General features: G+C 32.7%; 55 protein-coding genes (2 of these 55 only partly in view). 23 read left to right on the top strand and 32 right to left on the bottom strand.

Going from position 1 to position 57671, the window contains the following annotated elements; translation table 11 throughout:
* Window positions 1-428, top strand: the 3' portion of a protein-coding gene (locus tag QYS47_RS16460; RefSeq protein ID WP_322347164.1) for a DUF349 domain-containing protein. The gene continues 814 nt to the left of window position 1, outside the view; the window shows 428 of its 1242 coding nt (coding positions 815-1242); its start codon lies off the left edge, out of view; it ends in the stop codon at window positions 426-428.
* Window positions 429-539: 111 nt separating this feature from the next.
* Window positions 540-761 carry a DUF2795 domain-containing protein gene (locus QYS47_RS16465; RefSeq protein ID WP_013454973.1) on the top strand — a complete coding sequence of 74 codons (222 nt, stop codon included), beginning with the start codon at window positions 540-542 and terminating at the stop codon, window positions 759-761.
* 105 nt (window positions 762-866) lie between these two features.
* Here the strand turns inward: QYS47_RS16465 and QYS47_RS16470 are convergent, their stop codons facing one another.
* Together QYS47_RS16470 and QYS47_RS16475 are read right to left on the bottom strand one after the other, a co-directional pair.
* Entirely contained in the window at window positions 867-1535 is a 669-nt protein-coding gene (locus tag QYS47_RS16470) for a 2-C-methyl-D-erythritol 4-phosphate cytidylyltransferase (RefSeq protein WP_322347165.1), read from the bottom strand.
* A 73-nt stretch (window positions 1536-1608) separates the two neighbouring features.
* The gene (locus QYS47_RS16475; RefSeq protein ID WP_322347166.1) at window positions 1609-3693 is read right to left on the bottom strand and encodes an OmpA family protein; all 2085 of its coding nucleotides are present in this window, start codon (window positions 3691-3693) and stop codon (window positions 1609-1611) included.
* A gap of 322 nt (window positions 3694-4015) precedes the next feature.
* Between QYS47_RS16475 and yihA the strand changes: the two genes are divergently transcribed.
* The gene (gene yihA, locus QYS47_RS16480) at window positions 4016-4627 is read left to right on the top strand and encodes a ribosome biogenesis GTP-binding protein YihA/YsxC (RefSeq protein WP_302122690.1); all 612 of its coding nucleotides are present in this window, start codon (window positions 4016-4018) and stop codon (window positions 4625-4627) included.
* On the opposite strand, the gene fbp is transcribed toward yihA, so the two are convergent.
* Entirely contained in the window at window positions 4628-5608 is a 981-nt protein-coding gene (fbp, locus tag QYS47_RS16485) for a class 1 fructose-bisphosphatase (RefSeq protein WP_308355655.1), read from the bottom strand. It abuts the gene before it with no gap.
* Here fbp and QYS47_RS16490 point away from each other — a divergent pair.
* On the top strand, window positions 5607-6956 hold the full coding sequence (locus tag QYS47_RS16490) for an aspartate kinase (protein ID WP_322347167.1): 1350 nt from the start codon (window positions 5607-5609) through the stop codon (window positions 6954-6956). The genes fbp and QYS47_RS16490 overlap by 2 nt on opposite strands.
* 6 nt (window positions 6957-6962) lie before the next feature.
* Here QYS47_RS16490 and QYS47_RS16495 read toward each other — a convergent pair whose 3' ends face one another.
* The 6 genes from QYS47_RS16495 to QYS47_RS16520 all read right to left on the bottom strand — a co-directional run bounded on the left by QYS47_RS16495 (window position 6963) and on the right by QYS47_RS16520 (window position 13964).
* Window positions 6963-8156 carry a class I SAM-dependent rRNA methyltransferase gene (locus QYS47_RS16495; RefSeq protein ID WP_322347168.1) on the bottom strand — a complete coding sequence of 398 codons (1194 nt, stop codon included), beginning with the start codon at window positions 8154-8156 and terminating at the stop codon, window positions 6963-6965.
* Window positions 8157-8236: 80 nt separating this feature from the next.
* Complete coding sequence (locus QYS47_RS16500) at window positions 8237-8734, bottom strand: VOC family protein (RefSeq protein WP_322347169.1); 498 nt, start codon at window positions 8732-8734, stop codon at window positions 8237-8239.
* Window positions 8731-9348 (bottom strand): nitroreductase family protein, encoded by a 618-nt coding sequence (locus tag QYS47_RS16505; protein ID WP_322347170.1) that lies wholly within the window; start codon window positions 9346-9348, stop codon window positions 8731-8733. The genes QYS47_RS16500 and QYS47_RS16505 overlap by 4 nt, the downstream gene beginning before the upstream one ends.
* 172 nt (window positions 9349-9520) lie before the next feature.
* Window positions 9521-11998 (bottom strand): ribonucleoside-diphosphate reductase subunit alpha, encoded by a 2478-nt coding sequence (locus QYS47_RS16510; RefSeq protein ID WP_322347171.1) that lies wholly within the window; start codon window positions 11996-11998, stop codon window positions 9521-9523.
* Between the two features lie 91 nt (window positions 11999-12089).
* Complete coding sequence (locus QYS47_RS16515; protein ID WP_308355650.1) at window positions 12090-13085, bottom strand: ribonucleoside-diphosphate reductase small subunit; 996 nt, start codon at window positions 13083-13085, stop codon at window positions 12090-12092.
* 372 nt (window positions 13086-13457) lie between these two features.
* Window positions 13458-13964 carry a hypothetical protein gene (locus QYS47_RS16520; protein WP_308355648.1) on the bottom strand — a complete coding sequence of 169 codons (507 nt, stop codon included), beginning with the start codon at window positions 13962-13964 and terminating at the stop codon, window positions 13458-13460.
* Window positions 13965-14254: 290 nt separating this feature from the next.
* Here QYS47_RS16520 and rplU point away from each other — a divergent pair, with 290 nt between their 5' ends.
* From rplU to QYS47_RS16535, 3 genes are all read left to right on the top strand, one after another.
* Complete coding sequence (gene rplU / locus QYS47_RS16525; protein WP_302102270.1) at window positions 14255-14566, top strand: 50S ribosomal protein L21; 312 nt, start codon at window positions 14255-14257, stop codon at window positions 14564-14566.
* A 9-nt stretch (window positions 14567-14575) separates the two neighbouring features.
* Entirely contained in the window at window positions 14576-14833 is a 258-nt protein-coding gene (gene rpmA / locus QYS47_RS16530) for a 50S ribosomal protein L27 (protein WP_308355647.1), read from the top strand.
* Between the two features lie 379 nt (window positions 14834-15212).
* Window positions 15213-17276 (top strand): tetratricopeptide repeat-containing sensor histidine kinase, encoded by a 2064-nt coding sequence (locus QYS47_RS16535; RefSeq protein WP_322347172.1) that lies wholly within the window; start codon window positions 15213-15215, stop codon window positions 17274-17276.
* A gap of 2 nt (window positions 17277-17278) precedes the next feature.
* Here QYS47_RS16535 and QYS47_RS16540 read toward each other — a convergent pair whose 3' ends face one another.
* From QYS47_RS16540 to QYS47_RS16565, 6 genes are all read right to left on the bottom strand, one after another.
* Window positions 17279-19951 carry a DUF5686 and carboxypeptidase regulatory-like domain-containing protein gene (locus QYS47_RS16540; RefSeq protein WP_322347173.1) on the bottom strand — a complete coding sequence of 891 codons (2673 nt, stop codon included), beginning with the start codon at window positions 19949-19951 and terminating at the stop codon, window positions 17279-17281.
* 64 nt (window positions 19952-20015) lie between these two features.
* Complete coding sequence (gene nadD, locus QYS47_RS16545; protein WP_322347174.1) at window positions 20016-20594, bottom strand: nicotinate (nicotinamide) nucleotide adenylyltransferase; 579 nt, start codon at window positions 20592-20594, stop codon at window positions 20016-20018.
* Between the two features lie 4 nt (window positions 20595-20598).
* On the bottom strand, window positions 20599-21174 hold the full coding sequence (gene gmk / locus QYS47_RS16550; protein ID WP_322347175.1) for a guanylate kinase: 576 nt from the start codon (window positions 21172-21174) through the stop codon (window positions 20599-20601).
* The gene (locus QYS47_RS16555) at window positions 21171-21431 is read right to left on the bottom strand and encodes a zf-HC2 domain-containing protein (protein ID WP_308355641.1); all 261 of its coding nucleotides are present in this window, start codon (window positions 21429-21431) and stop codon (window positions 21171-21173) included. Before QYS47_RS16555 ends, gmk begins: the two co-directional genes overlap by 4 nt.
* Before the next feature lie 70 nt (window positions 21432-21501).
* Entirely contained in the window at window positions 21502-22074 is a 573-nt protein-coding gene (locus QYS47_RS16560; protein ID WP_308355640.1) for a sigma-70 family RNA polymerase sigma factor, read from the bottom strand.
* Window positions 22075-22260: 186 nt separating this feature from the next.
* Complete coding sequence (locus tag QYS47_RS16565; RefSeq protein ID WP_322347176.1) at window positions 22261-23202, bottom strand: glycosyltransferase family protein; 942 nt, start codon at window positions 23200-23202, stop codon at window positions 22261-22263.
* 86 nt (window positions 23203-23288) lie between these two features.
* Here QYS47_RS16565 and QYS47_RS16570 point away from each other — a divergent pair, with 86 nt between their 5' ends.
* The 4 genes from QYS47_RS16570 to QYS47_RS16585 are packed head-to-tail and all read left to right on the top strand — an operon-like array spanning window position 23289 to window position 26779.
* A complete protein-coding gene (locus QYS47_RS16570) occupies window positions 23289-24104 on the top strand; it encodes a hypothetical protein (protein WP_322347177.1) in 816 nt (271 codons plus the stop codon).
* Window positions 24105-24114: 10 nt separating this feature from the next.
* Window positions 24115-24879, top strand: a complete 765-nt coding sequence (locus QYS47_RS16575; RefSeq protein WP_322347178.1) for a glycosyltransferase family 2 protein — start codon at window positions 24115-24117, stop codon at window positions 24877-24879.
* Complete coding sequence (locus QYS47_RS16580) at window positions 24876-25964, top strand: glycosyltransferase family 4 protein (protein ID WP_322347179.1); 1089 nt, start codon at window positions 24876-24878, stop codon at window positions 25962-25964. Before QYS47_RS16575 ends, QYS47_RS16580 begins: the two co-directional genes overlap by 4 nt.
* Window positions 25961-26779 carry a glycosyltransferase gene (locus QYS47_RS16585; RefSeq protein WP_322347180.1) on the top strand — a complete coding sequence of 273 codons (819 nt, stop codon included), beginning with the start codon at window positions 25961-25963 and terminating at the stop codon, window positions 26777-26779. The genes QYS47_RS16580 and QYS47_RS16585 overlap by 4 nt, the downstream gene beginning before the upstream one ends.
* Before the next feature lies 1 nt (window position 26780).
* Here the strand turns inward: QYS47_RS16585 and QYS47_RS16590 are convergent, their stop codons facing one another.
* The 3 genes from QYS47_RS16590 to QYS47_RS16600 all read right to left on the bottom strand — a co-directional run bounded on the left by QYS47_RS16590 (window position 26781) and on the right by QYS47_RS16600 (window position 29748).
* Entirely contained in the window at window positions 26781-27521 is a 741-nt protein-coding gene (locus QYS47_RS16590; protein ID WP_308355634.1) for a glycosyltransferase domain-containing protein, read from the bottom strand.
* Window positions 27522-27577: 56 nt separating this feature from the next.
* A complete protein-coding gene (gene ahcY / locus QYS47_RS16595) occupies window positions 27578-28879 on the bottom strand; it encodes an adenosylhomocysteinase (RefSeq protein WP_308355633.1) in 1302 nt (433 codons plus the stop codon).
* 104 nt (window positions 28880-28983) lie between these two features.
* Window positions 28984-29748: a biotin--[acetyl-CoA-carboxylase] ligase gene (locus tag QYS47_RS16600; RefSeq protein ID WP_302122656.1), complete on the bottom strand. Its 765-nt coding sequence runs from the start codon at window positions 29746-29748 to the stop codon at window positions 28984-28986.
* 59 nt (window positions 29749-29807) lie between these two features.
* On the opposite strand from QYS47_RS16600, the gene rsfS reads away from it, so the two are divergent.
* Window positions 29808-30161: a ribosome silencing factor gene (gene rsfS, locus QYS47_RS16605; protein ID WP_322347181.1), complete on the top strand. Its 354-nt coding sequence runs from the start codon at window positions 29808-29810 to the stop codon at window positions 30159-30161.
* Between the two features lie 67 nt (window positions 30162-30228).
* A complete protein-coding gene (ftsH, locus tag QYS47_RS16610; protein WP_308355631.1) occupies window positions 30229-32316 on the top strand; it encodes an ATP-dependent zinc metalloprotease FtsH in 2088 nt (695 codons plus the stop codon).
* 44 nt (window positions 32317-32360) lie between these two features.
* Here ftsH and QYS47_RS16615 read toward each other — a convergent pair whose 3' ends face one another.
* The 5 genes from QYS47_RS16615 to QYS47_RS16635 all read right to left on the bottom strand — a co-directional run bounded on the left by QYS47_RS16615 (window position 32361) and on the right by QYS47_RS16635 (window position 37387).
* Window positions 32361-33650, bottom strand: a complete 1290-nt coding sequence (locus tag QYS47_RS16615; protein ID WP_322347182.1) for a TlpA family protein disulfide reductase — start codon at window positions 33648-33650, stop codon at window positions 32361-32363.
* A 75-nt stretch (window positions 33651-33725) separates the two neighbouring features.
* Window positions 33726-34169: an SRPBCC family protein gene (locus tag QYS47_RS16620; RefSeq protein ID WP_302122652.1), complete on the bottom strand. Its 444-nt coding sequence runs from the start codon at window positions 34167-34169 to the stop codon at window positions 33726-33728.
* 36 nt (window positions 34170-34205) lie between these two features.
* Window positions 34206-34709 carry a histidine phosphatase family protein gene (locus tag QYS47_RS16625; protein ID WP_322347183.1) on the bottom strand — a complete coding sequence of 168 codons (504 nt, stop codon included), beginning with the start codon at window positions 34707-34709 and terminating at the stop codon, window positions 34206-34208.
* Window positions 34710-34725: 16 nt separating this feature from the next.
* Window positions 34726-36561: an ATP-binding protein gene (locus tag QYS47_RS16630; RefSeq protein WP_322347184.1), complete on the bottom strand. Its 1836-nt coding sequence runs from the start codon at window positions 36559-36561 to the stop codon at window positions 34726-34728.
* A 190-nt stretch (window positions 36562-36751) separates the two neighbouring features.
* Window positions 36752-37387, bottom strand: a complete 636-nt coding sequence (locus tag QYS47_RS16635; protein ID WP_302102289.1) for a carboxypeptidase-like regulatory domain-containing protein — start codon at window positions 37385-37387, stop codon at window positions 36752-36754.
* 261 nt (window positions 37388-37648) lie between these two features.
* Between QYS47_RS16635 and QYS47_RS16640 the strand changes: the two genes are divergently transcribed.
* The 3 genes from QYS47_RS16640 (at window position 37649) to QYS47_RS16650 (ending at window position 40747) form a co-directional block, all read left to right on the top strand.
* Window positions 37649-38032: an ArsR/SmtB family transcription factor gene (locus QYS47_RS16640; RefSeq protein WP_302102290.1), complete on the top strand. Its 384-nt coding sequence runs from the start codon at window positions 37649-37651 to the stop codon at window positions 38030-38032.
* On the top strand, window positions 38020-38724 hold the full coding sequence (locus QYS47_RS16645) for a YjjG family noncanonical pyrimidine nucleotidase (protein ID WP_322347185.1): 705 nt from the start codon (window positions 38020-38022) through the stop codon (window positions 38722-38724). Before QYS47_RS16640 ends, QYS47_RS16645 begins: the two co-directional genes overlap by 13 nt.
* A 124-nt stretch (window positions 38725-38848) precedes the next feature.
* Window positions 38849-40747 (top strand): DUF3857 domain-containing protein, encoded by a 1899-nt coding sequence (locus tag QYS47_RS16650; protein ID WP_322347186.1) that lies wholly within the window; start codon window positions 38849-38851, stop codon window positions 40745-40747.
* Here QYS47_RS16650 and QYS47_RS16655 read toward each other — a convergent pair.
* From QYS47_RS16655 to QYS47_RS16685, 7 genes are all read right to left on the bottom strand, one after another.
* The gene (locus QYS47_RS16655) at window positions 40718-41773 is read right to left on the bottom strand and encodes a hypothetical protein (protein WP_302122635.1); all 1056 of its coding nucleotides are present in this window, start codon (window positions 41771-41773) and stop codon (window positions 40718-40720) included. The genes QYS47_RS16650 and QYS47_RS16655 overlap by 30 nt on opposite strands.
* A gap of 33 nt (window positions 41774-41806) precedes the next feature.
* Complete coding sequence (locus QYS47_RS16660) at window positions 41807-42643, bottom strand: UDP-2,3-diacylglucosamine diphosphatase (RefSeq protein WP_302104052.1); 837 nt, start codon at window positions 42641-42643, stop codon at window positions 41807-41809.
* 170 nt (window positions 42644-42813) lie between these two features.
* On the bottom strand, window positions 42814-43674 hold the full coding sequence (locus QYS47_RS16665) for a DUF4249 family protein (protein ID WP_308355626.1): 861 nt from the start codon (window positions 43672-43674) through the stop codon (window positions 42814-42816).
* Window positions 43674-46064 carry a TonB-dependent receptor gene (locus QYS47_RS16670; RefSeq protein WP_322347187.1) on the bottom strand — a complete coding sequence of 797 codons (2391 nt, stop codon included), beginning with the start codon at window positions 46062-46064 and terminating at the stop codon, window positions 43674-43676. The genes QYS47_RS16665 and QYS47_RS16670 overlap by 1 nt, the downstream gene beginning before the upstream one ends.
* Window positions 46065-46240: 176 nt before the next feature.
* Window positions 46241-46510, bottom strand: a complete 270-nt coding sequence (locus tag QYS47_RS16675) for an acyl carrier protein (protein ID WP_407660342.1) — start codon at window positions 46508-46510, stop codon at window positions 46241-46243.
* 26 nt (window positions 46511-46536) lie between these two features.
* A complete protein-coding gene (locus QYS47_RS16680) occupies window positions 46537-47886 on the bottom strand; it encodes a sensor histidine kinase (RefSeq protein ID WP_322347188.1) in 1350 nt (449 codons plus the stop codon).
* Window positions 47873-49258, bottom strand: a complete 1386-nt coding sequence (locus tag QYS47_RS16685; RefSeq protein ID WP_308355623.1) for a sigma-54-dependent transcriptional regulator — start codon at window positions 49256-49258, stop codon at window positions 47873-47875. The genes QYS47_RS16680 and QYS47_RS16685 overlap by 14 nt, the downstream gene beginning before the upstream one ends.
* A gap of 218 nt (window positions 49259-49476) precedes the next feature.
* Between QYS47_RS16685 and QYS47_RS16690 the strand changes: the two genes are divergently transcribed.
* On the top strand, window positions 49477-49905 hold the full coding sequence (locus tag QYS47_RS16690) for an FKBP-type peptidyl-prolyl cis-trans isomerase (RefSeq protein ID WP_302102301.1): 429 nt from the start codon (window positions 49477-49479) through the stop codon (window positions 49903-49905).
* A gap of 66 nt (window positions 49906-49971) precedes the next feature.
* On the opposite strand, the gene QYS47_RS16695 is transcribed toward QYS47_RS16690, so the two are convergent.
* Both QYS47_RS16695 and QYS47_RS16700 read right to left on the bottom strand, forming a co-directional pair.
* Complete coding sequence (locus QYS47_RS16695; protein WP_308355622.1) at window positions 49972-50766, bottom strand: SDR family oxidoreductase; 795 nt, start codon at window positions 50764-50766, stop codon at window positions 49972-49974.
* Between the two features lie 37 nt (window positions 50767-50803).
* Window positions 50804-51484 carry a septal ring lytic transglycosylase RlpA family protein gene (locus QYS47_RS16700; protein ID WP_322347189.1) on the bottom strand — a complete coding sequence of 227 codons (681 nt, stop codon included), beginning with the start codon at window positions 51482-51484 and terminating at the stop codon, window positions 50804-50806.
* A gap of 74 nt (window positions 51485-51558) precedes the next feature.
* Here QYS47_RS16700 and QYS47_RS16705 point away from each other — a divergent pair, with 74 nt between their 5' ends.
* From QYS47_RS16705 to QYS47_RS16730, 6 genes are all read left to right on the top strand, one after another.
* Window positions 51559-53649: a GAF domain-containing SpoIIE family protein phosphatase gene (locus QYS47_RS16705; RefSeq protein WP_322347190.1), complete on the top strand. Its 2091-nt coding sequence runs from the start codon at window positions 51559-51561 to the stop codon at window positions 53647-53649.
* Between the two features lie 44 nt (window positions 53650-53693).
* Window positions 53694-54047, top strand: coding sequence for an STAS domain-containing protein (locus tag QYS47_RS16710; RefSeq protein WP_302102305.1), 354 nt, complete (start codon window positions 53694-53696; stop codon window positions 54045-54047).
* On the top strand, window positions 54031-54456 hold the full coding sequence (locus QYS47_RS16715) for an ATP-binding protein (protein WP_302122608.1): 426 nt from the start codon (window positions 54031-54033) through the stop codon (window positions 54454-54456). Before QYS47_RS16710 ends, QYS47_RS16715 begins: the two co-directional genes overlap by 17 nt.
* Window positions 54457-54538: 82 nt before the next feature.
* On the top strand, window positions 54539-56686 hold the full coding sequence (locus tag QYS47_RS16720; RefSeq protein WP_322347191.1) for a peptidylprolyl isomerase: 2148 nt from the start codon (window positions 54539-54541) through the stop codon (window positions 56684-56686).
* Window positions 56676-57572 (top strand): peptidylprolyl isomerase, encoded by an 897-nt coding sequence (locus tag QYS47_RS16725; protein WP_302122598.1) that lies wholly within the window; start codon window positions 56676-56678, stop codon window positions 57570-57572. The genes QYS47_RS16720 and QYS47_RS16725 overlap by 11 nt, the downstream gene beginning before the upstream one ends.
* A protein-coding gene (locus QYS47_RS16730; RefSeq protein ID WP_322347192.1) for a peptidylprolyl isomerase crosses the window boundary here: on the top strand, window positions 57547-57671 show its 5' end (the start). It continues 1231 nt past the right edge of the window; only the first 125 of its 1356 coding nucleotides appear in the window; it begins with the start codon at window positions 57547-57549; the stop codon falls past the right edge of the window. The genes QYS47_RS16725 and QYS47_RS16730 overlap by 26 nt, the downstream gene beginning before the upstream one ends.

Raw genomic sequence — 57671 nt, forward strand, 5'->3', positions numbered from 1 at the left:
GTTTATTAAATGAATTAAAAGAAGCCAAAACTCTTGATTCTGATAAAGCTGTTGAAATAGCAAAATCAATCCAACAGAAATGGAAAAACCTTGGTAAAACTTTTGATCATTCATTAAATGATGAATACTTTACCTTAAATGACTATATTTTTGAAAAGCACTTTTTGGAGTCCTTATTTAAAAAGAAGGCTAAAAAAGATTTAGGTGAAAAAGATGCTGTTAAATTTAAAATGAATATTTTAAGAGATTTAATAGCTAGAGACCAAAAAGAATTAAATGTATTTGAAGAAAACCTAGAAAAATTTAATTTAGGAACTCAGAAACTAGATAAATTGGTAGGTTATAAACATGAAAAACAAAAAAGAAAGCTTACTGTAAAACAACAAATCATGGATGAATTACGTGATTTGAACAAAAATTTAAAATAATTTGAACTTTGTGTATATTTTTTTAGTATGCTAGTAAAAGTCATAAGCAATTAAGGCTTTGATTTATAATTTTTTATCATACTTTTGCGCATCAAAAAAATACGGTAGAATATGTATTGGACATTAGAATTAGCTTCATACTTAGAAGATGCTCCGTGGCCAGCCACTAAAGACGAATTAATCGATTTTGGTATTCGTTCTGGAGCACCATTGGAAGTTGTAGAAAACTTACAAGAATTAGAGGATGATGGTCAGCCTTATGAAAACATAGAGGAGATTTGGCCTGATTATCCATCAAAAGAAGATTTCTTCTTTAATGAGGATGAATATTAGCTGAGTGGTGTTAAAACACTCAGCTTAAGCATATAATTTAGCCCAGAAATGGGCTAAATACATTCCTCCTTCCTATTTAAATTAGAGTTTATAAACTCTAGACCATTACTTATTGGCTAATAATGCTTCGGCTATTACCAAATCTTCCGGAGTTGTAATTTTAATATTTCGATAATCCCCTTCAATCAAGCTGACATCTTTACCATAGGCTTCCACCACAGAAGCATCATCGGTAAAATGATTTTTGAATTCAGTATTATAAGCTGATTTTAAAAGATCAACTGAAAAAGTTTGTGGCGTTTGAACCATCCTTAAAGTGGATCGATCGATGTTTTTTGATTTTCCATCTTCTGTAAGTTGCCTTACTGAATCTTTCATTTTTACTGCGGTAATCACGGCTTGTTTTTTATTCGCTAAACTAAAAGATTCATGTATTATTTCAGCTGACACGAAGGGACGAACGCCATCATGAATGGCAACTAATCCTTCATCTACATGCTCTAAAGCATTTTTCACGGAATGAAAACGAGTTTCTCCACCTGCTACTACCTTATGCGTTATATAATTTTGGTGCCAGACATTTAGCTCATCCCAGAATTGAATTTCTTCCTTTGGTAAGGTAATAATCAATTCAATTTCAGGATCAGCTATATTAAATGCCTGTAGGGTATGGATTAATATGGGGGTGCCTCCTAACTTAAGGAATTGTTTAGGAAGACTCTCTCCCATTCTTTTACCAGTACCACCTGCCACAATTATCGCATACTTTTTCATTCCTCTTAATAATATCTGTAAATAAAAAAGGGATGATTAACATCCCTATTCCTTATCATATTTTAATTTGATTCTATTCTTTCACAATAAATTCAACCCTTCTGTTAATCTCTCTTCCCATTACCTCATCATCATTACTAACGATAGGTCTCTCTTCACCATATCCGGTTGCGTTTAATCGTCTTCTATCAATTCCTTTATCAGTTAAATAGTCAACTACTTTATTAGCTCTTAACTGAGATAGTTTTTTATTGAATGAAGCGGCACCAACATTATCTGTGTGTCCGGCAATTTCAACATTCACTTGAGGATTAGCCTCCATGAAGCTTACCATCTTATTTAATTCTTCATAAGATTCCGTTGTAAAGGTAGCCTTACCAAATTCAAAGAAAATATTTCTTAAAGTTTTAGATGTCCCAACCTCTGGCTTGCTCAACCTTAAAGTTTGTCTTACCACTTGCTCTTCAGCTGTTGAAGCAGGAATTGAAATTCTTTTATTGGCAAAAATATACCCTTGCTTTTCAGCAGAAAGCATAAAATTAGTAGGTTCTTCCCTTACAATCACATACGTATAAATCCCGTTGTCTTTACTCTCAGCGGGGACATTAATATTATCCTCCTGACCTTTCAATTTAACATTTGCGTCAATTGGCTGACCATTTCCTGCATCTAAAACTCTGACCATTAATTTAACAGGTGCACCTGTGGTAGGCTTTTCTTCCGGAGTTTCTTTTACTTCTACCTTCTCAACTATTTGCTCTTTTTCCTTCTCTTCTCCCTCATCTACATTAGCGGTTTTACTTTCTAATTTTTTATCTGAATCATCTTCTGCTCCACCAATTTTAACTCTGTAAATATCATTATACCCCATCCCCTCTTCTCTAACAGTAGCGTAATAACCCGTTTTACCATCTTTTGTCATTACAAAGTAAATATCATCATCAGGTGTATTTAAAGGATACCCAAGGTTTTCAGGATTACTCCATTGGCTACTTGCACTATCATATTCAGATTTAAAAATATCAAATCCTCCCATGCCATTATGACCAGTAGAACTGAAATAAAGGGTTTTACCATCAAAAGTGATGAAAGTACCATCTTCATCTCCTTCAGTATTAATTACATTTCCAATATTCTTTGAAGGTCCCCATTCTCCTTTTTTGTTTTTAGTTGAATAATAAATATCAAAACCCCCAAAACCACCTGGGCGGTTACTAGCAAAGAATAAGGTATTTCCATCAGCAGTCTGCGAAACTGACTTTTCATTATATCCACTTGAATTAATATTGTCACTTAATGCTATAGGCTCAGACCAAGTATCTTCAGAAAGGTTATTGGTAAAATAAATATCACCATTTCCTTCGTCACTGTAGATGTATAATGTTTTACCATCTGGTGAAAAACCGAAGTTCGAATCATGATATTTTGTATTAACAACTGGACCAATGTTTTCAGCTGGCTGCCATTCTCCTCCTGATTTCCTTGAAATAAAAATATCTTCATAATAGAAGTTATCATCAAATACGTTTTCGTTTAAGTTTCCCTGATCAGGTCCTCTACGAGATGTGAAAATCATGATGGTTTCATCAGCATTTACCACTGGGGCATAATCTAAAGCCATTGAATTAATGGCTGTACCAGCATTTTTAATGGAATAGTTAACCGGATCCGCCATCAATTTTTTACCCGTATTACATTCATCAATGCGCCTAACTACTTCATTCATGGGTTTTAAATCCGAACCATTGTAACCCGTATTACTTTCAAGCTTCTGTTTGTATTTATTGTAGTATTCAATAGCATTATCAAATTCATATCCATATTGATAAGCTTGGCCTATCTTGTAAAGCATGTCAAATTTATAATCCGAATCAAGTTGATAGGCACGTAACAAATATTGAGTTGCCTTAGCTTTTTCGGTAGTTTGCAGGTATGTATCTCCAGTTTTGAAGTTTGCTTCTACACTATTCGGATCAGCATCGGCAGCTAATTTATACATATCCAAAGCCTGAGTTAGCACACGTGTTTCCTTCAAAATTTCTTCTGCTATCAACAAATACTCCTTGGCCATATCAGGATTAGCCTCTTGTGCTTTCAGCTGCGAGCCAATAGTTACAGTTAAAAGTAAAACAAAAAAGAATCTAATTTTATATATCATCGTATTCTTTAATTCGGTAAAATATAGCGAGTTAGGTCGCTTCACTAAAATAATCACTTAAATTAAACTACTTTTTATGTTATATCAAAAAAAGTAGCCAAATCTTCCTGTTTTTATTCAAAATTTTATGGGATGAAGTGATAAATATATAAATGTTGACCCACTTTTTTTCAATTTATGCTTTTTTTTAGTATTGACTTAAGCTCACTAATAAATTTTAAGATTTACCCCAAAGCTTACACTCACTTAGTATTAGAACAAAACTAACAATTCTTTCTAAAACTTAAGTTTTTATGCCAGCTAAAGCCTTTATATTTGCAGTATGAAGCGAATAAAAAATGCAGAATTTATAATCAGTAATACTGATTTCAGAAAAAGTCCTAAAACTGATTTAGCTGAATACGCTTTCATTGGAAGGTCAAATGTTGGTAAATCTTCATTAATCAATATGCTGACTGACCGAAAGAATCTGGCAAAAACTTCTTCCAGACCAGGCAAAACTCAATTAATTAATCACTTTTTGATGGATAAAAAGTGGTACTTAGTTGATTTACCAGGATACGGTTATGCTAAAGTAAGCAAGAAAACCAATGAAAATTGGGGTAAAATGATTAGTGATTACCTGATTAATAGAGAGAATCTTGTTTGTGTTTTTGTGCTTATTGATTCCAGATTACCTCCTCAAAAAGCCGATGTTGAATTTTTAGATTTCGTAGGTAAAAAAGGATTACCTTTGGCATTAATTTTCACCAAAGCTGATAAACAATCTATTAATAAAACACAGAAAAATATAGCTGTGTTCAAAAAACATATGCTGGGAAGCTGGGAAGAATTCCCTCCCTTCTTTATTAGTTCTGCAGAAAAAAAATCAGGTAAAGAGGAAATTTTAGGATTTATTGACCAAATGAATTCTGCCTGGGAAGAGCAGAATTAATTAGCTCATCGCATCCTCCACCATTTTCTTAGATCCTACATAAAAAGGAACTCTTTGATGTAGTGAATCAGGTTGTATATCTAAAATTCTTTTTTCTCCATCAGTAGCTAAACCACCTGCTTGCTCACAAATCATGGCTAAAGCATTGCATTCATAATTTAGCCTAAGCTTACCATTTGGTGCTTTCTCGGTTGAAGGATAAATATAAATCCCTCCTTTCAATAAGTTTCTGTGGAAATCAGCTACTAAAGAACCTATATAACGAGCTGTATACTTTTTATCTTTACAGTTTTCTATGTATTTCTGAACTTTAGGTTCGAAACTCCTATAGCCTCCTTCATTAATAGAATAAATTTTTCCATCCTCTGGTATTTTCATATCAGCATGCGAAAGAAAAAACTCGCCTAATGAAGGATCATAAGTAAAACCATTCACACCCCGACCAGTCGTATACACTAACATGGTAGAAGAACCATACAATAAATATCCTGCCGCAACTTGCTCAGATCCTTTTTGTAAAACATCTTCCTTGGTTACCTTACTCCCAACAGGAGAAACTCTTCGGAAAATAGAGAAGATTGTACCAATAGAAACATTAACATCAATATTAGAAGAACCATCCAGAGGATCCATCGCTACAATATACCTTCCATCTTCATTATTAAGATCTAAGATTTCATCATCTTCTTCAGATACAATAGCACAAACTTCACCACCATTTTTCAAGGCACGGATAAAACGGATATTAGCAATAACATCTAGTTTTTGTTGTTCTTCACCTTGAACATTTTCAGTTCCGTAAGCACCGCTAATATTAATTAAGCCCGCTCTATTAACTTCTCTGTCAATGATTTTTCCAGCTAGGGCTATATCTCTTAAAAGTTGAGAAAGTTCACCTGATGCAAAGGCAAAATCATTTTGTTTTTTCTTAATAAATCTGTCTAAAGTGATACCAACGGAGGTGGCTAATTTAGTTTGCATGCAATATTTTTTTGTATTGCCGCTAAATTATGAAAAAATTGCAGCTTATTTTGCCAATCCATATAAAAACAAATGTATGCAAGTATTTAAATTTGGTGGTGCTTCCATAAAAAGTGCAGACGCAGTTCGCAATATGGTAGAAATCCTAAAAAGATTTCCTGATGAAAAAATCCTTATTGTAGTTTCTGCTATGGGTAAAACCACCAATGCACTGGAAGAAATACTTCATTTAAAACTTAAAAAACTATCAACTAAAGCAGCTATTCAAAAACTTTATGACGATCATGCTAATATCGTCAATTCATTATTTGATGATCATGCATCTGAACCTTTAGAATTTCTTCAAAGCATTTTTGAGGAATTAGAAAATAGCCTGGAAAAAATTGACATAAACCATTATGATCAATCGTACGATAGTATTATTTCATATGGCGAAATCATCTCTTCGAATTTATTATTAAAATATTTAGAGCTAAAGGAATTCTCTATTACTAAAGTAAATGCTTATAAGTTAGTGAGAACGGATGATACTTTTCGAGATGCCTCTGTAAACTGGATAAAAACTAAAGAAACAATTTCTGAAAAAGTTAAAAATGAATTTACAAATCATCAACTATTAATTACTCAAGGATTTTTAGGCGGCACTGAAGAAGGACAAATAACTACCCTAGGACGTGAGGGTTCAGACTTTAGCGCAGCCATATTTGCTTATTCTCTAAATGCTAAAGCGGTAACAATCTGGAAAGATGTTCCTGGTATCTTAAATGCTGATCCTAAAAAAATTCAGGATGCGGTATTGTATCAAGAACTTTCATACAAAGAAGCGGCTGAAATGACGTATTATGGCGCTTCAGTGATCCATCCTAAAACAATTAAGCCTTTGGCAAATGCTGGAATCCCTATGCACGTTAGGTCATTTAGTAAAGCTGATAAAGGAGGAACAATCATTCATGATTGCAAAGTAATTCACGAAATCCCTTGTATAATAATTAAGGAAAAACAAAGCCTAATTAGCTTTCAATTGAATGATTTTACCTTTATTACAGAATCACTTATTGGTAAAATCTTCGATTCTCTAAACAAGCATCATATCAAAATAAATATGATGCAAAACACTGCTATTTCATTCTCAATTTGTGTGAATGATGATTTGCATCGCTTAGATCAACTCATGAGTGAACTAAAAAATGACTTTTCAATCCTTTATAATACAGGCTTAGAATTGATCACGATTAAAAACTTCAATGAAAGTCTTATAGACAGAATGATTCACAAGAAGGAAATATACCTCGAACAAAGAACTAGAAAGAACTATCAAGTAGTGGTAAAGAGCCTAGAATCTAGATAATAGAGTCTAGACGATTCTCAACACCAGGCCTTTTAGATATTCACCTTCAGGATGGAAAATATTTATGGGGTGATCTGCTGGTTGGTGAAGCTGATGTAAAATCTGAACTTCTCTACCTGCTCTTGCGGCTGCAGAAAAAACAACCGTTCTAAACTGTTCTTGACTTACTACCTGAGAACAACTAAAAGTAAAAAGAACTCCACCAGATTTCATATTTTTCATGGCCTTCTCATTAATGGTTCTATAGCCATTTAAGCCATTTTTCAATACTTTTCGGTGTTTGGCAAAAGCCGGAGGATCCAAAACAATTACATCATACTCTTCTGGCATGTCATTCAGAAAATTGAAAACATCTGCAGTAAAGGATTGGTGATTTTGAGCCTCTGGAAAATTTATTGCTACGTTTTGATCAGTTAGATCTATCGCTCCTTGGGAACTATCCACACTATGCACTAATTCCGCATTAGCCTGCAAAGCAAAGATTGAGAAGCCACCAGAATAGCAGAATGTATTACAAACTTTTTTACCAGCACTGTATTTTTCTAATAGTTTACGATTTTCTCGCTGATCAATAAAAAAACCCGTTTTTTGACCTGTAACTACATTTATATTAAAAGTATTTCCATATTCTTTTACTAACCACTCTTCTTTTTCTTCACCGTAAACGAAACTGTCTTTTGTTTCCAATTCAGCTTTAAAAGGTAAAGTGTGAGCACTTTTATCGTACACAGATTTTAATTGATCACCTAATAGTTCTTTTAAAACTCTTAAAAAAGTATCCTTGATGCGATACATGCCCACTGTATGGGCCTGGAAGACTACACAACCATCATAATAATCAACAATTAAGCCTGGGAAGCCATCACCTTCTCCATGAACTAAACGGAAGACATTGGTATCTTCATTAGCCCACAATGCTGCAGTTTTTCTTAACTCTATTGCTGAATTAAGCTTTTTAGACCAGAAATTATCATCAATTGGCTCATCCCTAAAAGTTAGCATTCTAACGGCTATAGAGCCTACCTGATAATACCCAATTCCAATAAATCGCTTATCCTTTGTTTGAATATTGACTAAATCTCCTTCTTCAACTTCATTAGGAACCGGATAAATCGCACCTGAGAAAATCCAGGGATGAAAACGTTCCAATGATTTTTCTTTTCCTTTTTTTAAGGTGATGGTGGGAAATTCGTTTTGCATAAATTGATGATCTAAAATATTATGCAAATATGGATAAAATAATATTAGCTACATGAAAGAAAGTATCATGAATTATAAGATTAGTCCTCTAATTCACTTAATAAGCTCTCCAAATCCAGCGGTCTGGTATACATGTCTATTTCACCATCAGCAGTTGTCGGCCACTGCTCTTTTGGTCTGTCCCAATACAATTCGACTCCATTTCCGTCCGGATCATCCAAATACAAGGCTTCAGAAACTCCATGATCTGCTGCACCGGTAAAACGATACTTGGCTTCTCTGATTTTAAGAAAAATCTCAGCCAAAGCCTTCCTACTTGGGTAAACGATTGCGGTATGAAATAATCCTGGAGCATAATTAGGGGCTGGACTAGCCCCTTTGCTTTGCCAAGTATTTAAGCCAATGTGATGGTGATAGCCCCCTGCTGATAAAAATGCCGCCTGATCTCCTAATTTTTGAGTAATCTCAAATCCTAATAGACCATTATAAAAATCTAAAGCTCGATCTAAATCGGACACTTTTAAATGAACATGCCCTATTTTGGTTTGAGAAGGGATTGTATAGTCTTCCTCTCTCATGGTTTAAAAGTACTTTTTTCCCAATCTACATTGTATATAAATTCTGAAAACTCTTTTCTAGTTCTTTCCTTGCTTTCTCTGGCTTTTAGATCCTCAGGAACTTCTTCTATTGGTAGTTTATATCCTAAGGCAATAGCTGATACCACTTCAAAATCTTCCGATATCTCAAAATCTTGATGGATGTTTTCTTTTACGATCCCAGCCATTTGGTGAAGATATAAACCCATAGCTGTGGCTTGAGCTGACATATTACCCACTGCAAGACCTACATCATGCCAGCTATGCTTGTTTTCCGCACCATTCATGCTAAATGTTTTTTTAGCGATGGCAATCATCAATACGGGTGCATTTTTAGCCCAATTTTGATTATGAGGATTTATTCCATTTAATACTTTTTTATATAAAGTTTCATTTTCTTTTGTGGCTACAATAAACCTCCATGGCTGTTCATTAAAACAAGAAGCAGCCCAACGGGTGGCCTCAAATATTTGCTCTAATTGTGTAGTATTGATAGGCTCATCAGAAAAAGCCACTGTACTTTTTCTGTCTTTTAATAAGGATAATTGTTCCTGTCCTAAATTAATTTCTTCTGCTTTTATATAGGCTTGACTCATAGAAATTTATTTTTCTAACTATTACGCAGAAAAATAACCTATGTTGCTACATGTAATTTATTCATAATAAAAAAACCACCCAGTTGCCCAGGTGGTTTCGGTTATGAATAAACTGTGTGTGTTTATTATCTATTATTAATCTAGATTCTAGGTTCTAGCATCTATTATCATCTTAACTTCCGCACATTTCGCAATCATCCGGGTTATCTAGCGAGCATGCCACCTGTGCAGCTTTTAAGGCCGCTAAGTCATCTTCATTGTTCGCTGTTGGCCCTTGATTTTGCGTTGGGTTTGATGGACGATTTACTTTTGTATCCGTATTTTGAGTAATATCCTGTTGAGGCTGAGCTTCTGGCTTTGGCTCTCCCAATTGACTCTTATCCACTGTGAACTGGATAGCGCTAGTAGCTGCTTTCGATCTCAAGTAGTACATACCTGTTTTCAAGCCTTTCTTCCAAGCATAGAAATGCATAGAAGTCATTTTACCGAAATTAGGGTCTTGCATGAACAAGTTCATACTTTGAGATTGACAGATATAAGCTCCTCTATCGGCCGCCATATCAATTATTGCTTTTTGAGAAATCTCCCAAACTGTTTTATAAAGCTCTTTGATATCTTCCGGAATCTCTGGTATATCTTGAACAGAACCGTTTGCAGCAATCAATTTATTCTTCATGTTGTCATTCCACAATCCTCTTTCGATAAGGTCATGCATTAAGTGCTTGTTCACTACTACAAATTCTCCTGACAAGGTTCTTCTTGTGTAGATATTTGAAGTATAAGGCTCAAAACATTCGTTGTTTCCTAAAATCTGAGAAGTAGAAGCGGTTGGCATAGGGGCAACTAATAAAGAGTTACGCACACCGTTTTTCTTTACTTCTTGTTTTAAAGTAGTCCAATCCCATCTTTCAGAAGGAGTTACTCCCCACATGTCGAATTGGAAAATACCTTTTGAAACTGGTGAACCTTTATAAGTCTCATAAGGGCCTTCTTTGATCGCTAAATCCTTAGAAGCGGTCATAGCTGCAAAGTAGATCGTTTCAAAGATTTCCTTATTTAACTTTCTAGATTCTTCTGAATCGAAAGGATATCTTAGTAGCATGAATGCATCCGCTAAACCTTGAACCCCAAGTCCGATTGGTCTATGTCTCATATTAGAGGTTCTAGCCTCTTCAACTGGATAGTAATTTACATCAATTACACGGTTCAAGTTAATAGTAGCTGTATAAGTGATGTCATAAAGTTTCTCATGATCAAAATAATTTTGACCATTTTCATCTTTCTGAACAAACATAGGAAGCGCAATAGATGCTAAGTTACATACCGCTACCTCGTCTTTAGAAGTATATTCTAAAATTTCAGTACATAAATTTGAAGACTTAATAGTTCCTAAGTTCTTCTGGTTAGATTTCTTATTAGCAGCATCCTTATACAACATATAAGGAGTACCGGTCTCAATTTGAGATTCTAAGATTTCAAACCAAAGCTCTTGAGCTTTAACGGTTTTTCTACCTTTTCCTTCACGCTCATACTTTTCATATAATTTTTCGAAATCATCACCATATGCTTCATCTAAGCCAGGGCATTCATTCGGATCAAACAAAGTCCATTCCTCATTCGCCTCAACTCTTTTCATAAAAAGATCAGACATCCACATAGCATAGAAAAGATCTCTTGCACGCATCTCTTCTTTACCGTGGTTTTTCTTCAAGTTCAAGAAATCAAAGATATCAGCATGCCATGGCTCTAGATAGATAGCAAAGCTACCTTTTCTTTTTCCACCACCTTGATCTACATAACGAGCAGTCATATCAAAGTTTCTCAACATCGGAACAATACCATTGGAAACCCCACCTGTTCCTTTAATGTATGAACCTGTTGCTCTAACATTATGAATGCTTAGCCCTATACCTCCAGCAGATTGAGAAATTTTAGCCGTTTGCTTTAAGGTATCATAAATACCATCGATACTATCTTCCTGAATGGTTAATAAGAAACAAGAAGAAAGCTGTGGTTTAGGAGTACCTGCGTTGAAAAGAGTTGGCGTAGCATGTGTAAACCATTTCTCAGACATTAAATTATACGTCTTGATAGCTGATTCAATATCTTCCCCATGGATACCAATCGCTACTCTCATCAACATATGTTGCGGACGCTCTACTATTTTACCATCCACTTTCATTAAGTATGAGCGTTCTAAGGTTTTAAAACCAAAGAAGTCATATCCAAAATCACGATCATAAATGATAGCAGAATCTAATTGAGCTGCATGCTTTTTAATGATACCATAAGTCTCTTTTGATAATAAAGGTGCATTAGCTCCAGTTTTCGGATCTACATAAGTATAAAGTCTTTTCATAGTATTGCTGAAAGACTTACTTGTAGTTTTATGAAGATTAGATATTGCAATTCTTGCAGATAGCTTAGAATAATCCGGATGCTTCACAGTCATTGAAGCAGCAGTTTCTGCAGCTAAATTATCTAACTCTTGAGTAGTTACTCCATCATAAATTCCATTAATTACTTTTCTAGCTACATCAATTGGCTGAATGTAATTAAGATTAAGACCATAGCATAGTTTCTCTATGCGCGCTGTAATTTTATCAAATTTAACGGTTTCTCTTCTTCCGTCTCTTTTTACGACTAACATGCTGTTTAATTATGGGGTTATAGGATTACGTTTAGTTCAATTAGGTTTTAATTCCTGTCATTCAGGAATGGCACAATTCGTTTGATTTCAATTAGAAATCTTCATCTAAAGAGAATTTAGCTTTATCGCTATCTTCCTCTTTTTTCATTACACCTGCTTTTTGGTAGTCTCCCACTCTCTTTTCAAAGAAGTTCGTTTTACCTTGTAATGAAATCATCTCCATAAAATCAAATGGATTTGAAGAACCGTACACTTTATCGCAGTTTAACTCCTGCAATAAACGATCTGCTACGAATTCGATATACTGACACATGAGATCCGCATTCATTCCAATTAATTTTACAGGAAGTGAATCTGTAACAAATTCTTTTTCTATTTCTACTGCATCAGTGATGATAGCAGTTACTTTTTCTTTTGGAAGTTTATTTACCAAGTGATCGTTGTAAAGTAAACATGCGAAATCACAGTGTAATCCTTCATCTCTTGAGATTAGCTCATTAGAGAAGGTTAAACCTGGCATCAAACCTCTTTTCTTTAACCAGAAGATTGAGCAGAAACTACCAGAAAAGAAAATACCTTCCACTGCAGCAAAAGCAATAAGTCTTTCAGCATAATTTCCTTCATCTATCCACCTTAAGGCCCAATCTGCTTTTTTCTTTACGCAATCCATTGTATCAATTGCGTTAAAAAGACTACTCTTCTCTTTATTGTCTTTCACATAAGTGTCAATTAATAAAGAGTAAGTTTCTGAGTGAACATTTTCCATGGCAATTTGGAATCCATAGAAAAACTTAGCTTCTGTATATTGTACTTCTGCTACGAAGTTCTCAGCAAGGTTTTCGTTTACAATCCCATCACTAGCTGCGAAGAATGCTAATACATGCTTGATAAAGTGAGTTTCTCCTTCAGTTAGGTTTTCCCAATCTTTCATATCCTGACTAAGATCAATCTCTTCAGCAGTCCAGAAGCTTGCTTCAGCTTTTTTGTAGAAATCCCAAATGTCCTTATGCTGTATTGGGAATAATACAAAACGGTCTTTGTTTTCCTTCAAAATTGGCTCGTCTTGGAATGTGGTTACATCACTCATCTTTAAAATATTTTTTTAAAATGTTACTAAAATTCTTTTTAGAAAACAGGGCGCCTCATCATAAAGAATTCTTACTAAAGCAGATAGAAAAAATTACGCAGTCAAAAATCATTTTATTCGTCCCTATTTTCTTGACTGTGCTTACAAATATTAGCAACAGAGAGGAAAAATCAAAGGGAGAAAAGTTACCTACAGAGAGTTGTGGATAAGTATATATCTAACTCTTTATCAGGTTTTTATGCATATTAATCTCAGCAACACTTAGGGGAATTTGAGCTGTATTCGTGGATTAAAAAAAGTTTTGAAAGTTTTCCACAAGCTCAAGCAAATTAAGAATGAAAAAAATTGCATAATTTGAAGTTTATTACATCTCTAATTATTGTACAACAACCTTTCCTTCAGATCCTCAGGCATATACTCAATTTGAGGCTCATGCTGATTTAGGAAATAAGACACTGGCCCGTAGTAAGTATTGCCAGTAACTGGATCTTCAAATTTTCTGTATACGCCTTTCTTCATTTTATTTGACAAAGCAGCTGATACAGAGCTTCTTACTTTAGATTTATTAAGGTCTGGTTCTTTTTCTAAAATAAAGTCAACCACTTCATTAGTTTTGATCAATTTCCGCCTATAATCAATAAAAAAGGCTATTTTCTTGGTCCATGGCCATTGATCGTGATAAGTATTTGTTTTTTGATGCATCAAGTTTTGAGCATCACTATCCTGAAATAAAGGAACATTCACTAAAGCCGATAAATGACTATCTATCTCTTCAATTTCTGCTTTAAATTGATTGATCTTCATCTGCAGAGCTTTCTTTTTATCGCCAAGGGCTTTTATATATAAATCGGTATATTTTTCAGGAATATTTACTTTCATTATTTGAGATTGAATTTTTCAAATTTATAATCAAATTAAAGCAATTCAAGCAGTATAAGCAAGCATTTCAAGCGTTTTTATAACTCATTTGTCAATTTAAAAGCCCTTAAAAGCTTTTATCGCTTGCTTTACCAGCTAAAGCAAGCAATATTAACAACGCTTATCATTTGTGCAGAACCTTCTCACCTCTAGAAAATCAACAGAATAATTAAGCTTTTGTATATAGAAATAAAATCCCTATATTTGCATTCCTTTTGGGAAATAGTATACGTATTTAAACAAATTATTAGATGTACGCAATTGTAGACATAGCCGGAAAGCAGTTCAAAGTAACGCAAGACCAGTACGTTTACGCTCCAAAGATGGAGGGTGAAGATGGCGCTTCCGTAGAATTCGACAAAGTATTATTAGTTGACAATGATGGAAAAGTCGAAGTTGGTGCTCCTGTTGTTAAGGGCGCTAAGGTATCAGGGAAAATCCTTGGTCATGTAAAAGGTGATAAAGTAGTTGTATTCAAAAAGAAAAGAAGAAAAGGATACAAAAAGAGAAACGGTCACCGTCAAGATTTCACAAAAGTTTTAATCGAAAAAATTACTAAATAATATAATACCATGGCACACAAAAAAGGAGTTGGTAGTTCCAAAAACGGAAGAGAATCGGAAAGTAAACGATTAGGTGTTAAAATTTATGGCGGTCAAGCTGCTGTAGCTGGTAACATCTTAGTTCGTCAGCGTGGTACTGCTCATCACCCAGGTAATAATGTGGGTATGGGAAAAGATCATACATTATTTGCACTTACTGATGGAGTAGTTCAATTTAAAAAAGGTAAAAAAGACAGATCGTATGTTTCTGTTGAGCCTGTAAATTAAGATCAACAACATTTAAGATATAAAGCCTTTCATACGAAAGGCTTTTTTTGTTTCAATACATTCCTAATGCAATCAATATTAGCAGCTTACCAACTTATCCATTGATAAGCTCATAGAAATTGTATTTAGTCGATGATTTATTCCCCTTTTATCGAATAAATGTAATGAGTACCTATAAATACTCATAAAATTATATTTTTATTGTTAAATTCCAATGTACTCGCTTTTAGTTCTTCTATTCTGTAATAAATAATTTATTATATTATAGAAGATTCGAAATATAATATGCGTTTTGAGGAATCGTATTTTACATATCATCACCTTTATGCTATTCAGTTTTCCATTGCTGAGCAATTCAAAGACTGATAGTCTTAAACGCTTGTTACCGAAGGCAAATGCCCAACAAAAAATCACCCTCCTACATTTATTGATTTTTGAAAATTGGCTCAATCAACCTGATTCTGCAGAAATATATGCTGAACAAGCCTTAATTATTTCTAGAAGATTAAATGACCAAAAAAATATTTCAAAATCTTTAAGGCTTTTAGGTGGTACATTTAATTACAAAGGAGAATTTGAAAAAGCCTTGAAATACAACGTTGAGGCTTTGGAAATTGCTAATCAAATTAATGATTCTATCTTAATGCATAATGCTTTAAACAATATAGGATTTGTAAATATTAGCTTAGGGAATTTTCAGAATGCATTGGAGTACCTCATGCGTTCATACGAAATGAAAAAGAAATTGAAGGTAACTTATGGTTTAGAACATACATTAAATAATATAGGTTTGGTTTATCAGCAAGCACTGATGTTTGATAGTGCACATCATTATCTTCAAAAAGGTCTGATGGTAGCTAAAAAGAACCAAGACTATGAGTTAATGATTTACTCACAAAATAATATTGGCAATACACATCTCAAGCAATTTGAATTTGATGAGGCAGAAAAATATTTCAGATCCTCTTTAAGATATACGCAGAAGCATGAAAACAGAAATTGGCAGGCCGTAACATTATACGGAATGGGACAGGTTATGCTTTTTAAAGCACAATATGATTCAGCAAGATACTATCTCAACCAATCATTTTCCATCAGAGAGTCCATTAAAGACCAAAAAGGGATGGGAGAAATTTACTTATGGCTAGCAAAATTAAATTTCATGCAAGGCGAGGAAGAACAGTCTCTGTCTTTTTTACGAAAGGGTGATTCCATAGCTAATAAAATCAAAGCCAAGGATTTGCTTATTAAAATAAATGAAGTTGAAGCTATGATTCAGCAAAAATTAGGAAACTTTGAGAAAGCCAATGAAATTCTGAGTACGAATTTAAAGCTCAAAGACTCATTATATGTAAATGCATTAGGTCGTAATCTTAGTTTAATTAACTTAAAACTACGGGAAAATCAAAACAGGATACTTCTACAAGAAAGTCAAATCGCATTAAAAGAAAAGAGTTTTCAAAATTTGGTATACATTTCCATATTAATATTGATAATACCTTTTTCATTTCTACTGGTTCTGATTTTTCAGCGAAATAGAAAAATAAATAATACTCTTAAAAAGCAGAATGATAAGGTAGAGGCCCAAAAGGAAGAGATAGAAACACAAAAAGAGTATTTAGAGCAAAATTTAAAAAAGCTAGAAGATGCTAAAAACGTAATAAGTCAACAAAAAGAAGAATTAGAAATACTTAACCAGCAATTAGCAGGAACTGTTGACAAAAGAAATATTGAACTCAAGTCAGTAAACGAAAGATTGAGAACAACTAGTCTTGAGCTTGATAATTTTATTTATAAATCTTCCCATGACATTAAAGGCCCAATAGTAAGGTTAATGGGTATTTGTGATTTAGCCTTACAAGATGTTGAAGATGCGAAAGCTTTGAACTATTTCAGCATGCTGGATAAGGCTGCATTACGATTGAATATCATTATTGAATCATTGAAATTAATTAGTGAATTGCAGGAAAAACAACTGAAAAATCGATTGATCGATTTTAGGACAATCTTACAAGATTCTTTCAATGAAGCTGCTTACATTGAAAATATTAAAGTATTTAAGCTCAATATTGACATTGAAAAAAACTTCCTTTTCTATTCTGATGAGTCTCTAGTTAAGTTAATAGCATTTAATCTTATTCAGAACTCATTACAGTTAATGAAAAGTGAAAACTTGAAAAATTATCATATTACTTTTTCAGTTTCACAGAAATCTGATGATATTTCTATGCTTTTCAAACTAGATGGCCTTAAATTAATTGATGATGAAACCAATAAATTAATGAATGGATTTTCAAAGGCTCAAAATGAATATGAAAACATTAGTATTGGTTTGTATACTGTAAAACAATGTATCCAAAAATTAAATGGAAACTTAACTATAAAATCTTCAAAGGGAAAAGATACCATTTTCGAAGTTTCACTGCCTAAAACTGTCCAATAGAGCTATTCATCATCTTGAACATTGATTGAAACACTACCGCCCAAAGTGGTAGAAACACCAACTCTTACTCCCCAACCTTTGTATTGAAAATTTTCATATTGAGTAGCAACTTCTATTCTAAAGAATTTCAAGATTCCCTCTAAGGAGTAGCCTATTTCTGAATAATTTTTACTATCAGGTGTAAACAAATAATTTATAAATGCTCCTTCTTTGAACCCCATGAAACGAGTAGCAGGGATTTGAGTGATTAACAACTTTCTAAACCTATGAAAGATAAAATTTTCAGCATAAAACTGATCTGTACTGTACCTATAATAATCTAACAACCTAAAAGATTCAACTGGATCATTTTGCGTGAAAAATGCTCTATTCCCAGCAAAATGCGCATAATCCATAAACCCTAAGGAATTATTATTTAAAAAAGCTCCTATTCTAGTATTAAAATAAGTTCTTCCCTTAGCTCCGAAATCAAATTCATCTTTATACCCAATTTCCAATCGATCAAAATCTACATCACTGCCAAATATACCGTTGAATCCTTTAAAATATGAAAAGGAAAAATTAGTAGCTCGTTGATTAACCGGTCTTTTAATACCATTACTAATTACGTATTTTATAAAAGGCTTATAATGAAATTTTAAATTTGCTGTAAAAGCTGTCTGACCATCAAAATCTGAAATGGGGTTTATATTTACGGGATAATTAGGTGTAAATTCTCTTCGCCAATCAATAATTCTGAAATCCGCTTTATTTAATAGCCTATTCCGTTCCTCGTATTCAACTTCTGCTGACATCCTTAATTTACTTGAAAAACGCTTACTATAATTTAACCTTATAAAATCTTTCTCATAAAGCTTCATGAAATTTTGCTCCCAAATAGTTGTAAAACTAGTATTCAGCAAGGGTAAAACAGCGGGCGCATCATTAAATTGAGACACATAACGCCCTACACGTAATGCTAAATCTCCAGTTTTATATTGATAGCGAGCAAGCACTTTCCCTGTTACTTTATTTCTAGCTACAGAATATCGAACTGTTGGTTTAAAAACTACAAACGAATTTCTGTTATGAAAGCTCCAGTCAACTGTGGATCGATCTATTGTGGAATCTCGATTTAGAGAAATAAACTTCTTCAGACCAATACTGTAATCGAAGTTCAATCCTTCAACAGTATTATAATTTATATTAAATATGGGATTATATATTTTAAATCTCCACTGTCCCGTGCTATCCAGCTTATAATTTCCACCGAATAAAATATCCTGAATTTGGAATGTTGATTTATTCTTATTCTTAACGGAATCTTTGGCTGCTTTTTCTTCCTGAATTACATTTAAGCTATCTAGTTTAGCGTATCCTCTTGTTTCATTAGTTGAAAGAGGGATCGGCCTAATTTGTGCCCAAAAGTTTGAATCTAGATTGAAAGCTGAAGAGTCCATCTTATATTCATATACTCCTATCACATCTTGCTTTGCTAGTGAATCCTGTTGTGTCTTTCTATAGTCTTTCATAATATCTGATAAATCATCAGATTTAACCACTACCTGTTCTTTCTTAGTTTCAACCAATTCATTTGCCTCTTCAATAATTTCTTCTGTCATTCTGCCTTGCTCATCATCACCCTCATCTATTATTTTCAGTTGCTTCGGCAGAGCAGGATTTAATTCAATATTATAATTACTCATAGATGCAAGGTATTTCCCTTCAAATCCTACTCCCATTAGTTTTCCATCTACATCAAACTGATGGGTAATAGGCATCCACGCAAGGTCTTTTATATTTTGATACACTTGCCTTATACGTACTTCTATTCCCAGTTCAACCTGTGCTTTTAAGTCAACTCGAAATAATGCCCAATCTTCTTCCACTAATTGGATGTCGCCTTCAAATACATTTGGGCCTGGTACTTTTGGAATGACTTTAATTTTATTAATGAGATGTTTTCCATCCATAAATGCCCCTAAATGTTTAAATCTATAATAGCGAAATGCTTTGGAAGATAAAGGAGAAATTACAGATGCAATCTCATCTTGATAAAAACTTCCTGCTATGAACCTCATAGGATTAGCGTTAAAGTCTGTTTTCTTAGATGCATAAACAGAAATTACTTTTTCCGAAAATTGATTAGGCCTCCTATAGCTAACTTCACTTACTGATTCTGAAATAATTAAGGTTTCTTCATCTATCCCTTCTTTTTTTAGCATGCTAGATAAATAAAAAGGAATATCCGTAGCTCGACCTTTACCTTTCACATAAACTCTAGCAGAATATGCATCTACTTGCTGACGATGATAACTACTTTTGGCAATAGCCTTTCTCATCATCCAGTTAGCAGGATCTGTTGCTTTTGCAGATGTAGTAACTTCATCTAACAGTAAAGTTTGTTTTGGAAGTTGAACATCTAATTGAATGAATTGGTCTTGTACTGAAATCTGTTTTACTACGGTTTCATAACCTACAAATTTATACTGAAGTGTGTACTCCCCTTCTTCAAGTTGAAGCTCATAATATGCTTCTTGATTTGTAGAGGTACCCGAACCCGTTTCTTGCACATAGATGGTGGCAAAAGGTAATTCTTCTCCACTATCACTATAAACAACTCCTCTAACTCCTACTTGTCCAAAAAGATGTGATACGGATAAAACAAATAAAATTAAGCTTACTAGGTTCTTCATTTTGTTGGTTCTAATGAATGGTTCAAGGTTTTAATTAAGGTTGATAGCTGTAGCTTAACAGAATTTAAATGTAAAGCTTTTTTCCTTTAATTCTATCTAAAACCACATCAGGCACAAGATATTTTACTGAACGGTTATTTTTTATGGATTTTCGTATAAAAGTAGCAGAAATATCCATCATCGGTGCTTCTACAAAACGCACATTTTTATGCTCTTCCAATTCAGATTTTTTAGCATTGGGTCTTGGATAGACTAATAAGCCATAATCTCTTAATATCACATCTGAATTTTTCCATTTCGGGAAGCTCTTCAGATTGTCTTCTCCAATTATCAATTTAAAATGGTGATCAGGGTTTTGATCAGTAAGATAAGCCAGAGTATCAGCCGTATAACTTGGCTTTGGCATATTAAACTCAATATCTGATACTTTCATATGAAAATGGTCCGCTATGGCAGCTTCCACCAAATCATAACGATCAAATTCATGGGCTAAGGATTTTTGCTTTTTAAAAGGACTTTGGGGAGATACAATAAACCACACTTCATCTACATCAGGCTCCTCAAGCATAGTGTTTGCAATTATTAAATGTCCAACATGAATAGGATTAAAGGAACCGAAAAAAAGCCCTACATTTTTACTCATATTACTATTCTTTCAAAAAATCAGACACTAACTTTTCTGCTTTATTAAGTGAGGTAGGTAAATCTTCATTTACCAGAACATAATCAAATTCCTTTTCAAATGTCATCTCAAATTTTGCCTTATATAATCGTTGAGATAAACTGGAGGAGGATTCAGAATTTCTTTTTTTCAATCTATCTTCTAAAACCTCAAGAGAAGGGACTTTAACAAAAACCGCTAAAGCGTTATCACCAAAATATTTTTTCAGCTTTAAACCACCTTTTACATCTACATCAAAAATTACAGCTTTCCCTTGGTCCCAAATTCTTTGAACTTCTTCTTTTAATGTGCCGTAGAAATTGCCCTCGTAGACTTCTTCCCATTCTACAAATTCATCTTTGTCGATCCGGTTTTTGAATTCCTCAACTGAAAGGAAATAGTAATCAACTCCATCTACTTCGCTTCTACCTCTTTTATCACGAGTACATGCTGAGATGGAAAACCCTAGATTAGAATGTTCATTAAGTAAATGTTGTACGATAGTTGTTTTTCCTGAGCCAGAGGGGGCAGAAAATATAATGGCTTTGCCGCTTTCTTTCATTTTGGGGAAGCTGTTTCTAAAATTTTATTTTGAATAGAATTTGCTAAGCCAACCGGAGAGGCTGCAGCTTTGATCCCTGTTTTAAGTTTATCCTTTATCGTTTTACTTAAAAGATATTCTTCTCTGCAGGCTTCACAGTTCTCCAAATGATCCATTAATTCTTGATGTTGCTCTTCAGAAGCTTGCCCGTCAATTACAATTTGTAATAATTCTGTACACGCTTGTTTTTGCTCAACTTCCATGATATGGTTTTTCATTAAAAAATTTGGCTTTGCCAATCAATCTACAAATATGCCCAATGTTTTCTTCTCCTAAAAACTCTCCCAACTATTTTCTTTTATCTTTATAGCCTAAAGAGCTAGCATATTGTTTCAATTTATCTTTTAGTAAATTTCTAGCTCTATGTAATCTACTTCTTACTGTACCTATCGGAATATCAAGAATTTTCGCCATCTCTTCATAGGTAAATCCTTCTAGGTCACACAAAATTATTACAGTTCTAAAATCGACATCAAGCGAATTGAGTGCGTTTGTGATTTCATCCCCTATTAAATGCTGAACAGTTTCAACTCTTAGATCTGTTGTAATATTCTCATTTACAGAATCTGAATTGTAAAAAGTTTCAACCTCTTGGTAATCTACCTTGCTCGGTTGCTTACTTTTTTTCCTATAATTGTTAATGAAACTATTCTTCAAGATTCGAAACAGCCATGCTTTAGCATTGGTTCCCGTTTCAAAGGAATTGATAAAGCGGAAAGCCTTCATAAAAGTTTCTTGCACTAAATCCTTAGCATCATCTTCATCCAAAGTAAGCCTAAAGGCAAAGTTATACATCGCATCAACATGCGGCATAAACTCTTGATTAAAAACTTTTTGCCTATCATTCTTATTGTATGACATACTTTCCCCCACTCTAATTGAAATTTAGTAATTATGTATATAACCCCAATAAAAAAATAAGGTTATCAATTTACTTTTACGATTTATGAAGAAAATGTTAAAGGGAAAGGTTTATAAATTTTTGGATTTATTCACTATTTGATGATTCTATTTCTAGAAGTGATTTAACAATCAAACAAAGTGTGGTTATTTAATCAATTTGTAATTTTTAGTAGTGAACAATTTTTTACCTCCTAGTAAATTATTCTCAATCCAAGTCAATATTTTTACTTTAATAGCTTTTTTTGTCAATCGATTTTCCGGGCTTTTAGAGTATTTTGAATAATTCAATTGATCTTTCCAATCCATTGCAGCTATCCAATCTTTCATCACTTTTGGATGAGTCCCTTTAAACTTTGGAAATTGTAGCATTGGCCCGTAATCAAATTCTTTAGGTTTAATAAAATCATTCTCATCTACTTTATTAGAATGAATTTTATTCAATGATGCAGATTTTTTAGTCATTAATTTTGGAGGCCTCACCCAGCCATAATGATAAATGTAGGCCTCTAATTTTTTAACCCCTAGTTTAAAAGTCCCTTCTTTAACTCTGTAATTCAATCCGTCAAAATTTGGAATCCTTCTGAAGGATTGGGCAGATTTCCAACTATGAATATCTTTCTTATTTCTTACTATTCTAATTTCAGATGGATACCAGCCATGCTTATGCTGATAATGATCAAAATCACCCCAGAAGTGGATGTAATTGAATAAAAACCCCTCCACTCTTTCATCATCTAAATTTTTCTCACACATCGATTTTATTTCAGCATGGTATTTTTCATGAACAACTTCATCCGCCTGCAAATAAAATAACCAATCTCCTGTGCATTCAGCTTTGGCAATATCAGTTTGGTGAGCATTTTCCATCCCTCTTGGATATTTTGCCGTATCCCAAGTAGTATGAATAATTTTAATTTTAGGACTGTTCAATGATTCAATCAATTCTTGTGTATTGTCATCAGGGTCACAATCGCCTAAAGCCACCACGAATTCATCTACCAAATCTAATATAGAAGCTATTGACTCCTTAATGGGGTAATAAAGTTTTGATACATTCTTAACCATTGTAAAGCCACTGATCTTCATAAGTAATATTTTTAATTTTATTAATCTGTTTCTTTTTAATTCAGTAATTTTGGAATCTAAAAGATATTTCAAAATAGATCTATTCTATGAGTAAATCCTCACCTGAATTATATTTCCATGTTGGTCTTGGTAAAACCGCATCTACCTTTCTTCAAGATCGGTTTTTTCCAAAATTAAAAGGTATACACTACACCCCCTCAAACATATACAGATTTTTTCCAAAAATTATAAAAAAAGGGAGTTATGATCGTTACTTATTCTCTAGAGAATTTGACAGACAATTTTATGATGAAACTCAAAAAATTGCCGATATATCTCCAGATACAAATATCATTATTATTTTAAGAAAACATGATAGTTGGATAGCTTCTCAATATAGAAGATATGTCAAAAATGGTGGTAAGCAGGATTTTGAACAGTTTATTGATTTAGAAAAAGATCAAGGTGCATGGAAACAAAAGGATTTATATTTCTATCCAATGCTAGAGTTCATTAAAGAAAAATTCACAAAGCAACCTTTGGTTTTATTTCATGAAGATTTAAAAAAGGATCAAAAGAGCTTTTTAGATAGAATTGCCAATTATTTAAAAGCAGAATACAACATTAGTGATATCAATTTAAATCCAAAACATACTGCTTACAGTGACCACCAATTACAATTAGTTAAAAGATATAGTCCAATTGATAAAGATAATGAAACACACTACTCTAACCGAATTTGGACTTTTATTACCTATAGGTCTAAATGGATAATAAATCATCTGGTTTTATATTCAGCTAATTTGATTCCTAAATCAAAGCATGAAAATCTAGTAAGTGTTGAGCATCAAAAAAGAATTAACACTTTTTACCAAGAGGATTGGAATAGATGTATCGATTTTGCGAAAAAATATTCAGCTTAAAGTTAATTAAATGAAAATCAGCGCAAATATTATCACCTTTAATGAGGAGAAGAATATCGAAAAATGTATAAAATCCATTCAAGCCGTAGCTGACGAAATCATTATTGTAGATAGTTATTCAACTGACAAGACAGAAGAAATTGCAAATAGCTTCAATAAAACTAGATGGATACAGCATAAATTTGAAGGTTATGGACAACAAAAAAATATTGCTCTCAGGCAAAGCCAATTTGACTATATTCTTTCAATAGATGCTGATGAAACCTTAAGCTTAGAATTACAAGAGGAAATTATTCATTTAAAAGAATCATCAATTGAGAAGTCAAAAGCATTTTATATTCCGCGCCTAAATAATTATTGTGGGAAATGGATAAAACATGGAGGTTGGTACCCTGACAGGAAAATCAGACTTTGGAATAAAAACTTTGGTCAGTGGACTCCTGATTTACATGAAAAAGTGATTTTGAAGAATGGAGTTGAACCAGCAAAGCTAAAGGGTGATATACTGCATTATACTACTGACTCAATCAGTACACATATAGATCAAGTAAACAAGTTTTCAGAAATAGCAGCTGCTCAATTATTGAAAAGTAAGAAAAAGCAGAACGCTATTTTTAAAATGCTTTTTGATCCACCTTTTATGTTTATCAAGAAATATTTCTTTCAATTAGGGTTTTTAGATGGTTTTTATGGCTTTGCTATTGCCATTATTTCTGCACATGCAAAATTCTTAAAATACGCTAAGTATTACCAAAAAAGTAAATTCAAGCAATGAAAGTATTGCATGTAAGCACAGAAAAAGTTTGGAGAGGTGGTGAGCAACAAATCGCTTATCTGATAGAATCTTTACAACAACTAGGTGTGGAAAATGTACTCATCTGCAATAAAAACAGCAAAATGCATCACTATGCTAAAATAAACAAACTAAATTATAGAGCTGTAAGGATTAAGAATTCAATTGACCTTTTAGCAATTAATTCCTTTGTCAAAATTTTTAAAGAAGTAAAAGCTGACATTGTTCATCTACATAACTCAAAGGCTCATACACTGTCTTTATTAGCTAACCTCTTCGTGCCTAAGCAAAAGTTTGTTTTACACAGAAGAGTTTCATTTCCTATCTCTGCAGGTTTTATCAATAAAATAAAATACAACGCTAATTCTTTAAAAAGAATCATTTGTATTTCAAAAGAAATTCAAACTCGTGTCCAAAACATTACCGATATTTCCAAGACTGAGGTTATTTACAGTGGAATCAACCTTGATAAATTCAATAATCCTATAAAAGAAATTGATTTCAGAGATAGATTTCAAATCGACTCCGAACAAATAATTATTGGAGGTGTAGGAGCTTTAAGCATTGAAAAAGATTTTAATACTTTCATAAATACCGCTTCTATAGCTCTAAAAAAGGTTCCTAATTTGTCTTTTTTAATTGTTGGCGATGGACCTGAAAAAGACAAATTGAAAGAGATAATCAACCAATTAGGGTTGAATCAAAAGATAATACTCACTGGTTTTTTAGATAATATTCCCTCATTACTTTCACAATTAGATATTTTCATGCTCTGTTCGCAATCAGAGGGATTAGGAACTAGTTTTTTAGATGCCTTTGCCAGTAAATTACCAGTTGTAGCCACAAGAACGGGTGGTGTGCCTGAAATTGTTATTCACAATAAAACAGGGCTTATTACGGAACCAGGTAATACCGAGCTACTAGCACAATTTATAATCGAGTTGGCACAAAATCCTGAGAAAAGGAAAAAATTAGGAGAATCGGCCAAAAAATTTGTGAAAGATTTCTCAATAGAGGAAATGGCCAAAAGACATTTTAATCTATACAAAAAGATACTGAATTCATGAGTAAAGCCAGTGTGATAATATCTTTCTATAACAGGATAGATCAGCTAAAATTGATCTTAACCGCATTGAATCAGCAAACTTTCTCTGATTTTGAAGTAATTATTTCTGATGATGGCTCCAATAAAGAAGTGGTGGATGAAATTCAAAATATAATAAATCAATATTCATTTGACATTACTCATGTTTGGCATCCCGATAATGGATTTAATAAAACCAAAATCCTCAATAAATCAATTATATCTAGTAAAGCAGATTATTTAATATTTATTGACGGAGACTGTATCCCTGCTAACACTTTTATAGATGACCATCTGAAATACAGCCAAGACAAAAGAGTATTAATAGGGCGAAGAGTCGAGCTATCTCTCAAATTGTCCGAAAAAATTACCTCAGAATATATACAATCAAGGAAGTTTAAATGGTTATCTAGTATTGCTCTTTTGGATAGTTTTAAGAGTGATACCCGTAAAGCGGAGGCTGGTATAAGAATGAGCAGCAAGTGGATAAATGAAAAATTAGGGTCATATAATAAAGGAATATTAGGTTGTAACTTCTCTATTCATAAAACTCTATTACTTGAACTAAATGGATTCGATGAGCGATATATTTATCCTGGGGTAGGTGAAGACACAGAGCTTAGAGAACGCGTACGTCATGCAGGTCTTGAGATTTTTAAACCTAAATTCGCATTAGTTCAATACCATTTATGGCATAAAAAACAAAGCCGATCAGGTCAAGCTGAAAACATGAAATTGCTTAAAGAAACTATGGAAAACAAGTATATTAAAACACCATACGGAATCAATAAAGAATAGCTCACTTTTTTAAGCCAAAAAATTTCTTCAAACGATACCTGAAATATTTCCATTTATAGCTTTTTCTATGCTTGCCCAGAAATAAGAAGTTTTCATTATTCCGAATATTCCCATCAATATAATGTAAAGGAAAGTCATTTTTCCATGCAGCATAGTTAAAGCTTAACTGATCTCTTTTACTCCCTTTTATCAACTCGCCCCACCATGCTTCCATCAATTTAATGACTTCAGGATCATTGTGCTTTCGAATTAAAACTCCAGCAGCAATAAGGCCATTATTTACCGGGTAGCCTTCCGCTCTATACTGTTCAACCTGCCTTCTCATCACTTCCGGATCGTCCTTGAAAAATCCGTTCTCTTTGCCCAATGCAATTATAGCTTCGTATTCATCATAAACACAATTTCTTGAATCGCTACTTTGAGCATGATCAAAAATCACCATTTTCTTCTGACTCAAATGATGGTTTATAAAATCAGTGACATTTCTCCTAACAAGAAAATTTCCGTCCATATAAATTGAATAATCGTAATCACTCAGATACTTATGTGGCAATAATTTAAATTTCCTATTATTTTTTGTATTGTCATCAAATTCAGTTTCTACTTGTATAACTTTCCAAGTTTTGGACTTGAATGGCTGATCCGTAAAACAGATGTAGTCTATACCGTGAATCTTTCTTTGTGGGATGAGATCGTTATAAGGACCAAAAATGGCTGTATATATTACTATTTTATTGCTCATAACAAAAAATGAAGCTTTAGATAAAACTAAAGCTTCATTTCATAAGATAATGGAAATTAATATCTGTAATATTCTGGCTTATATGGGCCTTCAACCGTAACACCGATATATTCCGCTTGATCTTCAGAAAGAGTATCCAATTCAACTCCAATCTTCAATAAGTGTAAAGCCGCAACTTTTTCATCTAAATGTTTAGGTAAAGTATAAACAGCATTTTCATATTTATCCTTGTGTTTCCAAAGCTCAATTTGAGCTAAAGTTTGATTCGTAAATGAATTAGACATTACAAATGATGGATGACCAGTTGCACATCCTAAATTCACTAATCTACCTTCAGCTAATAACACAATCTGCTTTCCAGATTTCATTGTAATTAAATCAACTTGAGGCTTAATGTTATCCCACTCAGCATTATCATGCAACCATGCAACGTCAATCTCATTATCGAAATGACCGATATTACAAAGGATAGCCTTATCTTTCATTAAATCAAACATATCACCTTTGATGATATCTTTATTTCCGGTAGCTGTAACAATGATATCTGCTTCTGGAAGAGCATTAACCATTTTCTTTACTTCAAAACCATCCATTGCTGCTTGTAATGCACAAATAGGATCAATTTCAGTAACAATTACTCTAACGCCAGCACCTCTTAAAGAAGCAGCTGAACCTTTTCCAACATCACCATATCCACCTACAACCGCAACTTTACCAGCCATCATAACATCCGTAGCTCTTCTTATAGCATCTACCAATGATTCTTTACATCCATATTTATTATCAAATTTAGATTTAGTAACTGAATCATTAACGTTAATTGCTGGCATTGGAAGTGTCCCCTTTTTCATTCTTTCATAAAGCCTGTGAACACCTGTTGTAGTTTCTTCTGAAAGACCATTGATACCTTCTGCTAATTCAGGATACTGATCTAATACCATATTGGTTAAATCACCACCATCATCTAAAATCATGTTCAATGGTTTTTTATCTTCACCGAAGAATAAAGTTTGCTCAATGCACCAATCAAATTCTTCAGCAGTCATACCTTTCCATGCAAACACAGGAACTCCTGCTTCAGCAACAGCAGCTGCAGCTTGATCTTGTGTTGAGAATATATTACAAGAACTCCATCTTACTTCAGCACCTAAAGCCGTTAAAGTTTCTATCAATACTGCTGTTTGAATAGTCATATGTAAACAACCCGCGATTCTTGCACCTTTTAAAGGTTGCTCTTTTCCATATTCCTCTCTTAAGGCCATTAAACCTGGCATTTCAGCTTCCGCTAATGTAATTTCTTTTCTACCCCAAGCTGCTAGGGAAATGTCTTTTACTTTGTAATCTTGTGTCTCTATCATTGTATTGTATTTTCTTCTCTAAGAATGCTTTAAGCATTGCAAAATTACCATATAAGTTTTAATTATTAAAGGTTGTAAGTGTTTATTGATCGAAAAGGTTTTCGTTAAGACAAAAGCTTCACTTCTTTAAATTGGTATTTCCTGAAATTTTCGGTTTCATCCTCTATTTCAATCACTCCCTCTGGACTTACTTTTCGAATGATTCCGTTAAACTTTCCAGTAGAATCTTCATAGAAAGCTACTTTATCTTTCAAATAAAGTTTCTCTTCATATAGTTGATGTAAGAGCTTAAAATCTCTGCTTCTCGCTATTAAATAATAATGCTCAATTTTCTCTACAACGCTTAATAAAACCTTTTCCAATTCAAATTTCTTATCAAAAACATTCTTTAATGATGTTGCAGTTGCTAGCAATTCAGAATCTTGATTTACATTAAACCCTATCCCAATAATGCTTTCTGCAATGTTTCCTTTATGTATTGAATTCTCTATTAAAATGCCTCCAATCTTCTTTTTGTTTACAATAAGATCATTTGGCCATTTTACATAAGCTTTTACGGAAGACTCAAATTCTTTAATTACATCCAAAACGGATAGTGAAACTATTCTATTCAGTTCAAATTGTTGACTAGCTAAAAGAAAATTTGGCTTTAAAAAAACTGAAAATGTTAAATTCTCCCCAGGTGGTGAATTCCATTGATTTCCTCTTTGCCCCTTGCCTTTTGTTTGGTGTTCTGTAATGATAATTGCACCTTCGTGAAGCTGTTTTTTGGCAGAGAGTTGTGCCATCAGATCGTTGGTTGAATGACAGCTTGGCAGAGAAATTACTTGTTTCCCTATAAATAAGGTATTGGCAAAGATTTTATGCAATATTATTTCGTAGATTTACAACAAAGAAACATCATAGAGTTGAAACCAAAAAATATTTAATGAATTCAGAAGCTTTAAGCAAAATAGTTGTGCAGGGAATGCAGGAGAAGAAAGCTCAAGACATCACCATTTTAGATTTAACAGATGTTAAAAACGCAGTAGCAGATTACTTTGTGATTTGTTCCGCTACATCTGACACGCAAGTTGACTCCATTTCTGAATCAGTTGAAAAATTCGTTTACAAACAAGCTGATGAAGACGTATGGATGAAAGAAGGAAACAACAATAAGGAATGGATATTAATGGATTTCGTAAATGTTGTTGCCCACATTTTCAAAAGTGAGGTTAGAACTCGTTATAATCTTGAAAACTTGTGGGGTGATGCTAAAGTCACAGAAATAGAAACGGTATAAAAATTTATAATAAACATAATGCTAAATGGTTACGTTATCCATTCAGCATTGTAATAGTTAAATAGTAATGGCAGAAAAACCAAAAGATAGCAAAAGAAAAAAAATCATACCTAAGCCGCCACAAAAGCCAAATTATCAAATATGGGTGATCATAATATTGATCTCAGTTGTGTTTGGTATTTCTTTGTTTAGCGGTAGCAGTAATGCAATAAAGATATCTGAAAAGAGATTTGAAAGAATGTATTTAAGTAATGACATTAAAAAAGTGTTGTTGCTTAAAAATCAAGGTATAGTGGAAGTGTATCTAAAAGAAGATGCACTTCAAAACTCTAAGTATATTCAAGAATTAGAAAATCAAAATCCTTGGAATTATCAACAAGGGCCACATTATTCTTTCGAAATTCCTAGCTTAGATATTTTTGATAAAAACTTCTCAGAATTGGAAAGCCAAGTTCCTGAAGAAGATAGAATTGGATATGAGGTTGAAGAGCGAACTCAGTGGTCTGAAATGTTTTGGAGCTATGGCTTCTTAATATTCCTACTTTTTGGGGTTTGGTTCTTGATGAGAAGAATGTCAGGACAAGCTGGCCCTGGTGGACAAATCTTTAACATCGGAAAATCTAAAGCCGCATTATTTGATGCAGAGAATAAGGTTAAAATCACATTTAAAGATGTTGCAGGTTTAGATGAAGCAAAAGAGGAAGTTGCTGAGATAGTAGAATTCCTTAAAAACCCTTCCAAATTCACAACATTAGGTGGTAAAATACCTAAAGGTGCCTTATTAGTAGGCCCTCCTGGTACTGGTAAAACATTATTAGCTAAGGCGGTTGCTGGTGAAGCAGAAGTTCCATTCTTCTCGCTATCCGGTTCCGATTTCGTTGAAATGTTCGTTGGTGTTGGTGCTGCTAGAGTAAGAGATTTATTTAAGCAGGCTAAAGAAAAAGCGCCTTGTATTGTATTTATAGATGAGATCGATGCAATCGGTAGATCAAGAGGAGGTGGAAGAATGCCAGGATCTAATGATGAAAGAGAAAATACATTAAACTCACTTTTAGTGGAAATGGATGGTTTCTCAACTGATTCTGGGGTCATTATTCTTGCAGCTACCAACAGACCTGATGTGTTAGATTCCGCTTTGATGAGACCAGGTAGATTTGATAGACAAATCAGTATTGATAAACCTGATATCATTGGTAGAGAAGCTATTTTCAAAGTTCACTTAGGTCCATTGAAAGTTTCTAAAGATATAGACGCTAAGAAGTTAGCTGCTCAAACACCAGGATTTGCTGGAGCCGAAATTGCAAATGTTTGTAATGAAGCTGCCTTAATAGCTGCTCGTAGAAACAAAAAAGCAGTGGATATGAATGACTTCCAAGACGCAATCGATAGAGTGATTGGTGGTCTTGAGAAGAAAAACAAAATCATTTCTCCTGATGAGAAAAAAATTGTTGCCTATCACGAAGCAGGGCACGCAGTTGCAGGTTGGTTCTTGGAGCATGCAGACCCATTGGTAAAAGTTAGTATCGTGCCAAGAGGTATTGCTGCATTGGGTTATGCTCAATATTTACCAAAAGAACAGTTCTTGCATCAAACAGAGCAACTTTTTGATGAAATGTGTATGGCTTTAGGTGGTCGTGCTGCTGAAGAAATCGTTTTCGGAAAGATCTCAACTGGTGCACTTAGCGATTTAGAAAGAATTACTAAAATGGCTTACAGTATGGTAAGTGTATATGGTATGAATAGCAAAATTGGTAATGTTTCTTTTTATGATTCTAAAGATGGTGGCGATTATAAATTCACCAAACCTTATTCTGAAGAGACGGCCAGAGTAATTGATGAAGAAGTAGGTAAATTAATTGCTGAGGCATATAAGGCAACTAAAAAATTACTTACTGAGAAAAGGAATGAGTTAGAAATTTTAGCTCAGCAGTTACTTGAAAAAGAAATTTTATTCCAATCTGATTTAGAAAAATTAATTGGGAAAAGACCATTTGAGCATCAAACTACTTATGAGGCATATACTAATGGGAAGAAATCAGAAGCTGCAGAGAAGGAAAAGAAAGAAAAAGCTGAAAAAGAAGAATCAGTTGTAGAGGAATCTACAACGAGTTCGAAAGAGTCTTCTGATAACGCAGAAAATAAATCAGAAGAATAAAAAAATAAACACTTAATTTTAATAGCCTTGCTTTTATAGTGAGGCTATTTTTTTGAGTAATATTTAAGCTTATTTCCTAATCTATTACTAACAGAAAGTGGAATAGACTCTGATTCTAATATCTCTCCATTTTGATCAACAATACTATAAAAAGGAAATTCTCTAATTTTTAATGACTTTCGGTAAATGCTATTTCTGAAAGCCTTTTCTTCTTGAGGAAATAAATGGTGACCTGAAATATTATTTTGATAGACAAAGGACTTTGTTTTTTCTGGTTGTTCATAGGCATCTATACAAAGATGAATGAAATTATATGTTTGATCGAATTCATCTTTAATTTCATTTAATAAACTAAATTCAGAATTCATACCTCTATCCCATGTAGACCAGAAAATCAGGAGACTTTTCTTTTCATTTCCATCTCTTAACAGATATGCTTTTAAAGCATCATCTATATCCAATCCAAAAATAAAATCAATTTCAGAGTTTAAAATGGTATTCTGAATAGCCTTTTTTTGAATTAATGATTCTGCAATCTCTATCTCTCTTGGACTTAATTTACTTTCATATAATCTAAGATTGGCCTTTAAATCACTTTCCGTTAGGGTAGAATTAAAAAAATGATGAAAAGTTAATAATTTGGATTCAGGCAAACTGAAATCCTTTTCAATTTGGGCTTTAACACGAGGATTATCTAAGCCCTTGAAACTAGTTGTATGAAAGTACTTATAATACAGCTTATAAAGTAAATGCCAGTATTCAATATAAGAAGGGACAAAATGAATATATTCATCCTCTATAGTTGAGTCAAAATTCTCAATTGCATAATTGAATAGTTTTTTTGCTGATTTTTTATCCCAAACAATGGTGCTATAAGAATTATCTGAACGATAGTCATCATTATTATTTGCCAGTTTTAATAAACTATCCACAGCAAATTTATAATACATATCTAACGTATGAATTCGGTTCAATTCTGTTGATTGATCACTAAAATCTTTTTTATACCATTCCTGTTTTAGAAGTAGTAGATACCCACTTTGCTTACTTATTCTTTCTAAATCAATTTCTATATCATGACTAAGATTCTCAATCCATAAATAGTAATCCTGATTCCTATAATTTAAAGTATAGAAATGATATATTTTATCATCATTGATATTAAAAACAGTTGATTCAGGATACTCAAATTGAGCTTTGATTATTAGAGCTGTTGGATATGCAGCATCAGAAAGCTTAACCTTATGAGATGACTTATGCAAAAAGCTTACGGTATTAGCCGATATACTAAGTGTGTATACAGTAAAAGTTAAAAGAATAAATATAGATTTCACCTATCCACTATTTATATAATTAAAAGTAAAAATATAAATATTTAACTATAAGTAGGTGTTGAATACTATATTATATTAATGAGCCTTAAATAATTTCCTATAAATAGGTTTTCTGTAAGCAAATTGAAGAAGTAAAACTGGATATAGTATAAAATCGAATAAAATAAAGGGCGATTTGAAGGTGATATCATCTATTATATTTGAGGTTTGCTCAGAAGATTTCTCAACTATATGATGATGTTTCCAATACTTAAGAAAAAAAGGAAGTTTCTCACCTTCATCAATAAATTCAAAAACTGAATCGTCAGTATTATCAAAAGTGATTCTGCTAATCCAATCCTGTTTGAAAAGAATAAAATTTAATTGAAGATGTACCTTATCTCCTTTTTCAGAGCCTCCAAATTCTTTCAACTTTACAGGAGGAAATGGAGGATTTAATGACAAAAATAGCTTTTCATTAAATCCTTCCTTTACTTTTAAATATCCTTGACTTACCTGCGTTTTTAATTTTATATGCATAAACAGGAAATCAAAAATCCGTAGAAATGTTTTAAACTACTCTTTATATTTTGAGCCATATGTGTGCGTAATCACTTTTTTCTCTCCTAACCTGACTTCGAATAATTTATCATATTCATTTTCTGAAATTTTTTCCTGAGGACGCTCTAATCCTAAAGCTTCAATTTGTTCAAGAATCGTATTGCTATGCCCAGATATTAAAATTGTATCTACTTTCATTTCTTTCAGCTGAGAGGCAAAAGCTTCTAAATCTTTTGCATCATAAATAGCAATCTTTTTATTCTGATCTTCTGCAATGGGTTTAACTGTCTCCTTCGTACGAACAAAATCTGTTGAAAAAATAGAATCCACTTGAATATCTTTAAACCAACTTACTAAATCAACAGATCTAATAACTCCATCAGTTGTTAATGCTGGGTCATTTTTGGGGACTGTATCTTTTTCTGCATGACGAACTAGATAAATAACTTTGCCGTCATTTGAATTACTACAAGCCGTTATAAAAAATGCTAAAAATATAATAGCGATTAAATTTCTCATACTCATTATTATTTATTTACACTTTAGGGAATGCCACTATAAATTTAGCTCCCTTTCCTAATTCACTTTCACACCAAACACTTCCATTCATTTCTTCAACATATTTTTTTACAATGGATAAACCCAATCCTGTTGAAGTTTCATCTCCTGTTGGCTTGGCAGTTAATGTCATGTATTTAGTGAAGAGTTTTACTTTATCTTTTTCAGATATCCCCGGCCCTTCATCTTTCACATAAATATGATGAAATTCATGATGGGTTTCCGTACCAATGCTCACTTTACTTCCTTTTGGTGAAAATTTTAAGGCATTACTTATTAAATTTTCAAATACTTGTTTTAGGAAAAATGAATCTACCATTACATTTTTCCCAAAATTTATCTTTGAGCTATCGATTGTAATATTTTTTGACTCAGCTTTTTCTTTAAATTCAGAAACGGTCTCTTTTAAAACTCTAGAGATATCCACCTCTCTAATTTTATAATTTAAACTCTTCTTCTGAATGGATTCTAAATCTAATATACGTTCTACCAATTCCTTTAAATGCGCATTCGAATATTCTAATTTTTCAAAGATATCTGACTCTTCCTTATCCCACTTTTCACTTTTAAAACTTAACAAGGTAATTAAGCCAGTCATCTGATTTATAGGACTTTTTAAATCATGGGCTACAATTCCAATTAAATCATCTTTTTGCTTGTTAAGGTCAGTAAGCTCTTTGTTTTTTATTTGTAGCAATTGCCTCTGATGAGATACTTCATCTTTATTTCTATTCAACTCCACTAAGGTTTCCTGCAACTGTTGTGACTTTTCTTTCAGCAATATATTATCACGATGACGTATACGGTTTGACCTAACTAATAATATAGTAATGATAACAACAAATACTAAACTGACACTTACTGATACTATAATGGTCCATTGTTGTTCTTTTTGCTTTTCAGATGCTATCAAACTCTGGCTTTGAATTTCTTTTTCCTTGTTTAAGAAAGCAATTTCATCGGCTCTATCCGAAACATTATCACCTGCTAATCCCCATATCAACTCTGAATAATCATTTCCTAAATATCGCCTAATTATCTTATCTGCCTCCGCCCTATAAAGATAGCTTTCAAAATAATTCTGAATAGATTTATCCCATCCTTTATTAAGTTGATATATAAAACGGTATCCATCCCTCTTGACTTGAAATTTACTATGTCGCTTAACTGGGTATCCTTTACCAATTTCAATCACATAAAAGGGAAGCCCTACATATCCTACCATTTCTTTGTTTCTACTTACCAAACGAATAATATCTTCATCATTGGGTACATCAACATAATTTAAGTCTAAATCAAATTTTTCACTTAAACGATCTAAATCTGTTTTATAGGTTGTACTTGACATTGTAGCTGCTTCAAATCCATCTATATGGCTTTTCAAATTCCGACCATCCTTTAAAAACGGGACTGATAAATGAGTAATGAAAACACTTACATCTGGCATGTAAGAATAAGAAAAGCCAACTAGTTTTGATCTCTCATCTGTTTTGGAGATAACTGACACTCCAAATGAAGGGACATCAGATTTTTTAACATATTCAAATACTGAATCAAAAGTGGGTACCTGCTCCCATTCTACAAAAAGCTTAACAGAATATTTTTTTTCTATAAAGCGGAGGTAGGAATCCATCATCTCCTTTTCAATACCAAGTAAATTCCCTATATCATCTTTGTAGATAAAAGGTTCTATGGGATAATAAAATACTTTCACCTTGGCTGAACCTTCATCAACCATTTCCTGAAATGATTGTCCATTAACAGAAATAGCCAATAAAAAGCATAATGACCATATGGTGAAATATTTCTTCAAACAGATTAGACGTTTAATATATTAAATTAAGCAGAATGCAATTCATAAAAAAAATAATTACGCTTTTATGAATATAATTCTGATACGATTAATCTGAAAGATATAATAATTAAAAGAAAATGAAATACAATATTTAGGATTATGAGGTATAAAATCGATAAACCATCGAAATTGAACGAATGCTTATTTCTTAATCATTATTTGTAAAATCACCATTCTTAATAGCCCTAAATATTTCTACCCAAGACATCGGATTTAGTAAAGGATTAATTCTTACTGAATTTTTAGTTTGGTCATAAAAAGCCTGTTGCTGAACAAACCATCTATGATTCATTGAACCATCCGCTGGAAGAGTTTTATACATTTCCTGAAGAGTAGCAGGATCTAAATTTTTATTAATATTACTGTATTCACTAGGTAGTCTAACGGCTAGTACGGCCTTTTTAAAGGCTTCAGCGGTTGGAGGCATATTGTAAACCTGAACCTCATTTAACATTTCAGTATCTTGTTCTAGTTGAAAAACAACTCTGAGGGTAGAAGTCTTAATTTCTGGAACTACATAAGTTGCTTTTTTAAACCCTACCGCACTAATTACCAAGCTGTCTCCTTCTAAAGCTGGCATAGAAAAGAATCCATATTCATTTGTAGAAGTACCTCTTCCATATACTGGAGTATAGATGTGTACACCAGGAATACTTACACTATCCTGATCTAAAACAACCCCCGTAAATTGTATTACCTTATCCGATTTTTCTTCTTCTTGCGAAAAACCAAAAAAGGGAACGAATACAATCAATAAAAGTAATATGGATTTCTTGAGTGACATCTTCTACAAATATAATAGATAAATGCGAATAACTGAAAAAATTAATGCATAGCAAGAACTTCATTCAATTAATCTTCCTTCAGTCTAACGACTTAAGTATTCATTAGTTATAGACCTTTTCAATTATTTATAAAAATGTAAATTCAATAAAAAATTAAGATCTGTCATAGAAACAAGTTTTCATTAAAACTTAACAGGAAATAGTGAATCTGATGACCAATTATTCGGTTAATCATATTACATTCATGGTTAATTAATTTTATGAGACTAAAGAATTTTACATTAAATTTTAGCGTTCAATTTTATAAGTGTTTGTCTGATGATTCAAGGCTTAGATTATTGTTTTTAGTTCATCAGAACCAAGAAATGTGTATATCAGATCTTGAATTAATATTAGACTTCACGCAAGCCAAAACGTCCAGACATTTAACTTACTTAAAAAACAATGGAGTGTTGAATTCAAAGAAAGTAGATCAGTGGGTGTTTTATTATGTAAAGGAAGAGGTGAAGGATTTATTGGCACAGACCTTTAAATTTGTGGAAAAGGATCAACAGCTTCAAAAAGATTTAGAAACGTTCAAAGTAATGTATACCAACAGAACTTTAGCATTAAACAAATTACACAGCAAAAAATGGGTAAAATAAATCAATACAAACACATATTTTTTGATTTAGATCATACGCTTTGGGACTATGAGAAAAATTCTGAAGAAGTATTAAATGAATTATTTCTAAAATATCAACTTGAAAAACTAGGAGTCATTAGTTGTAATCATTTTCAAGAATGCTTTGAGCATATCAATAAAGATTTATGGAATGAATTCAACAAAAATAAAATCAATAGAGATACCATCAGAGAGCAAAGGTTTTTAAGAATTTTAAATCAATTTCAAATTGATGATGCTGAATTAAGTAGTAAACTATCAGATGAATATTTAATGCTTTGCCCTACTAAACCACATTTAATGCCCTTTACCATTGAAGTTCTTCAGTATTTGAAGGAGAATTACCAATTGCACATTTTAACAAATGGCTTTAATGATGTGCAAAAAATTAAATTGGAGAAATCTAATCTTCATCCATACTTCGCTACTGTTGTAACCTCTGATAGTGCGGGTTATAAAAAACCCATGACCTCAATTTTTAAATATGCTGTTGAAAAAGCAGATGCAAGAATAGAAGAATCAATCATGATCGGGGACAACTTACAAACTGATATTTTAGGAGCTCGCAACTTTGGAATGGATACAGTTTATTACAATCCTGGTAAAGAAAAACATAAATCAAGAGTGACTCACGAAATTGATTGTTTAAGTCAATTAAAAACTATTTTTTAATTGCTTATTTGATAACTGAACATCTAATTACACGTTCAATTGCTTTGTATTCAAATTATTGGAATAATAATTGTTAGGTATTTTACAAAAGCACTAGATTCTATCAACTAAAATTAACGGCAAAATGCTAAAGATATTTTTAACTACCATTTTTTCATTTTTATTCCTTTTAGGCCTCACAGCTCAAAACATACAAGTTAAAAATTCAGGCTTCGGAAAAGGCGAAAATGCCATAATATTGCTTGATAGTGGTTATAGCAAATACAATGAAAATTTTGAACTAATTTTCACTCATACTACTAAAATTGAAATTCTTAAAGAGGCAGGCTTATCATGGGCAAAAGTAATGATTCCGTATAGCGATGAAGATTCACTTATTTTTATCCAAGGCCAAACCTATAATTTAGATGAAAATAGAAGTTTATTGATAGATTCATTGAGTACATCAGATATTGAATCTGAAAAAGATAATGGTTTTATTAAAAACTATTTTGAATTACCCAATGCAAAAGTTGGGAGTATTGTTGAATATAGCTATCAAATTAAAATTAAAGATTGGCAACAACTTAACACCTGGTATTTCCAAAATGATATACCAGCTTTGAAATCAACCTATACTACAGAAGTTCCAAATTATTTACTTTTCTATAAATATTTAGAGGGGTCTATTAGCTTAAGTGATTTTAACAGACGTACTGTAAAAAAGATCATTTCAAACAAGCAAACAGACGTATTAATAGAGGATTTTGTTATGGATAGTGTACCTGCTTATGTGGAAGAAGAAGATGTACCAGGAGGAGATTATTTCATTTCTAAATTAAAATTTAAACTTGCTGAATATACGTTACCCAGAAATAATACTGAATTTTTATTGCCTCAAAACTATGAAGAATTAGCTTACAATTGGGCCGGTTCTCCTTTCTTTAGAGATGTTTATAGAAGGAGTAGTTATCTTCAACCTACAGTCGATAAAATTTATCACCCTGACTTATTAAAGTTAGATGTAATCAGAGGATTTTACTTTTTCATGAGAAATAATTTCACGGTAGACTTCTCATTTAATGATAAAAGTTTGGAAGAAGCATTTAACGCCAGAAGAGGGACGCCTCAACAAATTAATATGCTTTTAACAAAGCTTTTAAACCAATCAGGTTTAGACGCTTATTTAGTGGCTTTGAGTTCAATGGATAATAGGCCTACTTATCCTGATAATCCTTATTTCGAACTTTTTAATGCTTACATAAGCTTGGTACGCTTAAATGGTAAAAATTATTTGTTGGATGCCTCAAATAAGAACCTATTATTCAATATGCTTCCTCCAAATTACATAACAAATGGTGGATTAGTAATTTCAGAAGATGCGCCTGGTTTTATTCCTCTTGATTTTAATTTTGAAGACAAGGAGTTTATAACTGGAAACTTTACTATTACCGACTCTGCTTCAATTGTAGGTGATTACGAAGTGAAAAGAGAAGGGTATGCAGTCTACGCTTTTGATTCTCGCTTTTTAAACAGTAATAGAAGTTATAATGATTACCTCATAGAAACCATATTCGAAAATATGGATTGGAATATTAAAAAACATGAAATTAAAGATGAATTTGATGAGAATAAAGAACTTAAAGAATACTTATCATTTGAAAAACCTGCTGATTCAATAGCTAAAAACTATATGGAAATAAAACCTGTTATTTTCAACGAATTTCCTGAAAACCCACTTAAAGCAGATGAAAGGCAAAATCCTGTAACTCTATATACTCCCTATATCAGGAAGGCGAGTTTTACTTATACTTTACCCGATGGCTGGCAGGTTTTAAGATATCCTGAAAACAAAAGTATCGCCTTAGAAGATGGTAAGGGGAAATTTTTATATGAATACAGAAAAGTAGAAAACGCGATAAAAATTTCTTATACAATTGATTATGATCAAGTAATTTACATGCCCGATGAATATTCAATGATAAAAACATTCTTTCAGGAAATATCAGATGCCTTAAGCCAGGAAATTATTATAATTCGATAAGTTACTGTGATCTCTTAGATATAATAAACTTTCAGCTACTATATCGCCCATTGATTTGCATCTATTGAAAGATTCATGTTTATAGTGATCTGCCAATTCAGCTTTGAGATTGGCAACGTTTTTAGGAATTGATAAGGTATCTTTTCGCATTGATTTCATCAGTTCCTTTAGGTTTCTTTCAGAAGCTTTCATTCTATTCAAAATTAAGGTACGCTCTTCCTTTTGATACTGTTTAACAGTAGTGGGAGTCATTAATTCAAGACCAATTTCTATGATCGGGTTATTTTGCTTGAAATATTGCGGCATGTAAACTGCTTTTCTTCCCTCATAGGATTGCTGATCAAAATCAATCGATTTAATTCTGTAATGTATTTCTTCAAAATCAGGGGTTATATCAATTACAAAATTACTAGAATGCATATCTCCTAATAAACGGACAAAGCAGCGCTCTGTAAATTTAACAAATTCCTTGGCCAATCGAATTTTATTCAGCTTACCATCATTCATATAATTTTTTATGAACTGATCACCTGGAATCCCTGGGATATGTTCTTCTATCAGAGTATTGCCATTTACGATATAACTCATTCTATTTGGTGACAACAGATGCTCTAATTCTAAGCCATATATTCTGGAAGCATCTGCTTTTTTAATGTAGAAATAATCGAAGTTATCATTGATCTTATTTACAATCCGAACTCTGAAAGGGTAGGTATTTCCATAAGTACATGCATCTACTCTGTCCACATAAAGATGTTCCATAACAGACAAATCCCCATCGGCTTTTAATATGGCGTAAATATTTTTTAAGCCATAATAAATATGCTTCATATCATCTTGAGAGAAAAATAAGGTTTCCCATAGCGTATCATTGTCATCGCTATCATAGAGGGGGATTGCATTTTCCGCTCTAGTGAGATCATCATACTTGATGGGAATATCTACATGCCTCCCATTCTGATGCAAATATTTCATTAAATTATCACTTACCGGAAATATATTCTTCTTCTTACTGATTAAAGCCATATTCGAATATAAAGCCTTTTCAGCAAAAATTTATCATGCAGTCTTCTTACGTAATTTAAAATCTTCTGATGTATTATTTAAAATGGAATCAATTTCTATCTCTTGTAGTTTTTTATTTATTGATTTATCTGATGAAGTATCAGCATAATAAACTAGTGACCAATTACCATCCCGATCTTCTGCAAGTGCACTCATACTTTCTACCCAATCTCCAGAATTCATATAAATGATCCCGTTAATTTCCTTTAAAGCTGCCTGGTGGATATGACCACAAATAATACCATCGCAATCTTTAATTTTAGCTATTTCTGTCAACTGTTTTTCAAAATCATCTATATAAGAAACCGCTGATTTAACTTTCGATTTAACTACTTGACTTAAAGAATAATAAGGCAAGCCTTTTTTTCTTCTATATTGGTTATAAAGTGAATTGACCCAAAGCAAAAAGGTATATCCTACATCTCCAAGTTTTGCCACCCATTTTAAATTAGTGGTTATGGAATCAAAAATATCACCATGAACAACATAAAATTTTTTGCCATTACTTTCAATCGTTAAATCTCTTGTAATGGTTAAATTCCCAACTTTAAAAGGTAGAACCTGATCTAAAAAATCATCATGGTTTCCTCTTAGATAGATCACTTCTGTTTTATGATCCTCAATCATTTTTAAAATTCTATTAAAGAATCGGGTATGTTTGCGTTTCCATGTGCCGTATTTTTTGAGTTGCCAACCATCAATTATATCTCCATTCAATATTAATCGATCACAACTGCATTGCTTTAAGAATTTCACTAATTCTTTAGCTTTTGAGCCTTTAGTGCCTAAGTGCACATCGGAAATCACTAGTGTTTTGTAATGTGTTATCATAACCTCTTTTGGTTTCTTAAAGGTCATGATTGATTATTACTTGTTGTTTATCAACTTATTAAAGAATTAAAAAGGAATAGATTGAGTTAGACTCAAGAATAAATATTGAAATAAAAATTGAGCAACATTAAATTAATATATAAAAGCTTAACATTAATGATTGCATAGCATCACCTTTCCTTTATCACAATACCTCTTCGCTGCACAGAACTGAACTGTATGAAACCTAATGGTAGGTTTTCGGGATTAGTCAAATTTTTAATGTTGGTAGTAGGGTTTACCGGTGGCGGACTGAATACCCCTCCATCATTAAATAGTAGATTTATGAACTCAACATAATATTGATACATATCTTCATTTAAAGTATACAGTTCTAGCCCTACTGAATCTTCAGGTTCAAAAGAACCTGGTACTGGAAGCGCAACAAACTCTTTCCCGAAAAATTCTGAACTTAGTACTGAATTTGAAAAGTCACCTCTCGAATTTTGAAGTGTATCATTTACGGTAACATCAAGCTTAAAATATTCAATCCCCTCATTGTTGAGTTTACCATTTACAAACATAAAATAGCCTTCTCCAAAAGAAGGTTGACCAATTGCTTGTAATTCCTCATTTGATAAATAATATAAGGAATCTAATGTAGCATTTTGCAATATTACTCCTGTTGCTTCTAAAAGCTCCCCTTTTGCCTCTATTTGAAGCTTATATTCTTCTCCCATGCTTAAAGCAACTTGAGTAGAAGTGATATAAGAACTATCCTCATTATTGTAAACAAAATTAACTATAAGGTTATTCTTGGAATCCAATAAACTAACCTCTGCATCTTTAAAGGGCTCTAAATTCCCAGTATCATAGAAGTTTAAAGTCTCAGATATTTTAATTCTCTGAAATGATGCCTCATCCAGTAACTTCCCTTCAATTACTAACCTTTTTTCCGATTGTGTTAAATCAACATCAATGATCTCTTGACAGCTCCAGCTTAAAAGAACTGTAATCAATAAACTCACTATTTTTAGTCTGTTCTTTTTCATCAGTTAAAAGAAAAATTATAGGTTACAGAAGGTATTATTCCGAATAAGGCCGTTTTAACAGCTGCGGGTCTTGTACTTGTGATTGGACCATCTTCAGAAGAATCGAAAGTGGGATCATTATTATTTACCTGTCGGAATTCAATAGAAAAAGGATTCTTACGATTATAAACATTATAAAAAGAAACATTAATTTCATGATTAAACTTTTCCGATCTGCTTTTTAAATCGTAATTAAATCCAAGGTCTAATCTGTGGAAATCAGGCATTCGGCTCGTATTTCTTTTGGAGTCATCATAGTAAGGGATATTCTGTCCGTTTACAATATACCTTCCTTGTGGAAATGTAACAGCCGCCCCGGTTGAATACACCCAGTTTCCAGATAATGACAATCTTTCAGAAAACTTATGAGATAAAACCAAGGCAATATCATGAGGCTTATCGTATCGAGCCAAGTAGGGCTCTCCACTAGCTACTCCTTCAATTTGCCTTTGGGTTCTTGAAAGTGTATAACTTAACCAGCCACTTGTTTTTCCAACATTCTTCCTGAGCATGAATTCAGCTCCATAAGACCAAGCGATACCATCAGCTACTGCTGTTTCAATTCTATCATTTAATAATACATCTTCACCAGGAAGAAAATCAACAACATTTTGCAACCATTTATAATAACCTTCTACCGAAACTTCCCATGCATTATCCTTGAGATTTTTGAAATACCCTAAAGCCACTTGATCCCCTATAACAGGTTTAACATGATAATCTGCAGGAATCCATCTATCTGTTGGAAATCCAGCAGTTGAATTACTCGCTACTTGAAGATATTGCCTCATTCGATTATAAGAAGCTTTTAAGCTTGTAGTAGAATTCACTAAATATCTAATCCCTAATCTGGGCTCAAAGCCACCGTAATATTTAACCAGCTCTCCATTACCATAAGCTTCGGTTCGAATCTCATTTTCAGGGCTTTTCCTTAGGCCTTCTTCATAAATAGAAACAGAGTCTGGCCCAATCTTGGCAAAAGAAGAATACCGAATTCCATACTCCATACTCAATTTGTCCGAAATGGTATGTTGATTACTTATATACAAAGCAGTTTCAACTGCATAATCATTTTGGAGATTGAAGCTTTGAATATTATTATCCTGAGAAGTGATTTCAGCAGGAGCGAAAATGTGGTAGATAGCATTAGCCCCAAAAAACAAGGTGTTATTATTATTTAAAAAGTAATCGAAATCAAACTTCAGATTGTACTCTTCTAATCCTGACTTCCAATTAAATCCAGTTCCAGCAGAGTTGACATCAAAACCATAATTGTAATTACTATACAATAGGGTTGTGTTTAAGAAAAGCTTATCGTTAAATAGATGATTCCAACGCGTTGAAACGGTTGAATTTCCCCAATCAAACCCAAAAAGATCTTGAAAACCTAGCTTATCTCTTCCAAAGTAGCCAGAAACAAATACTTTATCTTTATCACTAAATCTGTAATTAAACTTGGTATTAAAATCATAAAAATAGAGTGTATTATTTCTTAAGTTTTCATCCTGTGCAAAAGTTAAAAACACATCTGCATAGGTTCTTCTACCAGAAAGTAAGAGAGAAGATTTATCTTTAACTACTGGAATTTCTGCCGTTAATCGACTGCTAATACTTCCAATACCTCCTGATGCTTCAAATTCTTGATTATTTCCTTCTCTCATTTGAATATCCAAAATAGAGGATATTCTACCCCCGTATTTAGCGGGAATTCCTCCCTTATATATTTCAACATTTTTAACAGCATCAGGATTAAACACAGAAAAGAAGCCCAGCAAATGGCTTGCATTATAAACAGTGGCTTCGTCTAATAAAATTAAGTTTTGATCTGAACTTCCTCCTCTCACAAACAAACCTGAAGTTCCCTCCCCAGCAGTGGAAACACCTGGCAATAATTGCAATGATTTAACCACATCTACTTCACCAAACAAGGCTGGAATCGATTTTATCTTTTTAATGTCTAACTTCTCAACGCTCATTTTAACAGAACTTACGTTTTCATCTGAGCGGGTAGCAGTTACCACTACTTCATCCAAACTTGAAGCCTCCTCCTTTAAATTAAAGTTTATAGAAATATCTTTATCAACAGTTATGTCAACTTGCTTAGTCTCATATCCAACATAACTGACCATTAATGTGTAGGATCCTTTGGCAAGTTCAAAGGAATAATAACCATAAACATTAGTGGCCATTCCAGTCCCTGGATTATTCTTATCTACTACGGTTGCACCAATTAATACTTCACCAGAGCCTGCCTCTTTTACATAACCGCTGACAGAAAATTTTTGAGCATTGAGTTGAAGGCTCAAAATGAATGAGAAAAAGAAAACTAAGTATTTAATAATATGATTCATAGGGTTCTTTAAAATCCAGGAATTATCCCGCAAAAACGCATTTTAACATTTATAGTTGATTATAATTAAATAAACAGGGGATTGTTTATATGGAAGGTTGATATTCAAGACAAATAAAAAAACCGATAGCTCTTTTACATTACTATCGGCTGTTAATTCTTTCAAAGAATTTATGATTATTCGGCTGAGTGTACCTTTTCATCAATATATTTAACTGCCTCATTGATAGTTGAAAATTTTTCGGCATCCATATCTGGAATTCTAATATTAAAATGTTGTTCGAATTCCATTACTAATTCTGCATAATCCAGAGAATCAATTCCTAAATCTTTTATAAAACTGGCATCCGCTGTGATTTCTGAACTCGCTATACCTAACTTATCAACTAATATATTGGTGATAGTTTTTTGGATTTCTTCTTTCGGCATTTTGGTTACTTTTTCCACAAATATACTTTTTTAAGGGGTAATCACTAAAATTTTAATGTAAACTCTGTACCTTCTCCTAACGTAGATTGAACAGATATATTTCCCTGATGCTTTCTCATAATCTCTTTAGACAAGCTCAGACCAATTCCTGATCCATTTTTCTTTGTTGTAAAAAACGGAATGAATATTTTCGTTAAAGCTTCTGGTTCTATTCCTACACCATCATCCTTAACACTTATTACGACTCTTTTTTTCGTGTCGAGGTTGGAACTTATCCATATATTTTTTTCAAGCTGCTCGGAATCAAAAGATTCAGAAGCATTTTTTACGAGATTAATTAAAACTTGTTCAATTAATTCACGGTCAATTGGAATTTCCCCTATTTTTTCATCAAATGATTTATGGATGGTGACAGATTTCTCATTCATGTCTTTACTCATAAGTAACATAATACCTTCTAAAACAGTATTGATATCTTCATTTTTAAGTTTTGGATTTGGTGTATGAGTCAAATTCCTAAATTCATTTAAAAATCGAATTAACCCTTCACTTCTGCTTTCAATGGTTTTTAATGAATACATTAAATCATCCATATCATCTTTCTGAAGTGGTACAGCATTATCTTGGTTTACCTTATAATCGGAAAGCATTTCTCTTGTTGTACCGGTAAGAGATGAGATTGGCGTTACAGAATTCATAATTTCATGAGTAAGCACTCGAATTAAATTCCTCCAAGCTTCCATTTCCTTCTCATCCAATTCAGTCTGAATATTTTGGAGTGATACTAATTTAAATTGCTTATTATGAAGTTGTAACTCTATTGCATAAACTGACAGTTGCCTGCTTTCTTCTCCAATATTTACTTGAACTAATTTACTCCCTCCCGTTTTTAGCTCACGAAAAGTAGAAACTAGCTCCTCATTAATTTTAGTAAGTTGTTGAATATTATTTACCTGATAAGTAGTATTTAAAAGCTTCTTAGCAGCAAAATTATAAAGTTGAATATCTCCAGTTTTATTAAAAGTTATGATTCCAATCCCTACATGTTGTACTATATTCCTGAAATATTGGTATTCTTCTTCTTTCTCCTTTTGCCTCTCTCTAATTGAATTCAATATAGAATTAAATTGAGTTCTTAATAATTCGTTCTCTTCCGTAGATTCATTAGGTAAATCAGCCTGTTTTATCTGCTCTAAAAAACGAATGATAGAAATCTCATTTCTAGCTTGTTCCTTGAAAAATGCTCTCCCTTGAATAATCACTAATACAAAAAAGACCAACCCTAAAAATACTGAACCACCGTCAACAGAAACAAAAGCCCACACAAAAATGGTTATGCTGATGAGTAATAAGCGTATTATGAATCGCTTTAAAAGTGGATTATTGAAGGTCATATTTGCTTAATCTTCTGTATAATGAAGCTCTGGTTAATCCCAACTCCTCAGCTGCTTTAGAAATATTCCCTCCATGAATTTGAATTGCTTTTTGAATGGTTTGTTTTTCTACATCCTCTAAATTAAAACTATCGTCAAGCTTAGATTGAGCACTGGAGCTGCTATTTTTTGAAAGAAAAAAGAAATCATCCGCTTCTAGCATATTTCCATCAGCCATAATTAATGCTCTTTCAATAGCATGTTGCAATTCTCTGATGTTTCCTGGCCACTGGTATTTTTGTAATAATCGTAATGCATTAGGGCTGATCTTCATCTGATCCTTTTTATACTTTTTAGCATACATAGAAATAAAATGGTCCGCTAACAATGGAATATCTTCTACTCGTTCTCGCAAAGCAGGTAAATGGATTTCAACCGTGTTTATTCGATATAATAAATCCTGGCGAAAATCACCTTCATGAACTCTTGCATCTATATCTTCATTCGTGGCACAAATTAATCGAGTATCAAAGGGAATAGCTTCATTACTACCTAATCGAGTAACTGTTCTACTTTGTAATACATTCAGGAGTTTTGCTTGAAGCGGTGCACTTAAATTCCCTATCTCGTCTAAAAAAATGGTTCCTTTATCTGCAATTTCAAATCTCCCGGCTCTATCAACTTTTGCATCTGTAAACGCACCTTTTTTATGTCCAAAAAGTTCACTTTCGAATAAGGAATCTGTTAGAGCTCCCATATCCACACTTACAAAAGAATGATCCTTACGATTAGATTTTTTATGAAGGGCTCTGGCAATTAATTCCTTTCCAGTTCCATTTTCACCCAATATCAAGACATTAGCATCAGTAGCAGCAACTTTATCTATTATGGTAAATACGTTTTGTAAAGCCTTACTTTCTCCAATAATAGATTTGAATGGAGCGTCAATCGATTCTTGAAGTTGCTGTTTTTCCTGCTCTAGTTTACTCACTTGATTATAGGAATTTTTCAATTGTGCTGCAGCGTGAATTGTAGCAACTAACTTTTCATTTTGCCATGGCTTTAATACGAAATCAGTTGCTCCTTTTTTTAATGCATTAACTGCTGTTTCAACGTCTCCAAATGCAGTGATTAAGATGACTACCGCTTTAGGATCTTTTTCCTTGATTTGTTCCAGCCAATACATCCCTTCTTTGCCGCTGGTTGTATCTTGACTGAAATTCATATCCAGTAGAATTACATCATAAGTAGCTTGATTAAGTAAGAAAGGAATTTTTCGAGGATCCTTTTCAATCATAACTTCTTTTACATGTTTTTTGAGCAACATTTTCGCTGCAAACAAAACATCTTCATCATCATCGATTATAAGTACTTTATTAATTTCTTTGTCCATGTTTTCGAATTATAAGATCATTAGGATAAAAATAATGCCAGAGAGAAAACACCCCTTTTATGATACAATTTAGGAATATGCTTGGAATAATTGTTCGAAATCGAACATAATTGTTACGAATCTGAACGATTTTAGGATAAAAGCCAGAATATTTTTTCTTTAGGGAATGATAGTGGTAACTTTGTGGTTTATAAAAGGAAATTACAAAAGCAAAAATTATGTCAACAGCAAAAAAAGGCGACAAAGTAAAAGTTCACTACACAGGCAAATTAACAGACGGTACTGTTTTCGATAGCTCTTTAGAGAGAGAACCTATCGAATTCGAATTAGGTGCTGGTCAAATGATTGCCGGTTTTGACAAAGCAGTAGATGGGATGGCTATTGGAGACAAGAAAACAACTGATATCCCTAGTGCTGAAGCTTATGGTGACAAAAGAGATGATATGATGGTTCCGGTTCCTAATGATAAAGTTCCGGCTGAAATAAAACCTGAGGTGGGCATGCAATTATCTATGCAACAGCCTGACGGTCAAGCTTTACCTGTATTAGTTGCAGAAGTAAATGATGATCACATTGTATTAGACGCTAACCATCCGTTAGCTGGAAAAGATTTAAGTTTTGAAATTGAATTAGTTGAAATCAACTAATCTTGAATTAAGTTAAAACTAAAGCCCGATTTCGATCGGGCTTTTTTATTGGCTTAAATTCTCTTTTTATCTCACACTACTTTTCAAGATAATTTTAGCAAATAAATTGGGGAATAATCTTTTTACTAATACACCAAATCTTTCAGTTCCACCGATTACTGCTTCTAATTTATTTTTCTCCACAGCCTTAATGATTTTTTTTGCGCATTCTTGAGCAGTCATTCCATTGGCTTGGGCATTATCCATTTCTCCAGTAGGCTTACCATCGGCACCTAATGCATTTACTGAAACATCCGTTTTAATAAAGCCAGGGCATATCATTGTCACCTTAATGTTATCATGATGTAATTCTGTTCTTAAAGAGTCAAAGAAACCATGAAGAGCATGTTTAGCCGCAGCATAGGATGAACGCCAAGGTGATCCGAATTTACCTACTAAGCTACTCGTAACTACCAAATGACCTGATTTCTGATTGACCATATGAGGCGCTACAGCTTTTGTAAGTGCTATTGTCCCAAAATAGTCGATTTCCATGATTTGCCTATCTACGGCTAAATCAGTTTCTAAAGCCATTCCTCTTTGAGAAATTCCACCATTATTAAATAATAAATCAATTCTCCCAAATTGATCTAAAACTTCTGCTACTTTAGACTGGAAAGAATTTATATCTGCTAAGTCAAGAGGCAGAATCATAATATTTTCTGGCTTTGGAGATTTAGCTTTAACCTCTTCTAAAACTTCCTTTCTTCTAGCCGAGATTATTACTTTAGCACCTTTATCAATTAATTCATAAACTATTGCTTCTCCAATTCCAGAACTAGCCCCAGTAACCCAAGCAATTTTATCCTTTATTTTAGTCATATATCAAGTCAATTTTAAGAAAAAGCGAATTTACACTTTAAAAACGAGTTACAAATGCATCAGGAAAGCGATCAGCAATTTTTAATTTTAGCTTATCTGCCTTTTTTCGATTTCCGAAATCGCCTAAAATAAGGGCATAAACTTTATTTCCGTTAAGTTCTTTTACTTCAACGATTACATTAGTGCGATAAGATTTTTCAATATTTTCAGCAAGCTTTAACATATTATCGAAGCCTCTAAAACTGCCAACCTGAACTCCATAGCCTGAGGGTTTTGTTCTTTCAACTCCTAAATCAAAATAGCTCTCATTTTCAATATTCTGATCAATTTGGACTGGGCGATTACTATTCGTTTTACCATCCCCTGCATCAATCACTTCAATTTTTACTTCGGCTAAGCCCTGATTAATGAATTTTAATTTTTCAGCTGCCGATCTTGATAAATCAATTACTCTACCTTCAACAAAAGGACCTCTGTCATTTATTCTTACTTCTACAGCTTGATTGTTGGAAGTATTGGTCACTTTTACTACAGTTCCAAAAGGCAATGTTTTATGTGCTGCTGTTAATTTATTGTGTTTATATTTTTCACCACTAGCAGTAAGTTTTCCTTCAAACTTATCCGCATAAAAGGAGGCTTTTCCGATTTGAATTTGGGCTTGCGCTATATTGAAAGCAAAACAGAAAAGGAATAAAATATAGAGTTTCTTATTGAGCATTTGGAGTATTATTTAAGTAAACGACAATTTAATGTTTGTAAAACTATTTTCACAATAATTTTTAAACGCTTATTTTGCCAAAGTTTAGAATTAAGAAGAATTTGATTTCAGAAAAAGGACTTTTACGCCTCTCTTTATTATTTGCAATACTCTGCTGGCTTTCATTAGTTTTAGCAGACATATTTCTGTTATTCGCAGAAATAAATCAGGCTAATGCTGGAATCACGAAAGAAATTCCCCAGTTATTACTCACTCTTTATATCATTCTATTCTATTTTTTCTTTAAAATCAGGATTCAGAAAGCTGAAAGTATCAATTTCATTGATTTACTATGGCATGTATTTTCAACAGGCCTAATTGTATCCCTAATTCAGTTAGCTGTAAGCTTATTCTTTTACCTTTTGAGTGATAGTAAGTTAATGCAAAACCCATTAATGATTAACTTTTTCTATCATGTGAATTTGGGGGCTATTATAGTGTTTCTTGTTTCCACATTTATCGTTTGGAAAAGGCTAATACTCTACCAAAAGAATAAAAGACTATTAATCATATGGCAAGTTTTTGAATACTCATTATTAGCCTCCTTATTATATGGCTTTTTCCAAACCAATGTTCAACAATGGCTATTTAATGGCTTATTAGGTTTTTTCTTTCTTTTCGGAATAATCCTATCCTTTAATTTAAAATGGATAGCCTATCTTAATTTTAAGCAAAAGTGGAGAAGTATTTTATTACTAGTTCTAGTAATTCTATATCTATATTATTTTATCAATAATTTATTCAACTTCTCACAAGAGTTTAATCTTGTTCTGGATTTATTAGATAATATTTATATTCTTTCAGTTGCAGGTTTTATCTTTTTATATGCTCTGATTTCTATTTTAGTAATTCTGTTCAATTTACCTACTTCTTCTGTTTTTGAGCAGAAAATTAGTGAGGTGCTTAACTTTCAACGTCTAAGTCAGTCTATTCAAAAAGGGGATAATGAAAACCAGGTATATGAAGTTTTATTAGAAAGTAGTAATAACGCAGTTTTCTCAACCAGCTCATGGTTAGAAATTTATGAAAATGAGGAGACCATAAACACTTTAACCTATAATATTACAGACCTTAAAATAACACAAGTCAGAAAAAGCATTCAGGACAGTGGGATTTTTGCTTATTTGAATAAACAAAAATCCAATAACTTCGAAAAGGATTTAAACTACAATAAGTTAACATCTAATTTGAATGATCCTGATTATGGTTCTGTATTAGTTATGCCGTTAATCATACAAGAAAGACAAATTGGGCTATTAGTAGTTTTGAAGGATGTTACTGATGGATTTAATAAAGAAATGGTAAACATTATCAGTTCTTTTGTAAATCAGGCCTGTATTTCGATTGAAAACTTTGAATTACTCTCTGAAGCTCTTAAAAACGAACGCTATAAAGAGGAATTAAAAATTGCTGAAAGAGTGCAAAAAAGCCTCTTACCCCAATCACTGATTTCAAATGAAGAATTTGAAATGATCGCTTTTTACGAATCGGCTGATGAAGTAGGTGGTGATTATTATGATTTCTATAAAATAAACGATACTAAAACAGCGGTAATTATAGGTGATGTTTCAGGAAAAGGAACTTCTGCATCATTTAATATGTCTCAAATGAAGGGCGTATTCCATAGCTTAGTGCAGTTTAATTTAGATTCAAAAACATTTCTTACCAAGGCGAATCATGCCTTAAGTAGCTGTTTGGAAAAATCCTCTTTCATCACTGCTGCATATTATAATATTGACCATCAGGAAAAGAGCATTAGTTTTTCAAGAGCCGGTCATTGCCCAGGATTGTTCTACAGCAAAAAAGATGATAAAGCAGCCTTTTTCAAAAATAAAGGTATGGGATTGGGAATAGTAAGAAATGACAACTATGAAGATTTTATAGACATTAACAAAATATATTACAACTCCGGTGATATTCTTTTCTTATACACAGATGGAATAATCGAAGCTAAAAATACGGACGGTGAAGAGTTCGGGTATAATAGATTAAGTCAATATTTACAGGAAACTAACGGAAATAGCCCACAAGAAATTCAAAAAGGGCTAATTAAATATTTATATGATTTCATAGGTTCAGAGGACCTGGAAGACGACTATACTGCATTAATAATTAAATTTTTATAACATGACAGTCAACTTCCTGAAAATAAGCTCGTAATAAAATTTGTATGATTAATATTAATACACATAAAGAAGAAGAATTTAGCCTCCTTAAAGTTGAAGGAGACGTAGATGCTAGTTCAAGCATTCATTTAGACGAAGCATTAACGGAATTGTCAAATGATGAAAGCGTTAAAAATATTTTAGTAGATGGCTCTGATCTCAACTATATTTCTTCTGCAGGGCTAGGTGTATTCATGTCATATATTGATGACTTTAAAAGTAAGAACATAAAAATGATCTTATTTGGCTTAAGCGAAAAAGTATTGAATGTATTTCAAATTTTAGGGCTTGACCAACTTATGAGTATTGTCAGCAATAAGCAGGAAGCGAAGGAGAAATTACATGAAGTTCAATCTTAAAGTATATTGTGAAAAAACACGGCTAAAGGATATTCGGAATTTTATTTCTGAAAAGCTGAAGGCCTATGTGCATGATGATTTGGAAATCAACCAAATGGTATTGGCGGTGGATGAAATCTGTGCTAACCTCATCATTCATTCCAATTACTGCAATGCAAATGAAGCCATTAATTTGGAGGTATTTGTTGAAAAAGATGGCGTTACATTTGAGATTTCTGATGAAGGAGAAAAATTTGATATCAAGAAATACAAAGAGCCATCCATTGAAGAAGTAGTACAAACTAAGAAAAAAGGTGGAATAGGTTTATTGTTAGTAAATAAAATCATGGACAAGGTTGAATTCACGAACAAGGAAAAGAAAAATACCTGTATCCTCTATAAAAAGTTTGGACAAAGCCAGAAAAGTTAATTTATCTTCGCTTCATTCTCTTTAATATTTTATTGTGTAAATCCATTTACATAAATTGCTTCTTAAAATTTATTCTTACCCAATGGGCAACAAAAAAAGTCTCTTATTATTAGTAGCACTTATTTTATTAAACGCTTGTAAAAATACTCAAACTCAAAAGGCAAATACCTCTAGTGATGTATTATTCACGATTGATGGAGAAAACGTATACCCTGATGAGTTTATCTATGCGTTTGAAAAGAGCAAAAGAAATAAAGCAGATAATGAATCTGTGGAAGAGTATCTTGATTTATATATCAATTTTAAACTTAAAGTTAAAGAAGCAAAAGCTAAAGGTTTAGATACTACACAAGCCTACCAAACAGAGTTAAATGGCTATTTGGAAGAAATTAAAAAGCCTTACCTCACCGCAGAAAAAGTAAATGAAAAGCTGATTAAAGAAGCTTATGAAAGACTTCAGCAAGAAATTAATGCTAGCCATATTTTAATTATGGTTGATGAAAACGCAAGTCCGGAAGATACTTTAAAAGCCTTCAATAAAATTAAAGAAGCTAGAAATAAGGCAGTAAGTGGTGAAAATTTCGAAGCTTTGGCAAGACAATATTCTGAAGATCCTTCAGTGCAAAGAAATAATGGACAATTAGGGTGGTTTACCGCATTTCAAATGGTTTATCCTTTCGAAAATGCAGCTTTTAAAACTAATGTGGGAGAGATATCTCCAATCATAAAAACTCAATTTGGCTATCATATAATTAAAGTGAATGACTCACGGGCTACTTTAGGTCGAATAAAAATTGCCCACATCATGAAGCGTTTTCCTCCTCAAGCAAAAGCTGAAGATTCTTTAGAAACAAAAAACGAAATTTATAACGTTTATGAAAGACTAAAAGAAGGAGAAAACTGGTTTATTCTGGCTACTAAAGAATCGGAAGATTTAAGCACCAAAGATACTGGAGGGGAACTTCCATGGTTTGGAGCTGGTAATTTACCTAAGGAATTAGAAACAGCAGCATTTGATTTAGAACAAAAAGGAGAAATATCAAAGCCAGTGATGAGCCCCTATGGATGGCACATTTTAAAGCTGGAAGATAAAAGAGGAGTTGGGAGCTTAAACAGCATGAAAGAGAGTTTAAGCAGAAGAATTAAAAGGGATCAAAGATCAGAACTAAAAGAGGATGAAGTCATTAGAAAGCTGAAAACTGAAAATGATTTTCAAAAAAATGAAAAAGTATACCATCTGTTAAAAATAAAACCAACCTTATCTAAAGAGCAATTCAAGAAAAAGGAATTAGAACAACCCTTATTTAGTATCTCATCTCAAAAATATTCTGTTGAGGACTTCCTAATTGGTTTTGATAAAGAAAAGGAGTTAGACCCTCAGCTAGAGAACTATGAAAAAGCTAAGCTTTTGGAATATGAAGATGAGAATCTTGAAACTAAGTATCCTGAGTATAGGCTTTTAAGACAGGAATATAAGGAGGGTTTACTCCTATTCGAAATCATGAATAGAGAGGTTTGGAGCAAAGTTGGTGGAGACTCAATAGCATTAAAAGAATTCTATAATAAAAATAAAGAAAATTACATAAGTGAAGAAAAGTTAAAATTAGCAAAAATTATTTTCTCAGATACCAGCAGTATAAATCAGTATAGAAATCCAATAAAAGAGAAGTATTTTCCGTTAAGCCCAAGAATAGAATTTAATGAATCAACTGATTTATCGTCAATAATTAATCTTGATAGTGGCAGGAATCACAAATTATTAATTACAGTAAGTTTACCTGAAAATCTTAATAAAAGTGATTCAGTGAAACTTTTTAAAGCATTGAATGAATCATTCAATGAGAAGGATATTCAGAAACTTACCGATTCCAATGAAAATAAAATATATTTGCAATTGTTTTCAGAATCGAATGAACTATTAGCATTAAATAATAAAGCTATTGAAGAAGCATATGAAGAGATAGTTCCAATTTCTGAATGTAAAAAATGGTTGGGCAAAGAAAAGACTGACTATTTTACTGATATGACAAAAAATGGTATGATTGAATTCAATTATGTATTAGATAAATATCTACCAAGGCAAAAAACATTCTCAGAGGCAAAAGCTGAACTCATAGAAGATTATCAGAAAAAATTAGAATCTGATTGGGTAAATCAGTTGAAAAAGAAATATGAAGTGAATGTGAATGAAAATATTTTAAATAAAATTAAAGCAAAAATTGAAGAATAATTTTCTAACCATATCATTTATTGTTTTAACTTCTCTTCTATGGAGTTGTGAATACATTAACCTAAAAAGCTTCGAAACAGAAGAGAAAGTTGAAGAAGTAAAGGTTCCTGTAGCAAGAGTAGGAAATTCAGTATTATACCAAAAAGACTTAGCAGGAATTGTAGGGAATGACATCAGTGTAAAAGACAGTACAAATTTAATTGATCGCTATGTTAACTCATGGATTAAAAAGCAGCTCTTAATTTCCGAAGCTTCAGAAAAAATTGATTTTGATCAAGCTTCAATTGAAAGAAAGGTATTGGATTATCGTTATGCTTTAATGGTTCACGAATTCAAAAAGTATTATGTAGATAATAATTTGGACACAGTGGTAACCAATGAAGAAATTGAAACCTACTTTAATGATAACAAAGATAATTTTGAATTAAAGCAGAATATCATCCGTGGATATTTCATTACTGTGAGTAAAGATGCGCCAAAAATTAATAAACTAAAATCATTGATAAATTCTGATAAGCCGCAGGACTTCAAAGAGCTAAAATCATACTGCTTCAGATTTGCTGAAACTTATTTCCTTGAAGATTCAGTATGGATAAATTTTGATGAGGCTATTAGAAACACTCCTTTCACCAGCGTTACGAACAAAATAGATTTTTTGAAATCAAATAAATTCGTTGAAGATGAAAATGAGGAAAAGATTTATTTCTTAAGGATAAAAGAATTTAAAATTTCAGACCAGATTTCTCCTTTGGAATTTGTGAGGAATGATATTAAACAGATTATTTTAAATAAAAGAAAGGTGGCTTTAGCCAACCAATTAGAAGAGGAAGTTTTTGAAAAAGCGAAGAGTTCGAACAAATATGAAATTTACAAAGCTGAAAAATAAATTTTTAATTATTGCCTTTACACTTATCTCTTTACCATTTTGGACAAATGCTCAAAATGAAGGAGGAGAAATTGTTGATAAAATTATCGCAAAGGTTGA

Source organism: Marivirga arenosa (assembly GCF_030503875.2).
In the GTDB taxonomy this organism is placed as follows: domain Bacteria; phylum Bacteroidota; class Bacteroidia; order Cytophagales; family Cyclobacteriaceae; genus Marivirga; species Marivirga arenosa.

What these genes read in the sequence shown, in the direction of transcription:
- QYS47_RS16465 (WP_013454973.1), top strand. Translation starts at nt 540, where the DNA reads ATGTATTGGACATTAGAATTAGCTTCATACTTAGAAGATGCTCCGTGG.
- QYS47_RS16470 (WP_322347165.1), bottom strand. Translation starts at nt 1,535, where the DNA reads ATGAAAAAGTATGCGATAATTGTGGCAGGTGGTACTGGTAAAAGAATG.
- QYS47_RS16475 (WP_322347166.1), bottom strand. Translation starts at nt 3,693, where the DNA reads ATGATATATAAAATTAGATTCTTTTTTGTTTTACTTTTAACTGTAACT.
- yihA (WP_302122690.1), top strand. Translation starts at nt 4,016, where the DNA reads ATGAAGCGAATAAAAAATGCAGAATTTATAATCAGTAATACTGATTTC.
- QYS47_RS16490 (WP_322347167.1), top strand. Translation starts at nt 5,607, where the DNA reads ATGCAATATTTTTTTGTATTGCCGCTAAATTATGAAAAAATTGCAGCT.
- fbp (WP_308355655.1), bottom strand. Translation starts at nt 5,608, where the DNA reads ATGCAAACTAAATTAGCCACCTCCGTTGGTATCACTTTAGACAGATTT.
- QYS47_RS16495 (WP_322347168.1), bottom strand. Translation starts at nt 8,156, where the DNA reads ATGCAAAACGAATTTCCCACCATCACCTTAAAAAAAGGAAAAGAAAAA.
- QYS47_RS16500 (WP_322347169.1), bottom strand. Translation starts at nt 8,734, where the DNA reads ATGAGAGAGGAAGACTATACAATCCCTTCTCAAACCAAAATAGGGCAT.
- QYS47_RS16505 (WP_322347170.1), bottom strand. Translation starts at nt 9,348, where the DNA reads ATGAGTCAAGCCTATATAAAAGCAGAAGAAATTAATTTAGGACAGGAA.
- QYS47_RS16510 (WP_322347171.1), bottom strand. Translation starts at nt 11,998, where the DNA reads ATGTTAGTCGTAAAAAGAGACGGAAGAAGAGAAACCGTTAAATTTGAT.
- QYS47_RS16515 (WP_308355650.1), bottom strand. Translation starts at nt 13,085, where the DNA reads ATGAGTGATGTAACCACATTCCAAGACGAGCCAATTTTGAAGGAAAAC.
- QYS47_RS16520 (WP_308355648.1), bottom strand. Translation starts at nt 13,964, where the DNA reads ATGAAAGTAAATATTCCTGAAAAATATACCGATTTATATATAAAAGCC.
- rplU (WP_302102270.1), top strand. Translation starts at nt 14,255, where the DNA reads ATGTACGCAATTGTAGACATAGCCGGAAAGCAGTTCAAAGTAACGCAA.
- rpmA (WP_308355647.1), top strand. Translation starts at nt 14,576, where the DNA reads ATGGCACACAAAAAAGGAGTTGGTAGTTCCAAAAACGGAAGAGAATCG.
- QYS47_RS16540 (WP_322347173.1), bottom strand. Translation starts at nt 19,951, where the DNA reads ATGAAGAACCTAGTAAGCTTAATTTTATTTGTTTTATCCGTATCACAT.
- nadD (WP_322347174.1), bottom strand. Translation starts at nt 20,594, where the DNA reads ATGAGTAAAAATGTAGGGCTTTTTTTCGGTTCCTTTAATCCTATTCAT.
- gmk (WP_322347175.1), bottom strand. Translation starts at nt 21,174, where the DNA reads ATGAAAGAAAGCGGCAAAGCCATTATATTTTCTGCCCCCTCTGGCTCA.
- QYS47_RS16555 (WP_308355641.1), bottom strand. Translation starts at nt 21,431, where the DNA reads ATGAAAAACCATATCATGGAAGTTGAGCAAAAACAAGCGTGTACAGAA.
- QYS47_RS16560 (WP_308355640.1), bottom strand. Translation starts at nt 22,074, where the DNA reads ATGTCATACAATAAGAATGATAGGCAAAAAGTTTTTAATCAAGAGTTT.
- QYS47_RS16565 (WP_322347176.1), bottom strand. Translation starts at nt 23,202, where the DNA reads ATGAAGATCAGTGGCTTTACAATGGTTAAGAATGTATCAAAACTTTAT.
- QYS47_RS16570 (WP_322347177.1), top strand. Translation starts at nt 23,289, where the DNA reads ATGAGTAAATCCTCACCTGAATTATATTTCCATGTTGGTCTTGGTAAA.
- QYS47_RS16575 (WP_322347178.1), top strand. Translation starts at nt 24,115, where the DNA reads ATGAAAATCAGCGCAAATATTATCACCTTTAATGAGGAGAAGAATATC.
- QYS47_RS16580 (WP_322347179.1), top strand. Translation starts at nt 24,876, where the DNA reads ATGAAAGTATTGCATGTAAGCACAGAAAAAGTTTGGAGAGGTGGTGAG.
- QYS47_RS16585 (WP_322347180.1), top strand. Translation starts at nt 25,961, where the DNA reads ATGAGTAAAGCCAGTGTGATAATATCTTTCTATAACAGGATAGATCAG.
- QYS47_RS16590 (WP_308355634.1), bottom strand. Translation starts at nt 27,521, where the DNA reads ATGAGCAATAAAATAGTAATATATACAGCCATTTTTGGTCCTTATAAC.
- ahcY (WP_308355633.1), bottom strand. Translation starts at nt 28,879, where the DNA reads ATGATAGAGACACAAGATTACAAAGTAAAAGACATTTCCCTAGCAGCT.
- rsfS (WP_322347181.1), top strand. Translation starts at nt 29,808, where the DNA reads ATGAATTCAGAAGCTTTAAGCAAAATAGTTGTGCAGGGAATGCAGGAG.
- ftsH (WP_308355631.1), top strand. Translation starts at nt 30,229, where the DNA reads ATGGCAGAAAAACCAAAAGATAGCAAAAGAAAAAAAATCATACCTAAG.
- QYS47_RS16620 (WP_302122652.1), bottom strand. Translation starts at nt 34,169, where the DNA reads ATGCATATAAAATTAAAAACGCAGGTAAGTCAAGGATATTTAAAAGTA.
- QYS47_RS16625 (WP_322347183.1), bottom strand. Translation starts at nt 34,709, where the DNA reads ATGAGAAATTTAATCGCTATTATATTTTTAGCATTTTTTATAACGGCT.
- QYS47_RS16635 (WP_302102289.1), bottom strand. Translation starts at nt 37,387, where the DNA reads ATGTCACTCAAGAAATCCATATTACTTTTATTGATTGTATTCGTTCCC.
- QYS47_RS16640 (WP_302102290.1), top strand. Translation starts at nt 37,649, where the DNA reads ATGAGACTAAAGAATTTTACATTAAATTTTAGCGTTCAATTTTATAAG.
- QYS47_RS16645 (WP_322347185.1), top strand. Translation starts at nt 38,020, where the DNA reads ATGGGTAAAATAAATCAATACAAACACATATTTTTTGATTTAGATCAT.
- QYS47_RS16650 (WP_322347186.1), top strand. Translation starts at nt 38,849, where the DNA reads ATGCTAAAGATATTTTTAACTACCATTTTTTCATTTTTATTCCTTTTA.
- QYS47_RS16655 (WP_302122635.1), bottom strand. Translation starts at nt 41,773, where the DNA reads ATGGCTTTAATCAGTAAGAAGAAGAATATATTTCCGGTAAGTGATAAT.
- QYS47_RS16660 (WP_302104052.1), bottom strand. Translation starts at nt 42,643, where the DNA reads ATGATAACACATTACAAAACACTAGTGATTTCCGATGTGCACTTAGGC.
- QYS47_RS16665 (WP_308355626.1), bottom strand. Translation starts at nt 43,674, where the DNA reads ATGAAAAAGAACAGACTAAAAATAGTGAGTTTATTGATTACAGTTCTT.
- QYS47_RS16670 (WP_322347187.1), bottom strand. Translation starts at nt 46,064, where the DNA reads ATGAATCATATTATTAAATACTTAGTTTTCTTTTTCTCATTCATTTTG.
- QYS47_RS16680 (WP_322347188.1), bottom strand. Translation starts at nt 47,886, where the DNA reads ATGACCTTCAATAATCCACTTTTAAAGCGATTCATAATACGCTTATTA.
- QYS47_RS16685 (WP_308355623.1), bottom strand. Translation starts at nt 49,258, where the DNA reads ATGGACAAAGAAATTAATAAAGTACTTATAATCGATGATGATGAAGAT.
- QYS47_RS16690 (WP_302102301.1), top strand. Translation starts at nt 49,477, where the DNA reads ATGTCAACAGCAAAAAAAGGCGACAAAGTAAAAGTTCACTACACAGGC.
- QYS47_RS16695 (WP_308355622.1), bottom strand. Translation starts at nt 50,766, where the DNA reads ATGACTAAAATAAAGGATAAAATTGCTTGGGTTACTGGGGCTAGTTCT.
- QYS47_RS16700 (WP_322347189.1), bottom strand. Translation starts at nt 51,484, where the DNA reads ATGCTCAATAAGAAACTCTATATTTTATTCCTTTTCTGTTTTGCTTTC.
- QYS47_RS16710 (WP_302102305.1), top strand. Translation starts at nt 53,694, where the DNA reads ATGATTAATATTAATACACATAAAGAAGAAGAATTTAGCCTCCTTAAA.
- QYS47_RS16715 (WP_302122608.1), top strand. Translation starts at nt 54,031, where the DNA reads ATGAAGTTCAATCTTAAAGTATATTGTGAAAAAACACGGCTAAAGGAT.
- QYS47_RS16720 (WP_322347191.1), top strand. Translation starts at nt 54,539, where the DNA reads ATGGGCAACAAAAAAAGTCTCTTATTATTAGTAGCACTTATTTTATTA.